The 56,292-nt window shown below is 68.8% G+C and carries 64 protein-coding genes (2 of these 64 running past the window's edge); 59 read left to right on the top strand and 5 right to left on the bottom strand.

The annotated features are described in order from the left end of the window. Positions 1-32, top strand: the final stretch of a protein-coding gene (gene rpoB, locus DEI82_RS12220; protein ID WP_111009882.1) for a DNA-directed RNA polymerase subunit beta. The gene continues 3,460 nt to the left of window position 1, outside the view; 32 of the gene's 3,492 nt are visible here — the last part of the coding sequence; its start codon lies beyond the left edge, outside the window; the stop codon is at positions 30-32. A gap of 41 nt (positions 33-73) precedes the next feature. Then, positions 74-3,955, top strand: a complete 3,882-nt coding sequence (gene rpoC / locus DEI82_RS12215; RefSeq protein WP_111012113.1) for a DNA-directed RNA polymerase subunit beta' — start codon at positions 74-76, stop codon at positions 3,953-3,955. Between the two features lie 204 nt (positions 3,956-4,159). Here rpoC and DEI82_RS12210 read toward each other — a convergent pair whose 3' ends face one another. Then, positions 4,160-4,567: a VOC family protein gene (locus tag DEI82_RS12210; protein ID WP_111009880.1), complete on the bottom strand. Its 408-nt coding sequence runs from the start codon at positions 4,565-4,567 to the stop codon at positions 4,160-4,162. 79 nt (positions 4,568-4,646) lie between these two features. Between DEI82_RS12210 and DEI82_RS12205 the strand changes: the two genes are divergently transcribed. From DEI82_RS12205 to map, 43 genes are all read left to right on the top strand, one after another. Further along, on the top strand, positions 4,647-5,675 hold the full coding sequence (locus tag DEI82_RS12205; RefSeq protein WP_111036954.1) for a GNAT family N-acetyltransferase: 1,029 nt from the start codon (positions 4,647-4,649) through the stop codon (positions 5,673-5,675). 189 nt (positions 5,676-5,864) lie between these two features. Next, positions 5,865-7,535: a GspE/PulE family protein gene (locus tag DEI82_RS12200; protein ID WP_111036952.1), complete on the top strand. Its 1,671-nt coding sequence runs from the start codon at positions 5,865-5,867 to the stop codon at positions 7,533-7,535. 28 nt (positions 7,536-7,563) lie between these two features. Continuing rightward, positions 7,564-9,144 carry a type IV pilus twitching motility protein PilT gene (locus DEI82_RS12195; protein WP_181435198.1) on the top strand — a complete coding sequence of 527 codons (1,581 nt, stop codon included), beginning with the start codon at positions 7,564-7,566 and terminating at the stop codon, positions 9,142-9,144. Beyond that, entirely contained in the window at positions 9,144-10,367 is a 1,224-nt protein-coding gene (locus DEI82_RS12190; protein ID WP_181435197.1) for a type II secretion system F family protein, read from the top strand. Before DEI82_RS12195 ends, DEI82_RS12190 begins: the two co-directional genes overlap by 1 nt. Before the next feature lie 196 nt (positions 10,368-10,563). Further along, positions 10,564-11,052: a type II secretion system protein gene (locus tag DEI82_RS16630; RefSeq protein WP_111036950.1), complete on the top strand. Its 489-nt coding sequence runs from the start codon at positions 10,564-10,566 to the stop codon at positions 11,050-11,052. A gap of 108 nt (positions 11,053-11,160) precedes the next feature. Next, a complete protein-coding gene (locus tag DEI82_RS12180; RefSeq protein WP_111036948.1) occupies positions 11,161-12,663 on the top strand; it encodes a prepilin-type N-terminal cleavage/methylation domain-containing protein in 1,503 nt (500 codons plus the stop codon). A 47-nt stretch (positions 12,664-12,710) separates the two neighbouring features. Further along, the gene (locus tag DEI82_RS12175) at positions 12,711-13,355 is read left to right on the top strand and encodes a type II secretion system protein J (RefSeq protein WP_111036946.1); all 645 of its coding nucleotides are present in this window, start codon (positions 12,711-12,713) and stop codon (positions 13,353-13,355) included. After that, a complete protein-coding gene (locus DEI82_RS12170; protein WP_111036944.1) occupies positions 13,355-15,151 on the top strand; it encodes a hypothetical protein in 1,797 nt (598 codons plus the stop codon). The genes DEI82_RS12175 and DEI82_RS12170 overlap by 1 nt, the downstream gene beginning before the upstream one ends. Then, positions 15,148-15,987, top strand: a complete 840-nt coding sequence (locus DEI82_RS12165; protein WP_111036942.1) for an A24 family peptidase — start codon at positions 15,148-15,150, stop codon at positions 15,985-15,987. The genes DEI82_RS12170 and DEI82_RS12165 overlap by 4 nt, the downstream gene beginning before the upstream one ends. A gap of 24 nt (positions 15,988-16,011) precedes the next feature. Next, positions 16,012-17,064 (top strand): type IV pilus assembly protein PilM, encoded by a 1,053-nt coding sequence (gene pilM, locus DEI82_RS12160; RefSeq protein ID WP_111036940.1) that lies wholly within the window; start codon positions 16,012-16,014, stop codon positions 17,062-17,064. After that, positions 17,061-17,891, top strand: coding sequence for a PilN domain-containing protein (locus tag DEI82_RS12155; RefSeq protein WP_146242907.1), 831 nt, complete (start codon positions 17,061-17,063; stop codon positions 17,889-17,891). Before pilM ends, DEI82_RS12155 begins: the two co-directional genes overlap by 4 nt. 2 nt (positions 17,892-17,893) lie before the next feature. Further along, complete coding sequence (locus DEI82_RS16255; RefSeq protein ID WP_181435196.1) at positions 17,894-18,643, top strand: hypothetical protein; 750 nt, start codon at positions 17,894-17,896, stop codon at positions 18,641-18,643. 40 nt (positions 18,644-18,683) lie between these two features. Further along, entirely contained in the window at positions 18,684-19,139 is a 456-nt protein-coding gene (locus DEI82_RS12140; protein WP_111036933.1) for a DUF6121 family protein, read from the top strand. After that, complete coding sequence (locus DEI82_RS12135) at positions 19,136-19,417, top strand: hypothetical protein (protein WP_111036931.1); 282 nt, start codon at positions 19,136-19,138, stop codon at positions 19,415-19,417. The genes DEI82_RS12140 and DEI82_RS12135 overlap by 4 nt, the downstream gene beginning before the upstream one ends. Positions 19,418-19,702: 285 nt before the next feature. Further along, positions 19,703-20,071 carry a 30S ribosomal protein S12 gene (gene rpsL, locus DEI82_RS12130; RefSeq protein WP_111009864.1) on the top strand — a complete coding sequence of 123 codons (369 nt, stop codon included), beginning with the start codon at positions 19,703-19,705 and terminating at the stop codon, positions 20,069-20,071. A 5-nt stretch (positions 20,072-20,076) separates the two neighbouring features. Continuing rightward, positions 20,077-20,547: a 30S ribosomal protein S7 gene (gene rpsG / locus DEI82_RS12125; protein WP_111009862.1), complete on the top strand. Its 471-nt coding sequence runs from the start codon at positions 20,077-20,079 to the stop codon at positions 20,545-20,547. Between the two features lie 88 nt (positions 20,548-20,635). After that, positions 20,636-22,750, top strand: coding sequence for an elongation factor G (gene fusA / locus DEI82_RS12120; RefSeq protein ID WP_111009860.1), 2,115 nt, complete (start codon positions 20,636-20,638; stop codon positions 22,748-22,750). A gap of 137 nt (positions 22,751-22,887) precedes the next feature. Further along, on the top strand, positions 22,888-24,078 hold the full coding sequence (tuf, locus tag DEI82_RS12115) for an elongation factor Tu (protein ID WP_111009858.1): 1,191 nt from the start codon (positions 22,888-22,890) through the stop codon (positions 24,076-24,078). Positions 24,079-24,330: 252 nt separating this feature from the next. After that, positions 24,331-25,308 carry a DNA topoisomerase IB gene (locus tag DEI82_RS12110; protein WP_111009909.1) on the top strand — a complete coding sequence of 326 codons (978 nt, stop codon included), beginning with the start codon at positions 24,331-24,333 and terminating at the stop codon, positions 25,306-25,308. A 57-nt stretch (positions 25,309-25,365) separates the two neighbouring features. Further along, on the top strand, positions 25,366-26,178 hold the full coding sequence (locus DEI82_RS12105; RefSeq protein WP_111036929.1) for a DarT ssDNA thymidine ADP-ribosyltransferase family protein: 813 nt from the start codon (positions 25,366-25,368) through the stop codon (positions 26,176-26,178). A 525-nt stretch (positions 26,179-26,703) separates the two neighbouring features. Continuing rightward, on the top strand, positions 26,704-27,012 hold the full coding sequence (gene rpsJ, locus DEI82_RS12100) for a 30S ribosomal protein S10 (RefSeq protein ID WP_111009854.1): 309 nt from the start codon (positions 26,704-26,706) through the stop codon (positions 27,010-27,012). Between the two features lie 13 nt (positions 27,013-27,025). Beyond that, positions 27,026-27,679 (top strand): 50S ribosomal protein L3, encoded by a 654-nt coding sequence (gene rplC, locus DEI82_RS12095; protein ID WP_111009852.1) that lies wholly within the window; start codon positions 27,026-27,028, stop codon positions 27,677-27,679. Positions 27,680-27,681: 2 nt separating this feature from the next. Beyond that, complete coding sequence (rplD, locus tag DEI82_RS12090) at positions 27,682-28,341, top strand: 50S ribosomal protein L4 (protein ID WP_111012127.1); 660 nt, start codon at positions 27,682-27,684, stop codon at positions 28,339-28,341. Beyond that, positions 28,338-28,637: a 50S ribosomal protein L23 gene (gene rplW, locus DEI82_RS12085; RefSeq protein WP_111009849.1), complete on the top strand. Its 300-nt coding sequence runs from the start codon at positions 28,338-28,340 to the stop codon at positions 28,635-28,637. The genes rplD and rplW overlap by 4 nt, the downstream gene beginning before the upstream one ends. Positions 28,638-28,656: 19 nt before the next feature. Beyond that, the gene (gene rplB, locus DEI82_RS12080; RefSeq protein ID WP_111009847.1) at positions 28,657-29,496 is read left to right on the top strand and encodes a 50S ribosomal protein L2; all 840 of its coding nucleotides are present in this window, start codon (positions 28,657-28,659) and stop codon (positions 29,494-29,496) included. 12 nt (positions 29,497-29,508) lie between these two features. Beyond that, positions 29,509-29,790, top strand: a complete 282-nt coding sequence (rpsS, locus tag DEI82_RS12075; protein WP_111009845.1) for a 30S ribosomal protein S19 — start codon at positions 29,509-29,511, stop codon at positions 29,788-29,790. A 26-nt stretch (positions 29,791-29,816) separates the two neighbouring features. Beyond that, positions 29,817-30,209 carry a 50S ribosomal protein L22 gene (rplV, locus tag DEI82_RS12070; protein ID WP_111009843.1) on the top strand — a complete coding sequence of 131 codons (393 nt, stop codon included), beginning with the start codon at positions 29,817-29,819 and terminating at the stop codon, positions 30,207-30,209. Continuing rightward, positions 30,209-31,009, top strand: coding sequence for a 30S ribosomal protein S3 (gene rpsC / locus DEI82_RS12065; protein ID WP_111009841.1), 801 nt, complete (start codon positions 30,209-30,211; stop codon positions 31,007-31,009). The genes rplV and rpsC overlap by 1 nt, the downstream gene beginning before the upstream one ends. Before the next feature lie 2 nt (positions 31,010-31,011). Beyond that, positions 31,012-31,431, top strand: a complete 420-nt coding sequence (rplP, locus tag DEI82_RS12060) for a 50S ribosomal protein L16 (RefSeq protein WP_111009840.1) — start codon at positions 31,012-31,014, stop codon at positions 31,429-31,431. Further along, positions 31,431-31,769 carry a 50S ribosomal protein L29 gene (rpmC, locus tag DEI82_RS16625; RefSeq protein ID WP_111009839.1) on the top strand — a complete coding sequence of 113 codons (339 nt, stop codon included), beginning with the start codon at positions 31,431-31,433 and terminating at the stop codon, positions 31,767-31,769. Before rplP ends, rpmC begins: the two co-directional genes overlap by 1 nt. Beyond that, positions 31,769-32,065 carry a 30S ribosomal protein S17 gene (gene rpsQ, locus DEI82_RS12050; protein ID WP_111012128.1) on the top strand — a complete coding sequence of 99 codons (297 nt, stop codon included), beginning with the start codon at positions 31,769-31,771 and terminating at the stop codon, positions 32,063-32,065. Before rpmC ends, rpsQ begins: the two co-directional genes overlap by 1 nt. A 34-nt stretch (positions 32,066-32,099) precedes the next feature. After that, positions 32,100-32,468, top strand: a complete 369-nt coding sequence (rplN, locus tag DEI82_RS12045) for a 50S ribosomal protein L14 (RefSeq protein ID WP_066517778.1) — start codon at positions 32,100-32,102, stop codon at positions 32,466-32,468. 2 nt (positions 32,469-32,470) lie between these two features. Beyond that, on the top strand, positions 32,471-32,830 hold the full coding sequence (gene rplX / locus DEI82_RS12040; protein ID WP_111009837.1) for a 50S ribosomal protein L24: 360 nt from the start codon (positions 32,471-32,473) through the stop codon (positions 32,828-32,830). Beyond that, positions 32,830-33,435, top strand: a complete 606-nt coding sequence (gene rplE / locus DEI82_RS12035) for a 50S ribosomal protein L5 (RefSeq protein ID WP_111036927.1) — start codon at positions 32,830-32,832, stop codon at positions 33,433-33,435. The genes rplX and rplE overlap by 1 nt, the downstream gene beginning before the upstream one ends. A gap of 152 nt (positions 33,436-33,587) precedes the next feature. After that, positions 33,588-33,986 carry a 30S ribosomal protein S8 gene (rpsH, locus tag DEI82_RS12030; protein ID WP_111009835.1) on the top strand — a complete coding sequence of 133 codons (399 nt, stop codon included), beginning with the start codon at positions 33,588-33,590 and terminating at the stop codon, positions 33,984-33,986. A 6-nt stretch (positions 33,987-33,992) separates the two neighbouring features. Then, positions 33,993-34,529: a 50S ribosomal protein L6 gene (gene rplF / locus DEI82_RS12025; protein WP_111009834.1), complete on the top strand. Its 537-nt coding sequence runs from the start codon at positions 33,993-33,995 to the stop codon at positions 34,527-34,529. Positions 34,530-34,531: 2 nt separating this feature from the next. Next, a complete protein-coding gene (rplR, locus tag DEI82_RS12020; protein WP_111012131.1) occupies positions 34,532-34,903 on the top strand; it encodes a 50S ribosomal protein L18 in 372 nt (123 codons plus the stop codon). After that, positions 34,900-35,613, top strand: a complete 714-nt coding sequence (rpsE, locus tag DEI82_RS12015; protein ID WP_111036925.1) for a 30S ribosomal protein S5 — start codon at positions 34,900-34,902, stop codon at positions 35,611-35,613. Before rplR ends, rpsE begins: the two co-directional genes overlap by 4 nt. Then, positions 35,613-35,801 (top strand): 50S ribosomal protein L30, encoded by a 189-nt coding sequence (gene rpmD, locus DEI82_RS12010; protein WP_111009831.1) that lies wholly within the window; start codon positions 35,613-35,615, stop codon positions 35,799-35,801. Before rpsE ends, rpmD begins: the two co-directional genes overlap by 1 nt. Then, positions 35,798-36,289 (top strand): 50S ribosomal protein L15, encoded by a 492-nt coding sequence (gene rplO / locus DEI82_RS12005; RefSeq protein ID WP_111009830.1) that lies wholly within the window; start codon positions 35,798-35,800, stop codon positions 36,287-36,289. Before rpmD ends, rplO begins: the two co-directional genes overlap by 4 nt. A 100-nt stretch (positions 36,290-36,389) precedes the next feature. Continuing rightward, positions 36,390-37,712, top strand: coding sequence for a preprotein translocase subunit SecY (secY, locus tag DEI82_RS12000; RefSeq protein ID WP_111012132.1), 1,323 nt, complete (start codon positions 36,390-36,392; stop codon positions 37,710-37,712). Further along, entirely contained in the window at positions 37,709-38,302 is a 594-nt protein-coding gene (locus tag DEI82_RS11995; protein ID WP_181435195.1) for an adenylate kinase, read from the top strand. The genes secY and DEI82_RS11995 overlap by 4 nt, the downstream gene beginning before the upstream one ends. 2 nt (positions 38,303-38,304) lie before the next feature. After that, on the top strand, positions 38,305-39,138 hold the full coding sequence (gene map, locus DEI82_RS11990; protein ID WP_111009828.1) for a type I methionyl aminopeptidase: 834 nt from the start codon (positions 38,305-38,307) through the stop codon (positions 39,136-39,138). A gap of 294 nt (positions 39,139-39,432) precedes the next feature. Here map and DEI82_RS11985 read toward each other — a convergent pair whose 3' ends face one another. Continuing rightward, positions 39,433-40,740, bottom strand: a complete 1,308-nt coding sequence (locus DEI82_RS11985; protein ID WP_258372050.1) for an LCP family protein — start codon at positions 40,738-40,740, stop codon at positions 39,433-39,435. A 398-nt stretch (positions 40,741-41,138) separates the two neighbouring features. Between DEI82_RS11985 and infA the strand changes: the two genes are divergently transcribed. The 7 genes from infA (at position 41,139) to DEI82_RS11950 (ending at position 47,783) form a co-directional block, all read left to right on the top strand. Beyond that, positions 41,139-41,360: a translation initiation factor IF-1 gene (gene infA / locus DEI82_RS11980; protein WP_017885509.1), complete on the top strand. Its 222-nt coding sequence runs from the start codon at positions 41,139-41,141 to the stop codon at positions 41,358-41,360. Positions 41,361-41,427: 67 nt separating this feature from the next. Further along, complete coding sequence (gene rpmJ / locus DEI82_RS11975; protein ID WP_066517823.1) at positions 41,428-41,544, top strand: 50S ribosomal protein L36; 117 nt, start codon at positions 41,428-41,430, stop codon at positions 41,542-41,544. Between the two features lie 203 nt (positions 41,545-41,747). Beyond that, positions 41,748-42,122, top strand: coding sequence for a 30S ribosomal protein S13 (rpsM, locus tag DEI82_RS11970; protein ID WP_111009826.1), 375 nt, complete (start codon positions 41,748-41,750; stop codon positions 42,120-42,122). Positions 42,123-42,131: 9 nt separating this feature from the next. After that, the gene (gene rpsK, locus DEI82_RS11965; RefSeq protein ID WP_055950867.1) at positions 42,132-42,530 is read left to right on the top strand and encodes a 30S ribosomal protein S11; all 399 of its coding nucleotides are present in this window, start codon (positions 42,132-42,134) and stop codon (positions 42,528-42,530) included. Between the two features lie 187 nt (positions 42,531-42,717). Beyond that, entirely contained in the window at positions 42,718-43,710 is a 993-nt protein-coding gene (locus tag DEI82_RS11960) for a DNA-directed RNA polymerase subunit alpha (RefSeq protein WP_111009825.1), read from the top strand. A 62-nt stretch (positions 43,711-43,772) separates the two neighbouring features. Further along, entirely contained in the window at positions 43,773-44,429 is a 657-nt protein-coding gene (gene rplQ / locus DEI82_RS11955) for a 50S ribosomal protein L17 (RefSeq protein WP_111027361.1), read from the top strand. Positions 44,430-44,522: 93 nt separating this feature from the next. Further along, positions 44,523-47,783, top strand: a complete 3,261-nt coding sequence (locus tag DEI82_RS11950; RefSeq protein ID WP_111036921.1) for a BTAD domain-containing putative transcriptional regulator — start codon at positions 44,523-44,525, stop codon at positions 47,781-47,783. Here DEI82_RS11950 and DEI82_RS11945 read toward each other — a convergent pair. Both DEI82_RS11945 and DEI82_RS11940 read right to left on the bottom strand, forming a co-directional pair. Further along, complete coding sequence (locus tag DEI82_RS11945; protein WP_111012136.1) at positions 47,765-48,586, bottom strand: ABC transporter permease; 822 nt, start codon at positions 48,584-48,586, stop codon at positions 47,765-47,767. The two genes, DEI82_RS11950 and DEI82_RS11945, sit on opposite strands and share 19 nt — an antisense overlap. Beyond that, complete coding sequence (locus DEI82_RS11940) at positions 48,583-49,584, bottom strand: ATP-binding cassette domain-containing protein (RefSeq protein ID WP_111036919.1); 1,002 nt, start codon at positions 49,582-49,584, stop codon at positions 48,583-48,585. Before DEI82_RS11940 ends, DEI82_RS11945 begins: the two co-directional genes overlap by 4 nt. An 87-nt stretch (positions 49,585-49,671) precedes the next feature. Between DEI82_RS11940 and truA the strand changes: the two genes are divergently transcribed. From truA to glmM, 5 genes are all read left to right on the top strand, one after another. Next, positions 49,672-50,667 carry a tRNA pseudouridine(38-40) synthase TruA gene (gene truA / locus DEI82_RS11935; RefSeq protein WP_258369898.1) on the top strand — a complete coding sequence of 332 codons (996 nt, stop codon included), beginning with the start codon at positions 49,672-49,674 and terminating at the stop codon, positions 50,665-50,667. Next, positions 50,664-51,410, top strand: coding sequence for an MBL fold metallo-hydrolase (locus DEI82_RS11930; protein WP_111036917.1), 747 nt, complete (start codon positions 50,664-50,666; stop codon positions 51,408-51,410). The genes truA and DEI82_RS11930 overlap by 4 nt, the downstream gene beginning before the upstream one ends. 179 nt (positions 51,411-51,589) lie before the next feature. Continuing rightward, the gene (gene rplM / locus DEI82_RS11925) at positions 51,590-52,036 is read left to right on the top strand and encodes a 50S ribosomal protein L13 (RefSeq protein ID WP_111009818.1); all 447 of its coding nucleotides are present in this window, start codon (positions 51,590-51,592) and stop codon (positions 52,034-52,036) included. A gap of 38 nt (positions 52,037-52,074) precedes the next feature. Further along, positions 52,075-52,560, top strand: coding sequence for a 30S ribosomal protein S9 (gene rpsI, locus DEI82_RS11920; protein WP_111009817.1), 486 nt, complete (start codon positions 52,075-52,077; stop codon positions 52,558-52,560). A gap of 22 nt (positions 52,561-52,582) precedes the next feature. Further along, positions 52,583-53,956, top strand: a complete 1,374-nt coding sequence (gene glmM, locus DEI82_RS11915) for a phosphoglucosamine mutase (RefSeq protein WP_111036915.1) — start codon at positions 52,583-52,585, stop codon at positions 53,954-53,956. Between the two features lie 87 nt (positions 53,957-54,043). On the opposite strand, the gene coaA is transcribed toward glmM, so the two are convergent. Next, on the bottom strand, positions 54,044-54,991 hold the full coding sequence (gene coaA, locus DEI82_RS11910; protein ID WP_111009815.1) for a type I pantothenate kinase: 948 nt from the start codon (positions 54,989-54,991) through the stop codon (positions 54,044-54,046). A 74-nt stretch (positions 54,992-55,065) separates the two neighbouring features. On the opposite strand from coaA, the gene DEI82_RS11905 reads away from it, so the two are divergent. Together DEI82_RS11905 and DEI82_RS11900 are read left to right on the top strand one after the other, a co-directional pair. Beyond that, a complete protein-coding gene (locus tag DEI82_RS11905; RefSeq protein WP_111036913.1) occupies positions 55,066-55,311 on the top strand; it encodes a hypothetical protein in 246 nt (81 codons plus the stop codon). Between the two features lie 58 nt (positions 55,312-55,369). Next, positions 55,370-56,292, top strand: partial view of an aldo/keto reductase gene (locus DEI82_RS11900; RefSeq protein ID WP_111036911.1) — the 5' portion only. Its footprint extends 136 nt past the window's final position; 923 of the gene's 1,059 nt are visible here — the first part of the coding sequence; it begins with the start codon at positions 55,370-55,372; its stop codon lies beyond the right edge, outside the window.

Raw genomic sequence — 56,292 nt, 5'->3', positions numbered from 1 at the left:
GGTTCGAGTCGTCCACGATCGACGACATCTGATCCCGCCCGACACACGTCAGATCCAGCAAGAGAGAAGAACATTGCTCGAAGCAACTTCCTTTGACGCACTGCGGATCGGCCTCGCCACGGCCGACGACATCCGTCAGTGGTCGTACGGCGAGGTCAAGAAGCCGGAGACCATCAACTACCGCACTCTGAAGCCCGAGAAGGACGGTCTGTTCGGCGAGCAGATCTTCGGTCCGTCCCGCGACTGGGAGTGCGCCTGCGGCAAGTACAAGCGCGTCCGGTTCAAGGGCATCGTCTGCGAGCGCTGCGGTGTCGAGGTCACCAAGTCCTCGGTCCGCCGTGACCGCATGGGCCACATCGAGCTCGCTGCGCCCGTCACGCACATCTGGTACTTCAAGGGCGTCCCGTCGCGCCTCGGGTACCTGCTCGACATGGCGCCGAAGGACCTCGAGAAGGTCATCTACTTCGCGGCGTACATGATCATCGACATCGACGAGGAGGGCCGTCACGCCGACATGCCCGGCCTCGAGAACGAGATGCGCCTCGAGATCAAGAACCTCGAGAACCAGCGCGACTCGATCATCGCCGACCGCCTCAAGAAGCTCGAGGACGACCTCGCGGCGCTCGAGGAAGAGGGCGCCAAGAGCGACCAGAAGCGTCGCACCAAGGACGGCGCCGAGAAGGAGATGTCGCAGGTCCGCAAGTCCTTCGACGAGGACATCACGCGCCTCGAGCGGGTGTGGGAGGACTTCCGCAACCTCAAGGTCGGCGACCTCAAGCCCGAGGACGCCGTGTTCCACGAGCTCCAGGACCGGTACGGGATCTACTTCGACGCCTACATGGGCGCCGAGGCGATCAAGCTCCGGCTCGAGGGCTTCGACCTGAACGCCGAGGCCGAGGCGCTGCACCTGCAGATCGCCGAGGGCAAGGGCCAGAAGAAGATCCGCGCGATCAAGCGTCTCCGCGTCGTGAACTCCTTCCTCATCACCGGCAACTCGCCGGCGGCGATGGTCCTCGACGTCGTGCCGGTGATCCCGCCGGAGCTGCGCCCGATGGTGCAGCTCGACGGTGGCCGCTTCGCCACGAGTGACCTCAACGACCTCTACCGCCGTGTGATCAACCGCAACAACCGTCTCCGCCGCCTGCTCGACCTCGGTGCCCCCGAGATCATCGTGAACAACGAGAAGCGCATGCTGCAGGAGGCCGTGGACGCGCTGTTCGACAACGGTCGCCGTGGTCGTCCGGTCACGGGTACCGGCAACCGCGCCCTCAAGTCCCTGAGCGACATGCTCAAGGGCAAGCAGGGTCGCTTCCGCCAGAACCTGCTCGGCAAGCGCGTCGACTACTCCGGTCGTTCGGTCATCATCGTGGGCCCGCAGCTCAAGCTCCACCAGTGCGGTCTCCCGAAGCAGATGGCGCTCGAGCTGTTCAAGCCGTTCGTCATCAAGCGCCTGATCGACCTGTCGCACGCACAGAACATCAAGGCCGCCAAGCGCATGGTCGAGCGGTCGCGCGCGCAGGTGTGGGACGTCCTCGAGGAGATCATCCGCGAGCGCCCCGTGCTGCTCAACCGCGCGCCCACGCTGCACCGCCTCGGCATCCAGGCCTTCGAGCCGCAGCTCGTCGAGGGCAAGGCGATCCAGCTCCACCCGCTCGTGTGTGCCGCGTTCAACGCGGACTTCGACGGTGACCAGATGGCCGTGCACCTGCCGCTGTCGGTCGAGGCCCAGGCCGAGGCCCGCATCCTGATGCTCGCCTCGAACAACATCCTCAAGCCGTCGGACGGCCGCCCGGTGACCCTGCCCGCGCAGGACATGATCATCGGTCTGCACCACCTGACGACCGTCACCGAGGGTGCCGTCGGCGAGGGCCGCGCGTTCTCGTCCGTCGCCGAGGCGATCCTCGCGAAGGACCAGGGCTCGCTGCACCTCAACGCGCTCGTGAAGATCCGCATGTCGGACCTCCACTTCGCCGAGGGCGAGGCCCCCGAGGGCTTCGAGGCCGGTCAGCCGTTCATCCTCGAGACGACCCTCGGTCGCGCGCTCTTCAACGAGACCCTCCCGGCGGACTACCCGTTCGTCCAGAAGGTCGCGGACAAGGGCACGCTGTCGTCGATCGTGAACGACCTCGCGGAGCGGTACCCCAAGGTCGAGGTCGCTGCGGCGCTCGACCGGATCAAGGACGCCGGCTTCTACTGGGGCACCCGCTCGGGTGTCACGGTGGCGCTGTCGGACGTCGTGACCCCGCCCCGCAAGAAGGAGATCATCGCCGGCTACGAGACGCAGGCGGCGAAGGTCCAGGGCGAGTTCGACAAGGGTCTGATCACCGACGCCGAGCGTCGCGCGGACCTGATCAAGATCTGGACCGAAGCCACGAACGAGATCGCGCAGGAGATGCGCGACAACTTCCCGAAGGACAACACCATCAACCGCATGGTGTCCTCGGGTGCTCGTGGTAACTGGCTCCAGGTCCGGAACATCGCCGGTATGCGTGGTCTGGTGAACAACCCGAAGGGCGAGATCATCGCCCGCCCGATCATCAACTCCTACCGGGAGGGCCTGACCGTGGCGGAGTACTTCATCGCCACGCACGGTGCCCGCAAGGGCCTCGCCGACACCGCGCTCCGCACGGCGGACTCCGGGTACCTCACCCGTCGTCTCGTCGACGTGTCGCAGGACGTCATCATCCGTGAGGACGACTGCGGGACGACGCGTGGGCTCGAGCTGCCGATCGCGACCAAGGACGCGGACGGCACGATGCACCGCGACGCCACGGTCGAGAACACCGTGTACTCCCGCACGCTCGCGACCGCGGTCACGGACGAGCAGGGCACGGTCCTCGCCGACGCCGGTGAGGACGTCGGTGACGTCCTCATCGACAAGCTCGTCGCGGCGGGTGTCGAGAGCATCAAGGTGCGCTCGGTCCTGACGTGCGAGTCGGCGGTCGGCGTCTGCGCGAAGTGCTACGGCCGCTCGCTCGCCACGGGCAACCTGGTGGACATCGGCGAGGCCGTCGGCATCATCGCGGCCCAGTCGATCGGCGAGCCCGGCACGCAGCTCACGATGCGCACGTTCCACACGGGTGGTTCGGCGTCGGCGGACGACATCACGCAGGGTCTGCCCCGCGTGACGGAGCTCTTCGAGGCCCGCACCCCGAAGGGTGCGTCGCCCATCGCGGAGGCCGCCGGTCGCGTGACGATCGAGGACACGGACAAGCAGCGTCGGGTCATCCTGACGCCGGACAACGGTGACGAGCCGTTCGTCTACCCGGTGCTCAAGCGTGCGACCCTCCTCGTCGAGGACGGCCAGCACGTCGAGCTCGGCGAGCAGTTCATCGCCGGCACGGTCGACCCGAAGGAGGTCCTCCGGGTCAAGGGTGTCCGCGAGGTGCAGAAGCACCTGGTGGGTGGCGTGCAGGACGTGTACCGCTCGCAGGGTGTGCCGATCCACGACAAGCACATCGAGGTCATCGTCCGCCAGATGCTCCGCAAGGTGACGGTCGTCGACCACGCCGACACCGAGCTGCTCCCGGGTGAGCTCGTCGACCGTTCGCGGTACAACGAGATCAACCGTGCGGCGCTCCAGGAGGGCAAGAAGACCGCTTCCGCCCGCCAGGAGGTCATGGGCATCACCAAGGCGTCCCTCGCGACCGAGTCGTGGCTGTCCGCCGCGTCCTTCCAGGAGACCACCCGCGTCCTGACGCAGGCGGCCATGGAGGGCAAGCAGGACCAGCTCGTCGGTCTCAAGGAGAACGTCATCATCGGCAAGCTCATCCCCGCGGGGACGGGCCTCAGCCGGTACCGGAACGTGGACGTCCAGGCCACCGAGGAAGCCAAGGCGGAGCGGTACCCCAACCGCATCTTCGCCGACGACTCCTCGTTCTCGGACGCCGACCTGAGCTTCGTCGACTTCGACAGCTTCTCGTCGGACGACTTCACGCCGGGTACCTACAACTGAGTCAGGTGACCACGAAGGGCCCCGCACCGATCATCGGTGCGGGGCCCTTCCGCGTTCCCCGGTCCTCCGGTCCCTTCGGGAGATCGCAGTCGTCGCCGTTCCGACCGGGGTCGGAGCGACAACCACTGCGATCTCGCCGGTGCTCTGTGGCCGGCCGCGGCCGGGAGGGGCGGTGGGCGGCCGCCCCGTGCCTCCCGACCGGCGTCAGCCCTTGCCGGGCGCGCGACCGGCGTCGCTGTCGCGCCCGGACTCGTCACGACCCGTCTCGTCGATGAGCGAGTAGAGGCTCAACACGTTGCCGTCGGGATCGCGGAAGTCGAAGTACTCGACGGCGCCGGGGACCCGGGCGATCGGGCCGACGTCGATGCCGAGGGCGCCGATCCGCGCGTGCTGGGCGGCGACGTCATCGACGCCGAACCGGACGGCCACGCACTGCTCCTCGGCGTGCTCGTCCTCGTACAGCTGGATCCAGATGCCGCTGACCTCGTACTCGGCGACGCCGTCGGCGGGCTCGAGGTCGGGCTCGGCGCGCTCGAACACCGCGCCGTACCAGAGGCACGACGCCTCGATGTCGGTGACGGGGAGCCCGACGGTCACGCTCGTGATGTCCATGGTCCATCTTGCGACACCGGCGCTGTGCCCGTCGAGATCCCCGCCGAGCCGGACGGACGGTTCCTGGGAGACTGGCGGCATGAGCACGAGCACCACGTCCCTCGCCGAGCGGGTGACCGCTCCGGCGGCCCTGTCGCTGCCCACGTCGATCGCCGGGCTGTCGTTCCGGCCGCTCGAGCAGCGTGACCTCGAGGCCGTGCACCAGCTCATCGTCGCCGCTGCCGCGGTCGACGCCCCGACGTGGCGGCCCTCCCGAGGCGAGATCGCCCACTGGTTCTCCACAAGTGGCGTCGATCCGCAGCGGGACGGCCTCGTCGGCGTCGATGCTGGTGGGCATGTCATGGCTGCAGCGCTCGACCTCGCGGTCCCCGGACGCGAGACCATGCTCCGCGTCCTGCTCCTCGGCGCCGTGCACCCCGACGTCCGCGGGCAGGGGATCGGCCGACGCGTCCTCGCCTGGCAACTCGGTCGCGGTCGGCAGCTCCTCGCGGCCTCGGAGCTCACGGTGCCGGGCATGCTCGAACTCGCCGCGGCCGAGGGCTCGGGACCGCTGCGTCTCGCCGCACGCGCCGGTCTCGTGCCGCTCCGGTACTGGCTCGAGCTCGAACGTGACCTCGCCGATCCGATCCCCGACCGCGCCGTCCCGGACGGGTTCGTGCTCCGGCCGTCCGTCGAGTCCGACGTCGAGGCGATCCGCATCGCCCGGAACGACGCCTTCCGCGACCACTGGGGATCGCAGTCGACCCCGGCCGAGGACTGGGCGCGCCGGTTCCACGAGGACACCTTCCGCTTCGACCTCTCGTACGTCGTCGTCGACGGGTCGGGAGTCGTGGTCGCGTTCTCGGTCACCGAGGTCGATCCCGACGCCTTCGCGGCCCGGGGTGGATCGCACGCCTACGTCGACTACGTGGGGGTCGTGCGCGACCACCGAGGGCGGGGACTCGCCCCGCTCGTGCTCGGCGCGACCATGCGGGCAGCCCAGCGGGCCGGCCTCGACCACGTCGTGCTCGACGTCGACGCGGAGAACCCCTCCGGGGCGCTCGGCCTCTACGAGCGGATGGGGTTCGTACGGGCGCGCACGACCGTCAGCCACGCAGCGCTGTTCTGATCCAGCGCGGTCCCCCCTCTTTCTGGGACTGCGCCCGGATCATGCGCACGAATTAGCGTGGGTCAACGTCCGAGAACGCGGCGTCCCGGGTCCGATCCGCATCGCGTTCCGGCCGCATCGACGAGGTCTCGGTCATCCCTGCCGTGCCGCGTCCCCTGATCGTGCGAGAACAAGGAGGTGAGGAGCGCCATGGCGACCCTCTCGGAGATCCTCATCCTCAACGGCGCGCTGCCGATCGAGCACCTCGACACCCTCACCGGCGACGAGCAGGTGGACGAGCGGGCGATCCGGTCCCTCGTCGACCAGGGCGTCGTGAGCGAGGCCCAGTTCGTCACGGCGCGTGCGGCGTCGAACAACTCGAAGTCCGTGCCGCTCACCGACTACCCCGTCGACGGCACCGCGGTGTCCATGCTCCCGGCCGCCCTGTGTCGTCGGCACGGGATCCTCGGCGTCGGGTTCGAGGGCGAGGCCCTCGTCCTCGCGATGGTGAACCCCGCGAACGTGCTCGCCCTCGATGACGCCCGTGCCGCGTCCGGTCGGGTCATCAAGCCGCTGCAGGTGGACGAGCGCGACATGGTCGCCGCACTCGACCGGTACCTCCGTGCGGACGACGAACTCAACGACCTGACCTCCTCGCTCGAGGAGGAAGCTGGTGTGCACCACGACGAGCAGGTCGACATCGGCGACGGTGGCCTCGACGACGTCCCGATCGTCCGGTTCGTGAACCTGCTCGTGTCGCAGGCGATCCAGGACCACGCGTCCGACATCCACATCGAGCCCGGCGAGCACGACGTCCGGGTCCGCTACCGCATCGACGGCGTGCTGCACGAGATGACGCCGGCGCCGAAGAACATCCAGAACGGTGTCATCAGCCGGCTCAAGATCATGAGCGACATCGACATCGCCGAGCGACGGAAGCCGCAGGACGGCCGCATGTCCGTGCGGCACGGCGGTCGGCAGATCGACCTCCGCGTCGCGACGCTCCCCACCGTGTGGGGCGAGAAGGTCGTCATGCGGATCCTCGACAACTCGAACACGTCGATGTCCCTGCGCGACCTCAACCTGCTCGAGCGCAACGCCGAGGCGTACAAGCGCTCCTACTCCAAGCCGTACGGCATGATCCTCGTCACGGGCCCGACGGGTTCCGGCAAGTCGACCACGCTGTACACGACGTTGAACGCCGTCGCGAAGCCCGAGATCAACGTCATCACCGTCGAGGACCCGGTAGAGTACCGGATGCCGGGCGTCAACCAGGTGCAGGTCAACCCGAAGGCGGGCCTGACCTTCGCCTCGGCGCTGCGGAGCATCCTCCGGTCCGACCCCGACGTGGTCCTGCTCGGTGAGATCCGCGACCACGAGACGGCCCAGATCGCCATCGAGGCGTCGCTCACCGGTCACCTCGTGCTCTCGACCCTCCACACGAACGACGCCCCGAGCGCGGTCACCCGCCTCACCGAGATGGGCATCGAGCCGTTCCTCGTCGGCTCTGCCCTCGACTGCGTCGTCGCGCAGCGCCTCGCCCGCAAGCTCTGCGACCGCTGCAAGGCACCGGCGAACCACACCATGGAGCGACTCCGGGACCTCCGCTTCATCGACGACGTGGCGCAGCCCCTGCCGACCGTGTACGCACCGGTCGGCTGCGCCGTGTGCTCGAACACCGGGTACCGCGGCCGCATCGCCCTGCACGAGGTCATGACGGTCTCCGAGGAGATCGAGCGCCTCGCCGTCTCCCGCAGCTCGAGCGTCGAGATCAGCCGGGTCGCCCAGGCCCAGGGCATGCTCACGCTCCGCCAGGACGGCTGGGAGAAGGTCAAGCTCGGCCTCACCAGCGTCGAGGAGATCCTGCGCGTCGTCGCGTAGCCCAGAGAACGAACGAACAGGTCATCGCATGAGTGATTCGGTCTACGACCTCGGTGCCGGCTCGGACGAGCCCGTCGCCGGATGGCACCCCGGCTCCGCGGGCAACGTCGTCGGTGGACGGCGCGCGGCGCGGCTCGCGGAGACCGGCCAGCAGCCGGTCGTCGCGGGCACCGGGCGTGTGTTCGACCTGTCGGACGACGCTGCGTGGGCCGCGCCCGAGAGGTCCGGCTCGGCCACGTCCTACACCGAGCCCGCGACGTACACCGAGCCCGTGTACGTCGCCCCGGACGGTGGCGTTCCCGCCACTCCACCCGCGCCGCAGTATCCCGTGGCGCCCCATGTCACGGCGCTCTCGGCGGTCGCGTTCACTCCCGCAACGGCAGCCCACGTCGCGCCCCTGCCGCCGGTCGTCATGGACCAGAACGGCGCGAGGATCGCCTACACGGATCATGCACGAGGGATCGCGGATCCCGATCTCATCATCGCGTTGACCGAAGTGGTGATACAGGGCGCCTCCGACCTCCACGTCACCGCAGACGCGGCACCCACCGTCCGGGTGGACGGCGGACTCAGGCCGGCTGTGCCGGGAGGGGCATGGTCTCGTTCGAAGGTGATCGCCGCGTTGCGGACACTCTTGAGCGTGGACCAGCTCGCGCAGTTCGAGGAGCACCAGGAACTCGACTTCGCGTACTCGCTCTCGAACGAGTCGCGGTTCCGCGTCAACTACTACCAGCAGCGCGGGAACTGGGGAGCAGCGTTCCGACTTATTCCGACGAAGATCAAGACGCTCAAGGAGCTCGGCATCCCCGAGGATGTGAGCGACTTCGCGAACCTCCCGCGCGGACTCGTCCTCGTCACCGGCCCGACCGGCTCCGGCAAGTCGACGACGCTCGCCGCGCTCATCGACCTGGTCAACGAGACCCGCGCGGACCACATCGTCACGGTCGAGGATCCGATCGAGTTCATGCACGATCACAAGCGCTCGATCATCAACCAGCGTGAGGTCGGGGCGGACACCCATTCGTTCGCGAACGCATTGAAACACGTCTTGCGCCAAGACCCGGACGTCATCCTCATCGGCGAGCTCCGCGACCTCGAGACCATCTCGGTCGCGCTCACCGCAGCCGAGACCGGTCACCTCGTGTTCGCGACCCTGCACACGCAGAGTGCGCCCGGCACCATCGACCGCGTCATCGACGTTTTCCCGCCGCACCAACAGGGGCAGATCCGCACGCAGTTGGCATCGACGCTTCAGGGTGTCATCTGCCAGACGCTGGTTCCCCGGGCGAGCGGCAAGGGGCGGATCGTCGCGACCGAGGTCATGCGGACGACCCCCGCCATCGGCAATCTCATCCGCGAGGGCAAGACCTACCAGATCACCTCCGCGATGCAGGCGGGTGCTGATCTGGGGATGCACACGATGGACCAGGACCTCGCCGAACTCGTCAACGTGGGCACAGTGACGCGCCGAGCCGCGATGGAGAAGGTCCACGACAAGGAGGGCTTCGACCGGCTGGTGCAGCGCGTCGAGAGCCCCAGCGAGTCGTCCGCGAGCGCGATCGCCGCAAGCGAGATCGACTTCGGCGACAAGTACTCCGGAGGTTACTGATGTCCCTCGCATTCGACTACCGGGGCCGTGACGTCTCCGGCAATCTGGTCAAAGGGCGGCTCGATGCCGCAAGCGAGGGCGCCGCGGTCGCGCGGCTCCGGACGATGGGTGTCTCCCCGATCGCGTTGAACGAGGCGAAGCCGGGGACGGGCCTGCAGCGCGAGATCACCATCCCGGGCTTCGTGAGAACGGTAGGGCTCAAGGAACTCGCGATCATGGCACGTCAGGCTTCGACGATGCTCTCGTCGGGCCTGTCACTCCTGCGGACCCTCACGATCCTGGCCGACCAGACCGACACCAAGAAGCTCGGCGAGATCCTCGGTAAGGTGCGCGACGAGGTCGAGCAGGGCGTGTCGTTCTCGGATGCCGTCGCGAAGTACCCGGTGGACTTCCCACCGATCATGATCAACATGGTGCGGGCGGGGGAGACCGGGGGGTTCCTCGACCAGGCCATGGACTCGATCGCGACGAACTTCGAGAAGGAGCACAAGCTCCGGACGACGATCAAGTCCGCGATGACCTACCCGACGGTCGTCCTCATCATGTCGTTGACCAGCGTCGTCGTGATGCTCGTCTTCATCGTGCCGATCTTCCAGAACATGTTCTCGAGTCTGGGCGGTCAGCTTCCGCTGCCGACGCTCATCCTCGTCGGCGCCTCACATGCGATGGTCTGGCTGGGGCCGCTCCTGGCCGTTGGCGTGATCGTGGGGTGGTTGTGGTTCCGAGCCAACAAGAACAAAGAATCGGTCCGCGCCGTCCTCGACCCGCTCAAATTACGGCTCCCGGTGTTCGGGCAATTGAACAAGAAGATCGTGATCGCGCGGTTCGCACGCAATTTCTCGAACATGATCGGGGCGGGTGTCCCCATTCTCCAGGCGTTGAAGATCGTCGGTGAGGTGGCCGACAACCACGTCGTGCAGAAAGCGCTCGACCGCGTGAGTGAATCCGTTCGGAAAGGCGAATCCATCGCCGGTCCGCTGGAACGCGAAGCTGTGTTCCCGAGCATGGTTTCCCAGATGATCGCGGTCGGCGAGGACGCCGGATCGATGGAGATCATGCTCGAGAAGATCGCGGTCTTCTACGACGCGGAGGTCGAGGCCACCACCGAGGCGCTGACGTCGTTGATCGAGCCGCTGTTGATTGCCTTCCTCGGCGTCGTGGTCGGCGGCATGATCGTGGCGCTGTACCTGCCGATCTTCCAGATCACCAATCTCATCCACTGAGCGAATGTAGATGAACGCCCCCGTGTGGGGGTGGTTCGCCGCCGGACTGACCCCGCTTCTGGGGGCATTTCCCTGCCCTGATCACCCCCGTTCTCGGGATTCTCGTCTCCGCGTGTCCTGAATACGCTTGTCCCCGGCGGCGAGCACACGCCGGACCCGAATCCCCCTTTCACATTCCTAGAAAGAATGGATACTCATGTACTTCCGTCTCATGGGCAAGCTCAACGCTCGCCGGCAGAACCTGCTCGAGGAGAACGAGAAGGGCTTCACCCTGATCGAGCTCCTGGTCGTCGTGATCATCATCGGCATCCTCGCCGCGATCGCGATCCCGGTGTACCTGGGCGTGCAGAAGAACGCGCAGGACAGCGGAACGCAGACCGACGTCACGAACGCGAAGACCGCGGTGGTGTCGATGATGACGAACACCGGTTCATCCAGCCTGTCGAGTCAGTCGTTGTTGACGACCAATGGCACCGCTCCGACGGCTCCGACCGGCAGCACCCAGAGCTGGTCGGACGCGGGCGTGACCACCTCGGCCAACACCAAGATCCTGTACCTCAAGGTCGGCAGCAACGGCTCGTACTGCGTCACTGGTCAGAGCACGAACAACACGTACTTCGTGGCGACCGACACCACCGGAACCCAGAAGGTGACGACGCTTCCGACCGGCTGCTCAGCCTCCTGACGACTGCTGCAACGTGAAGGCGGGGCGCCTCGGCGCTCCGCCTTCGTCCGGGCCGAGTCCCTGAACGTGATTCCTGGCAACAACGCACTGACTGCGAGGAGGTGGCGCATGATCCGGTACCTGGCCGATCGCCTCCGTCCTCGTGACGGTGCTACCGACGAGTCCGGCTTCACGATCATCGAGGTCATGGTGGCGATGATGGTGTTCGCACTCATCTCCGTCGGCATCGCCTACTCGCTCACCGACGCTCTCGTCCTCACCTCCGACTCCCGTTCTCGGGAGGTCGCCACGAATCTCGCCGCTCAGGCGATCGACGTCGCACGTACGACCTCGGACGTCTTCGACGTCGCCGATGTCAAGGCCGGTGACCCGGGTTCGACCCAGGTGGTGAACGGAACGACCTTCACCGTCACGCGATCGACCAACTGGATCACCTCCAGTGGCGCAGCTGGTGCTTGCGGTACGGGTGCCGGCACGCTGGCATACAAGCGCGTGAACGTCAACGTGACCTGGAACACCCAGGCGAAGCAGACGTCGTCCGTCCACGCCGACACGCTCATCGCGCCCGACAGCGCGGTCAATGACCCGACGCTCGGCACACTCATCGTCACGGTTCAATCGGCAACCGGCGCGGGCAGCCCGGGTGTCACGGTCACGGTCAAACCCGACAGCCCGGCGAACGGCGCGACGACGATCACCACCCAGCCGGACGTGACGGACGCCAACGGCTGCTCGTACGCACTCAAGGTCACGCCCGGGAACTACGTCGTCTCCATCACGCGGTCGGGCGGTGTGAACTCGGTCCCGACGTCCGCGACGAGCGCGCCCTCGGGCTACCTCCAGGACGTGACTCCGTCCAAGTCCGTCGTCGTCGCGGCGGGTGCCGACGCGTCCGCCTCGTTCCAGTACGACTCCGCGACGACGATGAACATGCAGTACGCCGCGAACTACACCTCCACGAGCCCCGCGGCGACGCTGCCGACGAACCTCACGGCGACGTTCGAGAACGCGGCACTCGTACCGCCGATCACGACGAGTGCGTCCACGTCCGTCAAGGCATTCCCGTTCCTGGACGGGTACCAGGTCGTCGCTGGCGCCTACGTCCCGAAGACGTCCGGGGCGAACAGCTGTCTCAGCGTCAACCCGTCCCAGTGGACGACACCAGCTACGTCAGACGGAGCAGTCGGCGCGGCGAGTGCGACGTGGCAGACCACGGTGGGGGCGACCGCTCCGAGCACGGTCACCGTGCCGATGGGTGTCGTCACGGTGCCGATCTCGCCTTCGCAGCCCTACATCACGGCCGTGAGCTCGACGACCTGGCCTTCGGACGACCCCGGATGCAACGACGCCAGCACCTCGGGGGCGCAGGTGTACACGTTTCCGAAGGCGTCCGTGTCCGGCAGCAGTCCCACATTGACCATCGCCCTGCCGTACGGGACCTGGACGATATACCAGAGCAATGTCGCGTCCGGCAAGACGAGTAACCTCGTCGCCGCGAACAGCGGGAAGAACATCACCTTCCGGACCCGAGGGCAGGTCAACACTTCGACGGCGGCGCTGGTCCTGACCTATGCGAACACGATCACGCTCGACCCGCGGATGGTGCCGTGATGCAGGGGCAGAGCGCACTGCGCGGCTTTCACGCGGAGGAGCGCGGGGTGTCGATGATCGAGCTGATCATCGCGATGGGACTCACCGCCATCATCCTGGTGACAGTCGGTGGTTTCCTCGGTGCTGCCGAGAAGGCGAGCGTGCTCAACGGTGCCGTGGACAGGAACACCCGAACGGCGTCCAACGCGATGAAGGAGATGGAGCGGACCCTGCGAGTGGCGACGGCGAATCCCGAGCAGGCGAGCTTGACGGATGATCCCGCATTCATCATCGCAGCTGCGGAAGACGTGAAGTTCTACGCATACGTCAACCTCGCGTCCGCTGAGGAGCAGCCCGTGATCGTCGAGTTCAAGGTCGATCCCACGACGCGGAACCTCGTCGAGTATCAGTACGCCTCGACGCCGATCACGACCGGCTACTGGTCATACGCAGCGGCGCCCACGCGGACCACGGTGCTCGGCGGCCCGGTGTCGGTTCAGACGAGTGGTGGCCAGCCCCTGTTCACCTACGCCGGATCGGACGGTTCGGCTGTTCCCACCGATTCAACCGGTGCGGTGAGCGGAACGACCAACCTCCGGTCCATCGACTCAGTCGCCATCAAGCTCGAGGTCGGCTCGACGACTGCCGGAGCCCGGTCGAACGTGCTCATGTCGAACACGGTCGGCATGGTCAACCTGGGGCAGGCGAACTGATGCGACGTCTCTGGTACTGGCTGCGCGGTCACGACGACGAGCAGGGCGCGGCCCTCGTCGCCGTCGTCGGAGTGGGCGCGGTCCTGATGGTGCTCGCCGCGACGATGCTCGGGGTGGCTGCCAGCGGCACGGTGAAGTCCTCGGCGGACGAGGACTGGACGAACGCCATGTCCGCCGCTTACGCCGGCCTCGCGGACTACCAGAGCAAGTTGACAGCGGACAACTCGTACACGCAGTACGGCAATCCCGCATCGTCATTCAGCGCGGGGAGCACGTTCACAGGCCAGGCGAGCAACCCCGCGTTCTCGATCGCGGCCGGTTCGTGGGTGTCCGTGCCGACATCGAACACCGGCGGTGTCAAGGAGTACTACCGGTACGAGGTCAACAACCGGAACTACTACTCGAACGGCGTCATCAAGGTGCGTGTGACGGGGAAGAGCGGCAACGCCACTCGGAGCCTGGTTGCGGACCTCAAGGGCACCGGGTTCATCGACTACCTCTACTTCACCGACTACGAGGTGAGCGACCCGGCGATCACCGGCTCGACGTGTACCCCTGAGCACCTCACGGACTCGGGTTACTCGTCACGCGTTGATTGCAATCGAATCCAGTTCGCATCCGCCGACGTCCTCGAGGGACCGGTGCGTACGAACGACGAGTTCACGATCTGCGGCGCGACCTTCGACATGAGCGTCGAGTCGACCGCGGCGGATGGCGCCTACGTCAAGCCGACCGGGTGCAACAGTCCGACCTTCAACAAGGCCTACAACGGGGGCAGGACCAAGCACGTCCCATCGATCGCGCTCCCGGCGACGAACGCCAACCTCAAGCAGGAGACGCGGTCGGACCTCACGTCGAGCACCGTGCCGAACCCGGGCTGCCTGTACACCGGACCGACCTCGATCGTGTTCAACAGCGACGGGACCATGACGGTTCGATCGCCGTGGACCAAGAAGACCGAGATCGCTGGGGATCCGGCGTCATCCGGCACCACGCCAGCTGCCTGTGGGACCGTCGGAACAGGCACGAATCAACTCGGCAGCACGGCGGGGCAGACCCTCGCCGTTCCGAATCAGAACCTGTTGTACGTCCAGAATGTGCCCGCGACCACGGGCGACCCGAACTACTGGGCTTCGAACGCTCAACCGAACACGAAGTCGTGCAAGGGTGCGGACGGGACCACCACGGGGAACGGCATCGGCTGGCCGTTGACGAACGAGGACACGTCCCAGCTCGACGCGACGACCCCGTACGGATGCCGGAATGGTGACGTGTTCGTGTCGGGTACGGTGAACGCCAAGGCGACGGTCGCCGCTCAGAACTACGTGTACGTCACGGGAAACCTGACCTATCAGGACAAGAAGGACGACATCCTGGGCTTGGTCGGGCAGCAGGCCGTCTGGGTGTCCAACCCCGTGTCCAAGTCGACATCGTGCTCCTACTTCGGCTGCAGCACGTCCTACACACCCATCAACGGGTACAAGGACCGTGAGATCGATGCGGCGATCGCATCCAACGAGGGCACGTTCACCGTTCAGAACTACGACCAAGGCAGCAAGTCCCTCGGTACGCTCACCGTGTACGGATCGATAGCGCAGAAGTTCCGTGGCCCGGTCGCGCAGTCGTCGACCGGCGGTAACGTGGGCAGCGGCTACGTCAAGGACTACCAATACGATGCGCGTCTCCAGTACGAGGCGCCGCCGAAGTTCCTGCAACCCGTCTCGACGAACTACGGGATCACGACCCAGGTCGAGGTGAAGGCGGCGTACAAGCCGGACGGGACACCGACCTCGTGACCGGCATCACCGCAGTGGCCTCGGTGATCGCCTTGCTGGGCCTGCTCATCGGATCGTTCCTCAACGTCGTCGTGTACCGCGTGCCGGCCGGGATCTCCGTGGTCGCTCCCGCGAGTGCATGCCCGACCTGCGGCCACGCCATCCGTGCCGTCGACAACGTCCCGGTGCTGTCCTGGTTGCTCCTGCGCGGACGCTGCCGGTACTGCCGAGCGCGGATCTCGGTGCGCTACCCGCTCGTCGAGGCGATCACGTGCGGGTTGTTCCTGGCCGTGGCCGTCCGGATCTGGGCCCTCCCAGCCCGACCTGCGAACGATGCGGATCGAGCGCTGGCCGCACACTCCGTGCTCCTCGTCGCGTTCTTGTACCTCATGGCGATCAGCGTTGCGCTGTCCCTCATCGACGTCGAGACGCACACGCTGCCGAACGTGATCGTCCTGCCTGCGTACCCCGTGTGCCTTGTCCTGCTCGCAGGTGTCTCGGTGCTCACGGGCGACGGAGCGGCGTTCGTTCGAGGGGTCATCGGACTCGCGGCGCTCGGTCTCGGGTACCTCATGCTGGCGATACTCGTCCCGGGCGGGATGGGGCTCGGCGACGTGAAACTCGCGGGTGTGCTCGGGTTCGTGCTGGCGTACCTCGGATGGGGACCCCTCGCAGTGGGTGCTTTCGGTGCTTTCCTGCTCGGCGGTATCTTCGCCATCGTCCTGGTGGCGATGCGCCGAGCGCGGCGCGGGAGCGGCATCCCCTTCGGCCCCTGGATGATCGGTGGCGCGTGGGTGGGCGTGTTTCTCGGCGGAGCGATCTGGAACGGGTACCTCGGCATCATCGGGCTGGCCTGAGGGCCACGAACGGGAGAACGACACATGGCGAAGAGCATCGTCGGCCTGGACATCGCTGGCACCTCCGTGCGGGCGGTCGAGGTGAGCGACGCGACGAAGGCCCGACCCACCATCGTGAGGTTCGCAGAACTGCCGCTCCCCGAGGGCGCCGTCAGCCGCGGTGAGGTGATCGAGCAGAACACGGTCGCCGGGGCATTGAAGAAGCTCTGGTCGCTCGGGCGCTTCCGCTCCAAGGACGTCGTGCTCGGGATGGGCAACCAGCGAGTGCTCTCGCGTGACCTCACCGTTCCGAAGCAGCCGCTCGCGCAGATCCGGGAGTCGCTCCCGTTCCAGGTCCAGGACATGCTGCCGGTCCCGGTGGTCGACGCGATCCTCGACTTCTACCCGACGTCCGAGGGCGCGAGTGAGGCGGGATCCGTGGTGAACGGCCTCCTCATCGCCGCGGTGAAGGACGCCGTCCTCGCGAACGTCCAAGCCGTCCAGCTCGCCGGCCTCAACCCCGCCGGAGTTGACCTCATCCCGTTCGCCCTCAACAGGGTGTTGGTCGGTCGTCAGAATCTCCGGGGCACGGTGACGATGATCGAGATCGGCGCTCAGACCACCAGCGTGGTCGTCACGACGGACGGTATCCCCAAGTTCGTCCGACTCATCCCAACGGGTGGGGAAGACGTGACCAAGACCCTGTCGGCGCGGCTCGAGATCCCGTTCGAGCACGCGGAGACGGTGAAACGACACCTCGGTATCGCGGGTAGCCCGCAGACCGTCGACGACAGCCGCGCGATCGCGGTGACGCGTGAAACCGTGAACGAGCTGCTCGCGAGCCTCCGGAACACGATCAACTACTTCACCAGCACGCACCCGTCGGAGCAGGTGTCTGGGATCGTGCTGTCCGGAGGAGGCGCTCACCTCCCCGGATTCGCTGCCGCACTCGCGGAGTACGCGCGCCTTCCGGTCATGATCGGGAACGCGTTCGAGAACGTGGCGGTTGCGCGGTCCATCTCGCAGCAGGACGTCGCCCAGCGCGGTGGATCGATCGCCGTTGCCTACGGTCTCGCAGTCGGGAGCAAGGCAGCATGAGCGCGACGAGGGAGTCGATCGCGGTGGACGGGGCGTTGGCGGGAAGCAGCATGAAGGGCGCATCAAAGCCGCGGGCGAAGGCGTCGAGGACCGTGCGGGTGGGACGCGGGAACGCCGGCGAGCGGCGAGGAGGCCGGTCGCAGGAGGTGGGCGGCAACGCGTCGGTTGCCCCACAGCTCGTCCTCGTCGGCGCTGAGCCGCGAGTCGACCTCCTACCGAGTGAGGTGCATGTCCACCGCCGCGAGCGGGCCGCCATCCGGCGGGCTTGGCTCGCAGTGGTGGTCGTCGCGGCGCTCGTCATCGCTGCGACTGCCGGCGCCGCCGCGGAGTCTGTTCACTCACGGGTCGACCTCGCGACGGCGAACACGGAGACGAACGCGCTCGCATCCCAGCAGGGACAGTTCACGGACCTCCGTGACGTCGAGCAGCAGACGGCGCTCCGGGAGGCGGCGCAGACCGTGGGTGGTTCCACCGAGATCAACTGGTCGGACCTGCTGCACCGGGTGGCGAACTCGCTCCCCGCCGGTGTGACGATCACGTCATTGAGCATCGACGCGGCCAACGCGACCACGCCCTACACGCAGGCGACGACCCCCCTCCAGGGGCAGCGAGTGGCGACGATCCAGCTGCAGGCGGTCAGTGCCTCCGTGCCCGCCGTGCCGACTTGGCTCGACGCAGTCAAGGAGCTGCCCGGTTATGTCGATGCGAACGCGGGTTCGGTCACACAAGCTTCGGGAGCCGGGGAATACACGGTCGCTCTGACCATCCACGTCGGCGAGAAGGCCTACGACGGCCGGTACGCCGCGGACAAGACCGGAGGCGAGTGACCGTGACCAGGAACCGGATCCACCTGCTGATCGCCATCGCCGCGTCCGTGGTCGTCGCGGTCGGCGGCTTCTTCCTCGCCGTACGTCCACTGCTGGCATCGACGGACTCGAACGAGGCACAAGCATCGACGGTTGACGCCTCCAATGCGCAGAGCCGTGCCGAACTCGCGCGCCTCACCGAGAAGAACAAGTCCCTCGCAGCGCTCAAGACGGCGCTCGCGAAGCTTCAGCGCTCGGTGCCGTCTACGCCGTCCGCTGATTCCTTCTACCGCGAGCTCTCGACCGCTGCCTCCACGAGCGGCGTGACGATCGGCACGATCACCACGGGTGATGCAACCGGCTACACCTCTCCGACAGCCAGTACCTCGACGAGCACGACCTCGACATCCACCTCGTCCTCGAGCACGGCGACGGCCTCCCCGAGCGCGACCCCCTCACCGTCCCCGAGCGCGACGCCGACAGCGGCGCCGACGCCGACGGCGCCGGTGCCCGCGACGAACGCGCTCATCACGCCCTCGAATTTCTCCCTGATCCCGGTGTCCGTGCAGGTGAGCGGAACCTACGACCAAGCGCTTGCCTTCACGAAGGCGGTGCAGTCGGGCGACCGTTTGTTCCTCGTCGACGCCATCACCGCTTCGACGTCGTCGCAGGACTCCTCGACGGGGACCACCACCTCCGGCGCGATGTCCTGGACGCTCGGCGGTGACATCTACGTCCTGGCCTCGACGGCCTCTGGGGCGAAGAACGGTTGAGCGTCTGCCACCCATCCGCCCCCGGCACTACGCTCGTCCCATGTCCCGGTGGCTCCTCGCGACGATGACGACGGTGCTGTTCTTCGCGCTCGTCATCGCGGTCACGGGGTTCGAGAGCCTGTTCTCCGGCCTCGAGGTCATCCGCCAACCCGACGCCACCCCGTACCTCGGCCCGGCGATGGTGACGGGCGTCGCGATCGTGGTGTTCGCAGGCACGGCGGTGGGTGCGCGGAGCGGCAGTCCGGCGATGTCCGGGCTGGTGTGTGCGGCCACGGCGTACCTCGTCATGCTCGGCGTCGGGTCGGTCGGCTACGCGTTGGTCCACGGTGACGCCGCGCAGCTCGTGGTGTTCCCCGCCGGCTACGCGCTCGGCCCCTTCGTCGTGGGCACGGTCGTCATCGCGCTCGTGGTCGTGATCGCGGCGGTGCTCCTGGCCCGCCACGAGGACCGCCGCCGCCAGGAGGGCGGGTCCGGCTTCCGTACCGGGCGGTCGTGACGACCGAGGAGGCCGCCGCCGCCCACACCGTCCCTCCCGTCCCGATCCCCGGTGCCATGACGGCCGCTCCGGTCGGCCTCACCCGGGAGCGCGTCGTTCTCGGCGACGTTCTCGAGTCCGGCCGAACGGGCATCGCGAGTGCGGGTCCGGTCGCGTTCCCCGCGGACGGTGTCGTCACGGGCGTCACGGGCGTCACGGGCGTCACGGGCATCACGAACGCGGGAGCGGTGTGCCGACCGACGGTGACGAACGGCACCGACGCGGGCACGGCCTCCTGAGCGGGATTGACCGCCTCTGTCACGCCGAGTAATCTTGTTCCGGTGTGCGCCGACAGCGGCGTGCCCGGAAGTCCGAACGCTCACGGAGCGGTACAGGACATGTCCGTCCCAGGCGGTACCGCGAGAGCGGTCGCCCGCCGTGGTCCGACGTTGGAATCGTCGGCCCGGTGTCGGGGTTGTACGGGAAGCGACACGGATCACCGTGTCGGGCGCCGTCCGGCCGCGGGACGAGGAAGCCGACGGATCACGTCGGCCAGGGAATCGAGCAGGAACCAGGAGCAGCAGTTGCCTACGATTCAGCAGCTGGTTCGCAAGGGCCGCGCGCCGAAGGTCGTCAAGACCAAGGCGCCCGCCCTCAAGGCGAACCCCCAGCAGCGTGGTGTGTGCACCCGCGTCTACACCACCACCCCGAAGAAGCCGAACTCGGCACTGCGCAAGGTCGCTCGTGTCAAGCTCTCGAACGGCACCGAGGTCACCGCGTACATCCCCGGTGAGGGCCACAACCTCCAGGAGCACTCGATGGTGCTCGTCCGTGGTGGTCGTGTGAAGGACCTCCCCGGTGTCCGCTACAAGATCGTCCGTGGTGCGCTCGACACCCAGGCCGTCAAGAACCGTAAGCAGGCCCGCAGCCGCTACGGCGCGAAGAAGGGTTGAGATAGATGCCTCGTAAGGGACCCGCCCCCAAGCGCCCCGTCGTCGCCGATCCGGTCTACGGCGCTCCGGTCGTCAGCCAGCTCGTCAACAAGATCCTGCTCGACGGCAAGAAGGGCCTCGCCGAGCGCATCGTCTACGGTGCACTCGAAGGCGTCGCCGCCAAGAACCAGCAGGACGCCGTCGCGACGCTCAAGAAGGCCCTCGACAACGTCCGCCCGACCCTCGAGGTCCGCAGCCGCCGCGTCGGTGGTTCGACCTACCAGGTGCCGGTCGAGGTCAAGCCGCACCGTGCGAACACGCTCGCGCTCCGCTGGCTCACCTCGTACGCCAAGGCCCGTCGCGAGAAGACGATGACCGAGCGTCTCATGAACGAGATCCTCGACGCGTCGAACGGTCTGGGTGCCGCGGTCAAGCGCCGCGAGGACACCCACAAGATGGCCGAGTCGAACAAGGCCTTCGCGCACTACCGCTGGTAACACTCCCGGCCCCATCGGGGGTGCCGGCGACATGATCCCGGCGCCCCCATGGGCGCTGTCGACTCCCACAACTACTCGGAGGAACCCTGTGGCACAGGACGTGCTCACCGACCTGAACAAGGTCCGCAACATCGGCATCATGGCGCACATCGATGCCGGCAAGACCACCACCACCGAGCGCATCCTGTTCTACACGGGCATCACCCACAAGATCGGGGAGGTCCACGACGGGGCCGCCACGATGGACTGGATGGCGCAGGAGCAGGAGCGCGGCATCACGATCACGTCGGCCGCGACGACGTGCTTCTGGAACAAGAACCAGATCAACATCATCGACACGCCTGGTCACGTCGACTTCACCGTCGAGGTGGAGCGTTCGCTCCGCGTCCTCGACGGCGCCGTCGCCGTGTTCGATGGCAAGGAGGGCGTCGAGCCCCAGTCGGAGACCGTCTGGCGTCAGGCCGACAAGTACGACGTGCCCCGCATCTGCTTCGTCAACAAGATGGACAAGCTCGGCGCGGACTTCTACTTCACGGTGGACACGATCATCAACCGCCTCGGCGCGGAGCCGCTCGTGATCCAGCTCCCGATCGGTGCCGAGAGCACCTTCGAGGGTGTCGTGGACCTCGTTGAGATGCGGGCGCTCACCTGGCGCGGTGACGCCAAGGGTGACGTCCAGATGGGCGCGCACTACGAGATCGAGGAGATCCCGGCCGACCTCAAGGACAAGGCCGACGAGTACCGCGCGAAGCTGATCGAGCGCGTCGCCGAGACCGACGACGCCCTGCTCGAGAAGTACTTCGGTGGCGAGGACCTCTCCGTCGACGAGATCAAGGGCGCCATCCGCAAGCTCACGGTCAACAGCGAGGTCTACCCGGTCCTCTGTGGTTCGGCGTTCAAGAACCGCGGTGTGCAGCCGATGCTCGACGCGGTCATCGACTACCTGCCGAGCCCGCTCGACGTCCCGGCGGTCGAGGGCCACGACGTGAAGAACGAGGAGACCATCCTCACCCGTCACGCCGACTCGACCGAGCCCTTCTCCGCCCTCGCGTTCAAGGTCGCGGTGCACCCGTTCTTCGGTCGCCTCACTTACGTCCGCGTGTACTCGGGCTCCATCGAGTCCGGGTCGCAGGTCATCAACTCGACCAAGGGCAAGAAGGAGCGCATCGGCAAGATCTTCCAGATGCACTCCAACAAGGAGAACCCGGTCGACAGCGTGACCGCGGGCCACATCTACGCGGTGATCGGCCTCAAGGACACGACGACCGGTGACACCCTGTGCGACCCGGACAACCAGATCGTCCTCGAGTCGATGACGTTCCCGGAGCCGGTCATCGAGGTCGCGATCGAGCCGAAGACCAAGCAGGACCAGGAGAAGCTCTCCACCGCCATCCAGAAGCTGGCGGAGGAGGACCCGACGTTCCGGGTCGAGCTCAACGCGGAGACCGGTCAGACGGTCATCAAGGGCATGGGCGAGCTCCACCTCGACATCCTCGTCGACCGCATGAAGCGCGAGTTCAAGGTCGAGGCGAACGTCGGCAAGCCGCAGGTCGCGTACCGCGAGACCTTGCGCAAGCCGGTCGAGCGGTACGACTACACCCACAAGAAGCAGACCGGTGGTTCCGGCCAGTTCGCGAAGGTGCAGATCGCGCTCGAGCCGATGGAGGTCACGGCCGAGAAGGTCTACGAGTTCGAGAACAAGGTCACGGGTGGCCGCGTTCCGCGCGAGTACATCCCCTCGGTCGACGCCGGCATCCAGGACGCCATGCAGGTCGGCATCCTCGCGGGCTTCCCGACGGTCGGCGTCAAGGCGACCCTCCTCGACGGTGCGGCGCACGACGTCGACTCGTCCGAGATGGCGTTCAAGATCGCCGGTTCGATGGCCTACAAGGAGGCTGCGCGCAAGGCGAACCCCGTCCTGCTCGAGCCGCTCATGGCCGTCGAGGTCCGCACCCCCGAGGAGTACATGGGCGACGTCATCGGCGACCTGAACTCCCGTCGTGGGCAGATCTCGTCGATGGAGGACGCCTCGGGCGTCAAGGTGGTCCGCGCGAGCGTGCCGCTGTCCGAGATGTTCGGCTACGTCGGCGACCTCCGGTCGAAGACGTCGGGCCGCGCCGTCTACTCGATGGTGTTCGACTCCTACGCCGAGGTCCCCAGGGCCGTGGCGGACGAGATCGTGCAGAAGAGCAAGGGGGAGTGACGCCCTCGGCGTGACTCCCCAGGCGAGGGGGTCGGCAGCGGCCCCCTCGCCACCAAGTACAGTAGTTCCACACCAACACGCAGCGCCGCCGGACGTGAACCGGGGGTCCTGCATCCGAGTCCTGAGGAGGACCCACAGTGGCTAAGGCCAAGTTCGAGCGGACCAAGCCGCACGTCAACATCGGAACCATCGGGCACGTCGACCACGGCAAGACGACGCTCACCGCGGCGATCACCAAGGTCCTGCACGACAAGTACCCGGAGCTGAACACGGCCTCGGCGTTCGACCAGATCGACAACGCGCCTGAGGAGAAGCAGCGCGGTATCACGATCAACATCTCGCACGTCGAGTACCAGACCGAGAAGCGCCACTACGCGCACGTCGACGCCCCGGGCCACGCGGACTACGTGAAGAACATGATCACGGGTGCGGCGCAGATGGACGGCGCGATCCTCGTGGTCGCCGCCACCGACGGCCCGATGCCGCAGACGCGTGAGCACGTGCTGCTCGCCCGTCAGGTCGGTGTCCCCTACATCGTCGTGGCCCTCAACAAGGCCGACATGGTGGACGACGAGGAGATCCTGGAGCTCGTCGAGCTCGAGGTCCGCGAGCTCCTCTCGAGCCAGGAGTTCGACGGCGACAACGCCCCGATCGTCCGCGTCTCGGCGCTCCAGGCGCTCGAGGGTGACGAGAAGTGGGCCGCGACGGTCGCCGACCTCATGGACGCCGTCGACGAGAACGTGCCGGACCCGGTGCGCGCCACCGACCAGCCGTTCCTGATGCCGATCGAGGACGTCTTCACGATCACCGGTCGTGGCACCGTCGTCACCGGTCGTGTCGAGCGTGGCACCCTCAAGGTGAACGAGGAGGTCGAGATCGTCGGCATCCGCGCGACGCAGAAGACCACCGTCACGGGCATCGAGATGTTCCGCAAGCTGCTCGACTCCGCCGAGGCCGGTGACAACACGGGTCTGCTCCTCCGCGGCACCAAGCGCGAGGACGTCGAGCGCGGCCAGGTCGTCGTGAAGCCGGGTTCGGTCACGCCGCACACCGAGTTCTCCGCGAACGTCTACATCCTGTCGAAGGACGAGGGTGGTCGTCACAACCCGTTCTACGGGAACTACCGCCCGCAGTTCTACTTCCGCACCACGGACGTCACCGGCGTCATCACGCTGCCCGAGGGCACCGAGATGGTCATGCCCGGCGACACCACCTCCATCACGGTCGAGCTGATCCAGCCGATCGCCATGGAGGAGGGCCTCCGCTTCGCCATCCGTGAGGGTGGTCGTACGGTCGGCGCCGGTACGGTCGAGAAGATCATCAAGTAACTCCGGTTGCTGCGACAAGGGGTCGGACCTTCGGGTCCGGCCCCTTTCGTCGTTCCCGGACGGGACGTGGCGTCCCCGGACGGGACGTGGCGTCCCCGGGCGGGACCTGGCGTCCCTGGGCATGACGGGGCGTCCCTGGGCATGACGGGGCGGGACGAGGCAGGGCGCGACGTGCGCGAGCCCACCGCGAGCCGGGAGGACCGTGGGCACCTCGGTGGGTCATCGGCGGGGATGCCGGTGTTGACTGGTCGCATGACACGTCTGCGCCGTTCGAGGACGACGGGACGCGGATTCCACCGGGTCCGATCCGGTAAGGGGTTCTCCTACCGCGATCCCGACGGCGGTACCGTCCACGACGCCGACCTCCGCCACCGGTTCGACGAGCTGGTGATCCCGCCCGCGTGGAACGACGTGTGGATCTCGCCGTACGAGAACGGACACATCCTCGCGACGGGCATCGACGGCGCCGGTCGGCGCCAGTACATGTACCACCCGGGTTGGCGCGAGCGGATGGACAAGATCAAGTACGACCGGGCGCTCGCCCTCGCCGAGTCGCTCCCGTCCGCTCGACGGATGGTGACCATGGACCTCCGCCGACCGGACCCGGACCTCCGACGTGCGCAGGCCGCGGCCTTCCGGATGCTCGACCAGGGGTCGCTCCGGGTCGGCTCGGAGCGGTATGCGCTCGAGCACGGGAGCCACGGCCTGTCGACGCTGCTGTGTTCCCACGCGCACATCTCGGGCGACGACATCGAGCTCGGGTTCCCGGGCAAGAGCGGGCAGGAGTGGTCGTCCACCATCCACGACCACGACCTCGCGCGGGTGCTCGTGGGCATGAAGCGTCGGGGCGGGAACGCGCGACTGCTCTCGTTCCGCGACGAGCCCGGTGCCGAGTGGCGTCCGCTGTCGGCCGAGCTCATCAATGAGTACGTCAAGGAGCGCGCCGGCGACGACTTCACGGCGAAGGACTTCCGGACGCTGCACGGTACGGTCGCCGCGGCCGTGGACCTGGCGAAGACGGGCCCCCAGTCGTCCGACGCCAAGCGCAAGAAGGCGATCTCGCATGCGGTGAAGGCCGCGTCCGACGTGCTCGGCAACACCCCGACCGTGGCGCGGCAGAGCTACATCGACCCGCGCGTGATCGACGCGTACAACCACGGCGAGACGATCGATCCTGCCCGGTTGGCCTCTGCGGAGTCCGAGGTCCGCGCGCTGCTCTACCGCGACTGAATGACGTACCGTTGATGCACGTGCCGACCGTTCGGGCGTCGGCACGGAGAGGCCAGCGTGACCGACGAGTGCATCCACGGTTTCCCCGTCGAGCTCTGTGACATCTGCACCCCACGGCAGCGGGCGGAACCGGTCGTCGCACCGACCCGCGCTCCGCGGCGTGCCCGTCCGGTCTCGCTCCGGTCGGACGGTCCGTCGGACGCGCCCCGGGCCTCCCGGAGTGCGACCCGGACCGCGGTCCCGGTGGCGGTGGAGCCCCAGGTCCGCCCGTTCGCGTCGATGCGCGCGCACCACTGGACCCATCGCGACAACCTCGCGGCCATCGTCGCCGAGGGTGCGCTGCTGGCCGCGTCGTCGGTGGTCCCCGAGTTCGACGTCAGCGCGGCGGAGGTCCGCGCGGCCCGAGCGGCCGCGGCCACCCCGGACGGCGGGTCCGTCGCGGACCACGTCCCCTTCGTGCTCACCCCGGAGGCCCTGACCTGGCAGTCGCTGCGCACCGGCGCCGAGGACGACCGGTGGTCCGACGCGGCACGTCGCAGTCGTCCGGTCGACTACGTCATGCTGGTCGTGCCGACCGTCGCGTTCGGGGCGTCGGTCATCGTGACGGATCTCGACGCGGAGGACCCCGCGGCGCGCTCGGCCGTCGGCCCGGAGGCCGCGGGCACCCTGCTCCGACGCGCTTCGCTCCAGGACCCCGAGTTGCAGCGCGTCGAGCTGCTGGCGGGTCCGCGTGTGCCGTTCTCGGCCGTCGCGGTCGTCGGCGTGCCGAACGACCGCGTCCGCGACGACGTCCGCTCGGTCCTGGCGGAGGCCGGCGGTCACGCCCCGCGCGTCGCGGTGTTCCCGCCCTGGTTCCGTCCGACCGTCTGACGTCCGGCGGGCGGTCGCCGGACTCCCGACGGGAGGCCCGTCACCAGGTCGCCCCGGACCGCCCGTCCGCCGCTCCTCGAGCCCCGCAACGGCGTGGATCGCACGCGACACGCCCGGGTTGCACGAGTGCGGAGGACATGCGAGACTTGTCCGGTTCCAAATTCCGCGGACACACGTGTCCGCCGGGTCACTGCCCAGGCAGTGCACAGGCCCCGCCCTCCGGGTGGCTGCGCCTGGGCCGCAGGCAGCAAGAACACCACATCGACTCCACACCTGGAACGCACGGGGACACCCGTGTGCTCCGCGGAGGCGATACGGGTCCGACCGGAACGGTCGAAATCCCCCTCCTGCGGAGTGGGTTCTCGATCGGCCCGGGAGGGCAGTTGACAGGAGAACAGCGGTCATGGCCGGCGGGAGTGATCCCGACGGTGACGTGCCGGTGATCTAGGCAAACAGCCTGCCCGACGAGGCAGGCGGCGTCAGGCGGCCCACGCGGTGCGCGGCGCAGAGAGGAACGAGAGAGACATGGCGGGACAGAAGATCCGCATCCGGCTCAAGTCGTACGACCACGAGGTCATCGACACGTCGGCCCGGAAGATCGTCGACACGGTGACCCGTGCCGGTGCGACCGTGGTCGGCCCGGTGCCGCTCCCCACCGAGAAGAACGTGGTCGTCGTGATCCGTTCTCCCCACAAGTACAAGGACTCGCGCGAGCACTTCGAGAAGCGCACGCACAAGCGGGTCATCGACATCATCGACCCGACGCCGAAGGCCGTCGACTCGCTCATGCGTCTCGACCTGCCCGCCGACGTCAACATCGAGATCAAGCTGTAAGGGGGCGACAACGATGGCCATCGCAACCAAGACCGTCAAGGGCCTGCTCGGCAAGAAGCTCGGCATGACCCAGGTGTGGGACGAGAACAACAAGCTCATCCCCGTCACCGTCGTCGAGATCACCCCGAACGTCGTGACCCAGATCCGCACCGCCGAGAAGGACGGCTACCAGGCCGTCCAGATCGCCGCCGGCGCGATCGACCCCCGCAAGGTCAACAAGCCCTCCGCCGGGCACTTCGAGGCCGCCGGTGTCACGCCGCGCCGCCACCTCACCGAGATCCGCACCGCTGACGCCGGCGAGTACGCGCTCGGCCAGGAGCTCGCCGTCGACATGTTCGAGGCCGGCCAGAAGGTCGACGTCGTCGGCACCAGCAAGGGCAAGGGCTTCGCCGGTGTCATGAAGCGCCACAACTTCAAGGGTGTCTCCGCCTCGCACGGTGCGCACCGCAACCACCGCAAGCCCGGTTCGATCGGTGCTTCGTCGACCCCGTCGCGCGTCTTCAAGGGCATGCGCATGGCCGGTCGCATGGGTGGGGAGCGCGTCACCGTCCTCAACCTCACGGTGCACGCCGTGGACGCCGAGAAGAACCTGCTGCTCGTCAAGGGCGCGGTCCCCGGTGCTCGCGGTCGCATCGTCTTCGTCCGCACCGCCGTGAAGGGTAAGTGAGCATGGCCACCACGACTGCAACCACGATCGACGTGCTCGACGCGTCGGGCGCCCAGGCCGGCACGGTCGAGCTCCCCGCCGAGATCTTCGACGTCGAGACCAACGTCCCGCTGATCCACCAGGTCGTCGTCGCGCAGCTCGCCGCCGCGCGTCAGGGCACCCACAAGACCAAGCGCCGCGGCGAGGTCTCCGGTGCCGGCCGCAAGCCCTTCAAGCAGAAGGGCACCGGCCGCGCGCGTCAGGGCTCGATCCGCGCCCCGCAGATGACCGGCGGTGGCATCGTCCACGGACCCGTGCCGCGCGACTACGCGCAGCGCACCCCCAAGAAGATGATCGCCAAGGCGCTGCTCGGTTCGCTCTCGGACCGCGCTCGCGGTGGGCGGATCCACGCGGTCGAGGCCTTCCTCGACGCCGAGGTCCCCTCGACCAAGAGCGTCCGCACGCTCCTCGAGAAGATCGCCCCGTCGAAGCACGTCCTCGTCGTGCTCGAGTCGACGGACGAGGTCGCGCTCAAGAGCGTCCGGAACCTGCCCAACGTCCACGCGCTCACGTACGGCCAGCTGAACGCCTACGACGTCCTCGTGAGCGACGACGTGGTCTTCAGCAAGAGCGCCCTCGACGCCTTCGTCGCGTCGAAGACCGCGAAGGAGAACAACGCATGAGCGGCTTCAACAAGGACCCGCGCGACATCATCATCGCGCCGGTCGTGTCGGAGAAGAGCTACGGCCTCATCGACCAGGGCAAGTACACGTTCCTCGTGGACCCGCGCGCGAACAAGACCGAGATCAAGCTCGCCATCGAGAAGATCTTCGACGTCAAGGTCGCGGGCATCAACACCCTGAACCGTCCGGGGAAGACCCGTCGTACGCGGTTCGGCATCGGCAAGCGCAAGGACACCAAGCGCGCCATCGTCACGCTCAAGTCCGGATCGATCGACATCTTCACGGCTGTCGGCTGAGGACCGGAAGGGATACATCATGGCTATTCGTAACTACAAGCCCACGACCCCGGGTCGTCGCGGCTCCTCCGTCGCCGACTTCGCCGAGATCACGCGTTCGACCCCGGAGAAGTCGCTCCTGCGTCCGCTCCCGAAGACCGGTGGCCGCAACAGCTCCGGCCGGATCACGACGCGTCACATCGGTGGTGGCCACAAGCGCCAGTACCGGGTCATCGACTTCCGTCGGAACGACAAGGACGGCGTCGACGCCAAGGTCGCGCACATCGAGTACGACCCGAACCGCACCGCGCGCATCGCGCTGCTGCACTTCGTGGACGGCACCAAGCGCTACATCCTCGCGCCGAACCGCCTGAAGCAGGGCGACGTCGTCGAGTCGGGTGCCGGCGCCGACATCAAGCCGGGCAACAACCTGCCGCTCCGCAACATCCCCGTCGGTACGGTCGTGCACGCGATCGAGCTCCGTCCGGGTGGTGGCGCCAAGCTCGCCCGTTCCGCGGGTGCCTCGGTGCGCCTCGTGGCGAAGGACGGCCCCTACGCGCAGCTCCGCCTGCCGTCGGGCGAGGTCCGCAACGTCGACGCGCGCTGCCGCGCGACGATCGGCGAGGTCGGCAACGCCGAGCAGTCGAACATCAACTGGGGCAAGGCCGGCCGCATGCGCTGGAAGGGCGTCCGCCCGACCGTGCGTGGTGTCGCGATGAACCCGATCGACCACCCGCACGGTGGTGGTGAGGGCAAGACCTCCGGTGGTCGCCACCCGGTCAGCCCGTGGGGCCAGCCGGAGGGCCGGACGCGCAAGCCGAACAAGCCGAGCGACCAGCTCATCGTCCGTCGCCGCACCGCCGGTAAGAAGCGCAAGTAGGAGTTGTAGAAGATGCCACGCAGTCTGAAGAAGGGCCCCTTCGTCGACGAGCACCTGCTTCGCAAGGTGGTCGTCCAGAACGAGGCCAACACGAAGAACGTGATCCGCACGTGGTCGCGTCGCTCGATGATCGTTCCGAACATGCTCGGGCACACGATCGCCGTGCACGACGGCCGCAAGCACATCCCGGTGTTCGTCACCGAGTCGATGGTCGGTCACAAGCTCGGCGAGTTCGCGCCGACCCGCACCTTCCGTGGTCACGTGAAGGACGACAAGAAGGGCCGTCGCCGCTAACGCGGGGACGCTGAAGGAGGAACGAAATGGTGGAGTCGATCGCACGCGTGCGACACATCCGCGTCACGCCTCAGAAGGCCCGTCGCGTCATCGAGCTGATCCGCGGCAAGCAGGCCCACGAAGCCCTCGCCATCCTGAAGTTCGCCCCGCAGGGCGCTTCCGAGCCGGTCTACAAGCTGGTCGCCTCGGCGATCGCGAACGCCCGGGTCAAGGCGGACCAGACGAACAGCTTCCTCGACGAGCGCGACCTCTACGTGAGCCGCGTCTTCGTCGACGAGGGCACGACCCTGAAGCGGTTCCAGCCGCGTGCCCAGGGGCGAGCCTTCCGCATCAACAAGCGCACCAGCCACATCACGGTCGTCCTCGCGACGCCGGACGAGGTCGAGGCGGCCGCTACCAGCAAGAAGGCGAGCAAGTAATGGGCCAGAAGGTCAACCCGTACGGCTTCCGTCTCGGGATCACGACGGACCACGTGTCGCACTGGTTCTCGGACAGCACCAAGAAGGGCCAGCGGTACAGCGACTACGTCGCCGAGGACGTCCGCATCCGTCAGATGCTGACGAAGTCCCTCGACCGCGCCGGCGTCGCCCGCATCGAGCTCGAGCGCACCCGTGACCGCGTCCGCGTGGACATCCACACGGCACGTCCTGGCATCGTCATCGGCCGCCGTGGCGCCGAGGCCGAGCGCATCCGCGGCGACCTCGAGAAGCTCACGGGCAAGCAGATCCAGCTGAACATCCTCGAGGTCAAGAACCCCGAGACCGAGGCGCAGCTCGTCGCCCAGGGCATCGCGGAGCAGCTCAGCGCTCGTGTCGCCTTCCGTCGCGCCATGCGCAAGGGCCTCCAGGGCGCCCAGCGCGCTGGCGCCAAGGGCGTCCGGATCCAGGTGTCGGGTCGTCTCGGCGGCGCCGAGATGAGTCGTTCGGAGTTCTACCGCGAGGGCCGCGTGCCCCTGCACACGCTCCGCGCCAACATCGACTACGGCTTCTACGAGGCCCGCACGACCTTCGGTCGGATCGGTGTGAAGGTCTGGATCTACAAGGGCGACATCACCAACAAGGAGCTCGCTCGCGAGCAGGCGAACCAGCGTTCGTCGCGCCCCGAGCGTCGTGACGGCGGCCGTGGCGGTCGTGGCGGCCGTGACGGCGCCCCCCGCGGCGACCGTCGCGAGCAGCAGGCTCCGCAGGAGGCGCCGGCCGGCGCAGGAGTTGAGGCGTAACCATGCTTATCCCCCGTCGAGTCAAGCACCGCAAGCAGCACCACCCCACGCGTCGCGGCCAGGCGACCGGCGGCACCAAGGTGTCGTTCGGTGACTTCGGTATCCAGGCCCTGACCCCCGCCTACGTGACGAACCGCCAGATCGAGTCCGCTCGTATCGCCATGACGCGTCACATCAAGCGTGGCGGCAAGGTGTGGATCAACATCTACCCGGACCGTCCGCTCACGAAGAAGCCCGCCGAGACCCGCATGGGTTCCGGTAAGGGTTCGCCCGAGTGGTGGGTCGCGAACGTCAAGCCGGGACGCGTGCTCTTCGAGCTCTCCGGCGTGAGCGAGGACATCGCCCGCGAGGCGATGACCCGTGCAATCCACAAGCTGCCCCTCAAGGCACGCATCATCAAGCGCGAGGAGGGCGACGCATAATGGCGATCGGTTCCAAGGAGCTCCGTCCGTCGGAGCTCGACACCTTCGAGGACGAGCGTCTCGCTGACGAGCTGAAGAAGGCCAAGGAAGAGCTGTTCAACCTGCGCTTCCAGTCGGCCACCGGCCAGCTCGAGAGCCACGGCCGCCTCCGTGCCGTCAAGCGCGACATCGCCCGCATCTACACGGTGCTGCGCGAGCGCGAGCTCGGCATCCGTGCCACCCCGACCCCGGTCGAGGCGAGCACCACCACGACCAAGAAGTCGTCCCGCAAGAAGGCCGACGCGGCCGAGGCCACGACGACCGACACCGCTGCATCGACCAGCACCGAGGAGAAGTGATGGCCACCGAGAAGCAGGCCACCGAGGTCGACGCCGCGACCACCGCGCGCGGCTACCGCAAGACGCGTCGTGGCTACGTCACGAGCGACAAGATGGACAAGACGATCGTCGTCGAGGTCGAGGACCGCGTGAAGCACCCCCTCTACGGCAAGGTCATCCGTCGCACCTCCAAGGTGAAGGCCCACGACGAGCAGGGCACCGCCGGCATCGGCGACCTGGTCCTCATCAGCGAGACCCGTCCCCTCAGCGCCACCAAGCGCTGGCGCCTGGTCGAGATCCTCGAGAAGGCCAAGTAAGCCCCCGGGCCTACTTGCGGAATAGGAGACAGCAGTGATTCAGCAGGAATCCCGCCTGAAGGTCGCCGACAACACCGGAGCCAAGGAGATCTTGGCCATCCGCGTGCTCGGTGGCTCGGGTCGTCGCTATGCCGGCCTCGGTGACGTGATCGTCGCGACCGTGAAGGACGCGATCCCGGGCGGCAACGTCAAGAAGGGTGACGTCGTCAAGGCCGTCATCGTTCGCACCAAGAAGGAGACCCGTCGTCAGGACGGCTCCTACATCAAGTTCGACGAGAACGCCGCGGTGATCCTCAAGGCGGACGGCGACCCCCGGGGCACCCGCATCTTCGGGCCGGTCGGTCGCGAGCTCCGCGACAAGAAGTTCATGAAGATCATCTCGCTGGCACCGGAGGTCATCTAGTCATGGCGAACATCAAGAAGGGCGACCTGGTCCAGGTGATCTCGGGCCCGTCGCAGGCGCGCGGTGGCGACCGCGGCAAGCAGGGCAAGGTCATCGAGGTGCTCCCCGACGAGCAGCGTGTCGTCGTCGAGGGCGTGAACTTCGTCAAGAAGCACGTCCGCGTCGGTCAGACCCAGCGCGGCTCGAAGACCGGTGGCATCGAGACCCACGAGGCCCCGATCCACGTGTCCAACGTGGCCGTGGTCGACCCGAAGACCAAGAAGCCGACCCGTGTCGGTCACCGCACCGAGACGGTCGAGAAGGACGGCGTCACCAAGACCGTCCGCGTCCGTTACGCCAAGAAGTCGGGGGAGGACCTCTGATGAGCGACACCACTACGGCGCCGGCCGAGGCCGCGTCCAGCGAGAAGGTCCAGCCGCGGCTGAAGCAGAAGTACAAGAACGAGATCGCCGCGGCGCTCACCGAGCAGTTCGGCTACACGAACGTCCACCAGGTCCCCGGCCTGGTCAAGGTCGTCGTGAACACCGGTGTCGGCGAGGCCGCTCGTGACTCGAAGGTCATCGACGGTGCGGTGCGCGACCTCACGGCCATCACCGGCCAGAAGCCGCAGGTCACGAAGGCCCGCAAGTCCATCGCGCAGTTCAAGCTGCGCGAGGGCCAGCCCATCGGCGCGCACGTCACCCTCCGCGGTGACCGCGCGTGGGAGTTCCTCGACCGCCTGCTGTCGCTGGCACTGCCCCGCATCCGCGACTTCCGCGGTCTGAGCGACCGCCAGTTCGACGGCAACGGCAACTACACCTTCGGTCTCACGGAGCAGAGCGTGTTCCACGAGATCGACCAGGACCGCATCGACCGCGTCCGTGGCTTCGACATCACCGTCGTCACCACGGCCAAGACGGACGACGAGGGCCGCGCGCTGCTCCGCCAGCTCGGTTTCCCGTTCCGTTCCAGCGAGCAGACGGTCTAAGATCGTTCGGACGGCCGGGCCGGAGGGGCGCTCCCTCCGGCCCGCCGCACGAGCACCGAGACGTCGGGGAATCGCCCTGACGTCGCCCGATCACACAGGTCGGCATCCGTGGAACGGGTGTCGAAACCGGGTGAGAACAGGATGAACCAACCATGACGATGACCGATCCGGTCGCAGACATGCTGACGAGATTGCGCAACGCGAACTCGGCGCACCACGACGCCGTCTCGCTGCCCAGCTCGAAGCTGAAGACCCACATCGCCGAGATCCTCAAGCGCGAGGGTTACATCAGCGAGTGGCGTGTGGAGGATGCCCGCGTGGGGCAGACCCTCACCATCGACCTCAAGTACGGCCCCGAGCGCGAGCGCTCCATCGCCGGCATCAAGCGCGTCTCCAAGCCCGGTCTCCGGGTCTACGCCAAGTCGACGGAGATCCCCCAGGTCCTCGGTGGCCTCGGCGTGGCGATCCTGTCGACTTCCTCGGGTCTCCTCACGGACCGCGAGGCCGAGCAGAAGGGCGTGGGTGGGGAAGTCCTCGCCTACGTGTGGTGATCGACCATGTCTCGTATCGGACGTCTTCCCATCGACATCCCCGCCGGCGTCACCGTGACGGTCGACGGCGCGAACGTCGCCGTCAAGGGGCCGAAGGGTGAGCTCGCGCTCACCGTCGCCAGCCCCATCGCGGTCGCGATCGAGGACAACCAGATCCTCGTCACCCGTCCGGACGACGAGCGCACCTCGCGCTCGCTGCACGGCCTGACCCGGACGCTGATCGCCAACCAGATCACCGGCGTGACCCAGGGCTACTCCAAGGGCCTCGAGGTCGTCGGGACCGGCTACCGCGTCCAGGCACGCGGCACGAGCGTCGAGTTCGCACTCGGCTACTCGCACCCCATCACGGTCGAGCCGCCCGCGGGCATCAGCTTCACCGTCGAGGGCAACAACCGACTCACCGTGAACGGCATCGACAAGCAGGCCGTCGGTGAGGTCGCCGCAAACATCCGCAAGCTTCGCAAGCCCGAGCCGTACAAGGGCAAGGGCGTTCGCTACGCCGGCGAGGTCGTCCGCCGCAAGGCCGGAAAGTCAGGTAAGTGATCATGGCTCTCGGAACTCGAGGAGCGAGCAAGTCGGCCGCCAAGGCGCGCCGTCACACCCGCCTCCGCAAGAAGATCACCGGCACCGAGACGCGTCCGCGTCTGGTCGTCACCCGCTCGTCGCGTCACGTGTTCGTGCAGGTCATCGACGACACCAAGGGCCACACCGTCGCCAGCGCGTCGACCATGGAGGCGGACCTCCGCAGCCTGGACGGCGACAAGACCGCGAAGTCGCGTCGCGTCGGCGAGCTCGTCGCCGAGCGCGCGAAGGCCGCGGGTGTCGAGGCGGTCGTGTTCGACCGCGGTGGCAGCAAGTACGCCGGTCGCGTCGCCGCGATCGCCGAAGGCGCCCGTGAAGGAGGGCTGAACCTGTGAGCGACACCGCGAGCAGCACCAATCAGGAAGCACCGGTCGAGAAGCCGGTCGAGACCGCAGCCGGCTCCGCGTCGGCGAACCGCGAGAACACGGGCCCCGAGCGCGGACGCCGTGGTGGGGGTCGTGACCGCCAGCAGGGTGGTCGCGGCGACCGCAACAACCGCGCCGCCGAGAGCCAGTTCCTCGAGCGCGTCGTGACGATCAACCGTGTGTCGAAGGTCGTCAAGGGCGGTCGTCGCTTCAGCTTCACCGCGCTCGTCGTGGTGGGTGACGGCAACGGACTCGTCGGCGTCGGCTACGGCAAGGCCCGCGAGGTCCCGACCGCGATCTCCAAGGGCGTCGAGGAGGCGAAGAAGAACTTCTTCCGCGTCCCGCGCGTCGGCAACACGATCCCGCACCCCGTGCAGGGTGAGGCCGGCGCTGGCGTCGTGCTCCTCCGCCCGGCCGCTGCCGGTACCGGCGTCATCGCCGGTGGTCCGGTGCGCGCCGTCCTGGAGTGCGCCGGCATCCACGACGTCCTGAGCAAGTCGCTCGGGTCGTCCAACACCATCAACATCGTGCACGCCACCGTCACGGCGCTGCAGCAGCTCGAGGAGCCCCGTGCGGTCGCCAGCCGCCGTGGCCTCGACGTCGACCGGGTCGTCCCGGGTCGTCTGCTGCGTGCCGAGGCCGCGGCCCGCACGGCTGCGACCGAGAAGGCAGGTGCCTGATGGCCGGCAAGATCAAGGTCACCCAGATCAAGTCCGTTATCAGCGAGAAGCAGTACCAGCGCGAGACCCTGCGCAGCCTGGGCCTCAAGCGCATCGGCCAGTCGGTCGAGCGTGAGGACAACGCCCAGAACCGCGGGTACGTCGCGACGGTCGCGCACCTCGTGAAGGTCGAGGAGATCAACGCATGAGCGACGAAACCCCCAAGGCCGGACAGGCCGGCAACACCGAGGGCCGCGTGCAGGTCCTCAAGGTCCACCACCTCCGTCCCGCTGCTGGCTCGAAGAAGGACCGGACCCGCGTCGGACGCGGTGAGGGCTCGAAGGGCAAGACGGCCGGACGTGGCACCAAGGGCACGAAGGCCCGCTACTCGGTCAAGGCCGGGTTCGAGGGTGGGCAGATGCCGCTGCACATGCGCACCCCGAAGCTCCGCGGGTTCAAGAACCCGTTCCGCGTGGAGTACCAGGTCGTGAACCTCGACAAGCTCGGCGAGCTCTACCCGCAGGGCGGTGACGTCACCGTGAGTGACCTCGTCGCCAAGGGTGCGGTTCGCAAGAACGAGAAGGTCAAGGTCCTCGGCCAGGGCGACATCAGCGTGGCGCTCAACATCACGGTCGACAAGGTCTCCGGCTCCGCCGAGGAGAAGATCGTGGCGGCGGGCGGCACCGTCTCCAAGTAGTACCTGACCGGCGGTCCGAGCACAGCTCGGGCCGCCGGTTCGGCATCGCTTGACGCGATCCGAGATGCTCGGGTCGCACTGAACGAAGTACGGAGAACTCGTGTTCAGAGCGGTCGCGCGGATCTTGCGCACCCCCGACCTTCGCAAGAAGATCGGCTTCACCCTCGCGATCATCGCGCTGTTCCGCCTGGGGTCCTACATCCCCGCGCCGTTCGTCGACTACGCCAGCGTGCAGTCGTGCCTCGCGAGCGCTTCATCCCAGGGGAGCCTGTACGGGCTCGTGAACCTGTTCTCCGGCGGCGCGCTGCTGAAGCTCTCGGTCTTCGCGCTCGGCATCATGCCGTACATCACGTCGTCGATCATCGTGCAGCTGCTGCGCGTCGTGATCCCGCACTTCGACGCCCTCTACAAGGAGGGCCAGGCGGGTCAGGCCAAGCTGACGCAGTACACGCGGTACCTCACGATCGCGCTCGGGGTCCTGCAGTCGACGACGCTCATCACGGTCGCGCGCTCGGGTGCCCTCTTCGGCACCTCGGCGTCGACCTCCTGCACGTCGATCATCTCGAACGACAGCTGGTACGCGATCCTCCTCATGGTGGTCACGCTGACGGCTGGCACCGGACTCATCATGTGGATGGGCGAGCTCGTCACCGAGCGCGGCGTCGGCAACGGTATGTCGCTCCTCATCTTCACGTCCATCGCGGCCCAGTTCCCGACCGCGCTCTGGGCCATCGAGCAGTCGCAGTCCTTCGAGCTCTTCCTCTTCGTGATCCTCGTCGGACTCGTGATCATGATGGCGGTCGTGTTCGTCGAGCAGTCGCAGCGCCGGATCCCGGTGCAGTACGCCAAGCGCATGGTCGGGCGTCGCACCTACGGTGGCAACAACACGTACATCCCGATCAAGGTGAACATGGCCGGTGTCGTGCCCGTCATCTTCGCGTCGTCGCTGCTCTACCTGCCGGCGCTGGTCGCACAGTTCAACCAGAAGTCAGACGGGACCGAGCCCGCGGCGTGGGTCACCTGGATCCAGAACAACCTGACCTCGGGCGACAACGCCTTCTACATGGTCCTCTACTTCCTCCTCATCGTCGGGTTCACGTACTTCTACGTCGCGATCACGTTCAACCCGGAAGAAGTCGCCGACAACATGAAGAAGTACGGCGGGTTCATCCCGGGCATCCGTGCCGGACGTCCGACGGCGGAGTACCTCGACTACGTGCTCACACGGGTCACGCTCCCCGGCGCTCTCTACCTCGGCATCATCGCGCTCATCCCGCTCGCCGCACTCGCCTGGTTCGGCGCCAACCAGAACTTCCCGTTCGGTGGTGCCAGCCTGCTGATCATCGTCGGTGTGGGCCTCGAGACCGTGAAGCAGATCGACTCGCAGCTGCAGCAGCGCCACTACGAGGGACTCCTCCGATGAGCGCGCGGCTGATCATCGTGGGCCCGCCTGGTGCTGGCAAGGGCACCCAGGCAGGGCGGATCGCCGAGGCCTTCGGGATCCCGGCGATCTCGACGGGCGACATCTTCCGGCAGAACGTCCGTGACGAGACGCCGCTGGGCATCAGGGTCAAGGCGATCCTGGACGCCGGCGACTACGTGCCCGACAGCCTCACGAACGAGCTCATCGCCGATCGGCTCCGTCAGCCGGACGCCGAGCCGGGGTTCCTGCTCGATGGCTACCCCCGGACGACGGCGCAGGTGGAGTTCCTCGACGGGTTCCTCGCCGAGCAGGGGCAGGCCCTGGACGCGGTGGTGCAGCTCGTCGCCGACCGGGACGCCTTGGTCGACCGGCTCCGCAGGCGTGCGCTCGAGCAGGGTCGCAGCGACGACACCGAGGACGCCATCCGGCACCGGCAGGACGTCTACCTCGAGCAGACAGAGCCGATCGTTGCGGTGTACGCACAGCGGGGGCTCGTCATCGACGTCGACGGTCTCGGCGGTGTCGACGAGGTCGGTGACCGCATCGCCGACGCGCTCGCGACCCGCGGCCTCGGCCGCGCCGTCGCCTGACCGTGGCGCGGTTCCGCCGCCCGTCGCTCTACAAGTCGTCGGAGGAACTCCGGGCGATGGTCCGGCCGGGGCTCCTGACCGCCCAGGCACTGGACGCCGTCCGGTCGGCGCTGCGCGTCGGCATCACCACCGGTGAACTCGACGCGATCGCGGAGCGTGTCATCCTCGAGGGCGGTGGCGTCCCGAACTTCCAGCTGGTCCCCGGTTACCAGCACACCCTGTGCGTCTCCGTCAATGACGAGATCGTGCACGGCATCCCCGGCGAACGGGTGATCGAAGCCGGCGACATCGTGTCCATCGACGCGGGCGCCGAGGTTGACGGCTGGAACGGCGACAGCGCCGTGACGGTCGTCGTGCCCGGGGGAGACCCGGAGCGGGCCGCGGCACGGACGATGCTCGCGGACGTCACCGAGCGGTCGATGTGGCGGGGGATCGCGGCTCTCGCGACGGCACGGAACCTCAACGAGATCGGCGCGAGCATCGAGGACGCGATCGACGAGACCGGCGCCTGGGGCATCGTGGAGGACTTCACGGGTCACGGCATCGGTCGTTCCATGCACGAAGATCCGCCGGTGTTCAACTACCGGGTGCGGGGCGGGGGTCCCGCGGTCCGTCCGGGGCTCGCGGTGGCCATCGAGCCGATGGTGACCGCCGGCACGATCGACAGCAGCACCGATGCGGACGGCTGGACCGTCCGCACGCTCGACGGCTCGGACGCCGCGCACTGGGAGCACAGCGTGGCGGTGCACGAAAACGGCATCTGGGTGCTCACCGCAGCGGACGGCGGTGCCGCCGCCCTGGCACCGCTCGGGGTGCAGCCGCAGCCCATCGCGTGATCCAGCGCAGCGCGTGAACCAGCGGCGCGGGTGAACCAGCCGCAGTGCGGGAACCAGCGGCGCGGGTGAACCAGCCGCAGTGCGGGAACCAGCGGCGCGGATGAACCAGCCGCAGTGCAGGAACCAGCGGGCGACGCGACGTCACAGGTCACTCGACGCCCCGGTTCGTCTCATCCGAGGCGGGAGCACGTCACGCCTCCCGAGCCGGGCGAGCGGGCGGGCTGCGCCGCGCCTCCCGATCGTGCGGAAGTCAGCGGCGGACCGGCGGGCCGCCCGCCCGGCCTGCGACCGCTGTCAGTTGCCGACCGAGCAGGTCTGCTCGGCGGCCGACTGTCCGGTGATCGTCGAGGGCAGCGGCGTCGCCGTCGCGCTCGGCGTGCTCGATGCCGAACTGCTCGCCGAGGACCCGGAGGAGGGTGCACTCGACGTCCCGCTGCTCGACGTCCCGCTGCTCGACGACCCGGAGCTGCCGGTGCCGGAGGAAGACGCGCTGCCGGTCCCACCCTCGGCCTCGGAGGCACGGCCGGTGCTCGAGTCGGTGAGGCTCGTCTTCGTGTCGTTCTGCAGCGCGACGTTGAGCGTGTGTGCGTCGCTCTGGGAGACGATCACGCGGTTCGTGTCGTAGGGATCGTCGGTCACCGGGTACTGGACGAACAGCATGTCCGCCGTGCTCATGCTCTTGAGGGTCGTGGCGAGTGACACGAGCGTCTGGGCCGAGGCGAGACCGTCGGACAAGGTCATGTTCGAGATCGCGGCGCGCGCGAGCTTGTACAGGGTCAGGGGATTCGACAGCGTGCCGTTCGAGGTCACCTTGCGGAGCAGGGCGGACAGGAACACCTGCTGGGAGCTGATGCGCGCGAGGTCGCTGCCGTCGCCGACGCCGTGGCGGGTCCGGAGGAACTGGAGGGCCTGCGTGCCCTGGAGCGTGTGCGTCCCGGCCGACAGATGGAGGCCCGTGTAGCTGTCGTTGATCGAGTTCGCGACGCAGACCGAGACACCGCCGACCGCGTTCGACATCTCGATGACGCCGTCGAAGGTGATGAGACCGGCGTACGGGATGGACAGGCCGGTCAGGTTCTCGACGGTGTCCACGACGCACGAGACACCGCCGTTGCCGAGCGCCGTGTTGATCTGCGCAGCGGAGGACGCCGGGTAGGACGTCCCCGTGTCCGGGTTCGTGCAGGCGGGGAGGGGCACGACGAGATCGCGGGGGAAGCTCACGGCGGTGAGCTGCGTGTGGTCGGCGGAGATGTGGATGAGGATCGTGACGTCATTCCGCGCACCCTCGGTGTCGAGCGACTCCGCCTTCTGCCCCACGCGGGTGTCGCTGCCGATGAGCAGGATGTTCGCCCCGCCCTTCATCGCCGTGATGGAGGTCTTGTTGGCGCTCGCCTGGTCGTCGTCGCTGAGCTTGACCGTCGAGACGGATCCCGTGAGCGTCACCGCGGCGAAGGCCGTGACGGCGACGCTGCTGACGAGGGCGACACTGAGCACGGACGCGATGACGGTGAGCAGGGTCCGCCAGGAGCTCGGACGACGGAGCCGTCCGTGCCGGGCGATGCCGGGGCGACCGCGACGGCGGCGCAGCGGGGCGTCGGACACGAGGTGGACTCCGTTCGGTGGGCGCATCAGCGCGGGGCGTGGGCGGCATCGCGGGTGGCGGAGCGTCGCCGGGCGGAGGTGCGCGGCGGCACTCCCGTGGAGAACCGTACGATGGCGCTCCTGTCGCACTCCTGGAAATCGCCGGAGAACCCCTGAAGAGGGGTCGCTGACGGCGCGATCGCGGGTCGCGAACAGGACGCGCCGAGACCGGGCCGGACTTGGCAATCGTCCCGCTACCACATAAGATCGATCTTTGGTGTGTCATGCCGTTCGGCGTGGCGCAGGTGACCGCTCCGGTGGTCACCGGTTCGGTCTGCACATCCTGCCAGACCGGGCGCCGAACCCGCAGACCGGTTCGGATCACTCCCAGCGACAGCAACCCAAGCGACAGTGAGGCTATGGCCAAGAAAGACGGCGTCATCGAGATCGAGGGCTCGGTGCTCGAGGCTCTGCCCAACGCGATGTTCCGCGTTGAGCTGACCAACGGACACAAGGTCCTCGCGCACATCTCGGGGAAGATGCGTCAGCACTACATCCGCATCCTCCCGGAGGACCGCGTGATCGTGGAGCTCAGCCCGTACGACCTCACTCGCGGCCGGATCGTCTACCGCTACAAGTGATCCTCGCCGGAAAGGAACGGCCCGACGGCCCCGTCGGGTACGAAGCCAGCGAGATCGAGGAATCGACATGAAGGTCAACCCCAGCGTCAAGCCCATCTGTGAGCACTGCAAGGTGATCCGCCGGAAGGGCCGCGTCATGGTGATCTGCAAGAGCAACCCGCGCCACAAGCAGCGCCAGGGCTAGTCCCTCCGCCGCGGCCGGGTGCCGTGCGGGGTCGCCAGGCCCCGCACCGGCTCGACAGCGAACAGCTGAGCAGCACGCACAACTGAACATCGACAACGCAGTGCCAGAACCGATCGGCGACGAACCGACCGGGGACACCTCGGGGCGGAGGCCCGAGCACCGGTACTGCGCCACACCTCCACCGAAAACAGGAGCAGCCAGACATGGCACGTCTAGCAGGCGTCGACATCCCGCGCGAGAAGCGCGTGGAGATCGCACTCACGTACATCTACGGCGTCGGCCGTACCCGTTCCCTCCAGGCGCTCGCCGAGACCGGTATCTCGGGCGACATCCGCGTCAAGGACCTCACCGACGACCAGCTCGTCGCCCTCCGCGACTTCATCGAGGGCAACTTCAAGGTCGAGGGTGACCTCCGCCGTGAGGTGGCCGCCGACATCCGCCGCAAGGTCGAGATCGGCAGCTACGAGGGCCTCCGCCACCGTCGTGGTCTCCCGGTGCGTGGACAGCGCACCAAGACCAACGCGCGGACCCGCAAGGGCCCGAAGCGCACCGTGGCAGGCAAGAAGAAGGCCCGATAGGAGATCACCATGGCTACCCCCAAGACTGCTGCCCGCAAGCCGCGGCGCAAGGAGAAGAAGAACATCGCCGTGGGCCAGGCCCACATCAAGTCGACGTTCAACAACACGATCGTCAGCATCACCGACCCGTCGGGCGCCGTCCTGAGCTGGGCCTCGTCCGGTGCTGTCGGCTTCAAGGGCTCGCGCAAGTCCACGCCGTTCGCGGCGCAGCTCGCCGCCGAGTCGGCCGCCCGCCAGGCGCAGGAGCACGGCGTCAAGAAGGTCGACGTCTTCGTCAAGGGTCCGGGCTCGGGCCGCGAGACCGCGATCCGCTCGCTCCAGGCCGCCGGCCTCGAGGTGGGCTCGATCAACGACGTCACCCCGCAGGCGCACAACGGGTGCCGCCCGCCGAAGCGTCGTCGCGTCTGAGCTAGGAGCTCTCGGCCGCGACCGGACGCCCGCTCATCGAGCGGGGTCGACCGGTCGCGGCCATTCCTGGTCGTTCGATCGCGCACGTCGGTGCGCGTGATCACAACTCAACAGACCCGGCGAGGCCTTGGGCCCCGTCGTACCGCCAAGTGTCATATAGCGGACACTTCGCCGAAAGGAATCCACAGTGCTCATTGCACAGCGCCCCACCCTGACCGAGGAGCCGATCTCCGAGTTCCGCTCGCGGTTCATCATCGAGCCGCTCGAGCCGGGCTTCGGCTACACCCTCGGCAACTCGCTGCGCCGCACGCTCCTGTCCTCGATCCCCGGTGCCGCCGTCACCAGCATCCGCATCGACGGTGTGCTGCACGAGTTCAGCACCGTGCCGGGTGTCAAGGAGGACGTCACCGAGATCATCCTCAACATCAAGAACCTGGTCGTCTCGAGCGAGCACGACGAGCCCATCACGGCGTACCTCCGCAAGCAGGGCGCGGGCCAGGTCACGGCGGCGGACATCTCGGCTCCGGCCGGTGTCGAGATCCACAACTCGGACCTCGTCATCGCCACGCTGAACGACACCGCCCGGTTCGAGCTGGAGCTCACGATCGAGCGCGGTCGTGGGTACGTCTCGGCGACCCAGAACCGCTCCGAGTTCAGCGAGGCCGGTCAGATCCCGATCGACTCGATCTACTCGCCGGTCCTCAAGGTCACCTACCGGGTCGAGGCGACCCGTGCCGGTGAGCGCACGGACTTCGACCGTCTGGTCGTCGACGTCGAGTCGAAGCCGGCGATCACGCCTCGCGACGCCATCGCCTCCGCCGGCCGCACGCTGGTCGAGCTGTTCGGGCTCGCCCGCGAGCTCAACACGGCGGCCGAGGGCATCGAGATCGGCCCCGCGCCGGTCGACGCGGTGCTCTCGAACGAGCTGCAGACCCCGATCGAGGACCTCGACCTGTCGGTCCGCAGCTACAACTGCCTCAAGCGCGAGGGCATCAACACGGTCAGCGAGCTCGTCGCCCTCTCGGAGACGCAGCTCATGAACATCCGCAACTTCGGTCAGAAGTCGGTGGACGAGGTCAAGGACAAGCTCACCGAGCTCGGCCTGTCCCTCAAGGACACCGTTCCCGGATTCGACGGCGCCCACTTCTACAGCGGGTACGACGAGGACGAGTCCAACTGATCCCGTGCCGCTCCTGACGGAGCGCAGCACACCCACCCCCTTCCCACCACTGGAGAACTGACATGCCCAAGCCCACCAAGGGCCCCCGCCTCGGAGGCGGTCCCGCGCACGAGCGCCTGCTCCTGAGCAACCTCGCGAACGCGCTGTTCACGCACGGCCGCATCACCACGACCGAGACGAAGGCCAAGCGCCTCCGTCCCGTCGCGGAGCGTCTCGTGACGTTCGCGAAGCGTGGCGACCTGCACGCCCGCCGCAAGGTGATCAGCATCATCCGGGACAAGTCCGTCGTGCACACGCTCTTCACGGAGATCGCGCCGCAGATGGCCGACCGCCAGGGCGGTTACACCCGGATCACCAAGCTCGGCTTCCGCAAGGGCGACAACGCGCCGCTCGCGTCGATCGAGCTCGTGCTCGAGCCCGTCTCGGGCACGCCCGCTCCGGTGAACCGTCGCTCGAACCGTGCGTCCGGTTCGGCCGCAGCCGGGGCCGTGTCGACGACCGCCGCCGAGGAGGCCGCCACCGAGGAGACCACCGACGACGCCGCCGTCGCCGCGGAGACGACCGAGGCGACCGCGACCGACGCGACCGCGACCGACGCCGCTGAGGCCGAGAGCACGGACGCCGTCGCGGAGTCCGAGCCCGTCGCCGCCGAGGAGACGACCGACGCGGCCGCCGAGGTCGAGGCGGACGCCGCCAGCAAGGCCGACGAGACCGAGTAGGTCCTCGCCAGCACGCCACACGGAGGGCCTCCGCAGCGATCGCTGCGGAGGCCCTCCGTCGTCGGTGGGGCCCCCGGTCCCTAGACTCGACGCGTGACCGGTCAGCCACGCGTCGCCGTCCTCGGCCCGGTGCTCGTCGAGTCCCCGGCAGGGGACCTCGATCCGCTGCCCGGCGCGCTCGCCCGGACGTTCATCGCGGTCCTCGTGCTCGCCCGGGGCAACACCGCCACGACCGAGACGCTCATCGACGAGCTCTGGGGCGACACCCCGCCGAAGGGGGCGCGCGCCGCGCTGCAGACCCTGGTGTCGCGGGTACGGCGGTCGACCGTCGAGGGCGTCGTCGCGTCGACGGGCACCGGCTACCGGTTGGCCCTGGACCCGTCGGCGCTCGACCTGGGACGGGCCGAGCAGGTCGCCGAGCGGATCTCCGACGAACTCCGGACCGATCCAGCCGGCGCGGCCCGCCGGGCATCGGCCGTGCTGGCCACGTGGCGCGGTGAGCCGGGTGCGGACCTCGAGGGACGGGTCGCCGAGGAGCTCGCGGACCGGGCGGCGACCGTGCAGCGGATCCTGCGGCGCGCCCTGGCCCAGGCGCTCTCGGCGTGCGACGACCCCGACGGCGCGGCGCGGCTGTGGGAGCAGGAGGTCGTGGCCCACCCGTTCGACGAGGCTGCGGTCGCGGGGCACATGCGGGCACTCGTCGCGGCCGGACGGGGCGCCGAGGCCCTCACGGTGTTCGCAGGACACCGCGATCGCCTGGCCGAGGAGCTCGGCGCGGACCCGTCGGCGGACCTGGTGCGGCTCAACATCGAGATCCTCCGAGCGACGTCGACGTCGGCCCGTTCCGTGCGGCGCCTCGGTCTGCGCCGATCCCCGACCACGCTCATCGGCCGGGACGCCGAGGTGGAGGCCGTCGAGCGGCTCGTCGAGGAGGAGCGGCTGGTCACGGTCCTCGGTGCCGGAGGCCTCGGCAAGACCCGGCTCGCGCAGGAGGTCGCCGGGCGCACCGCGCCCGACGTCGCCGTCGTCGTCCTCGAGCTCGCCTCGCTCACGGACGGCGCGGACATCGTCCCCGCGCTCGGCGCGGTGCTCGGGATCGCGGAACTCCGCGCCGGACGGTCGCTCCGGGACGTCGTGCTCGCGGACCTCCGGTCACGGGTCCTCCGGGCTCTCGGGGAAGCGCCGACCTTGCTCGTGCTCGACAACTGCGAACACGTCGTCGGGGAGGTCGCCGCACTCGTCGTCGACCTGCTCGGCGAGGTCCCGAGCCTCCGCGTGCTCACGACGTCACGTGCCCCGCTCGCGGTGCCGGGCGAGGTGGTCGCACCACTCCCGCCCCTGCCGGTCGAGGCCGACGGCGCCGCCGTCCGGCTGTTCACCGAGCGTGCCCGGGCCGCCCGGCCCGGCGCCGTGTTGCCGGTCGATGCGGTCCGTCGGATCTGCGCCCGGCTCGACGGCTCGCCGCTCGCGATCGAGCTGGCGGCGGCACGCGTCCGCGGCATGAGTGTCGACGAGATCGAGCGACGGCTCGACGACCGATTCGCCCTGCTCCGCGGAGGCGATCGGACCGCGCCCGAACGGCATCGGACGCTGCTCGCCGTGATCGAGTGGAGCTGGCGGCTCCTCGACGACGGCGCCCAGGACCTGTTGACCCGCTTGGCGCTGTTCCCGGACGGCGTCGCGGTGGAGGCGGTCGAGGCCGTCGTGCGCCCGGACCGGGTCGACACGGCGCTCGACGACCTCGCGGAACTCGTCGAGCAGTCGCTCGTCCAGTTGACGGAGCGCGAGGGCGAGCCCGCACGCTACCGGTTGCTCGAGACGGTCCGGGAGTTCGGTGCCGCGCGGCTCACCGAGCGGGGTACGACCGAGGACGTGCGCACGGTGATGATCCGGTGGGGCGCGGCCCACGCCCTCGATCGGAACGTGCTCCTCGCCGGTCCCGGGCAGCGTCGCGTGTTCCGCGAGGTCGAACGCGAGGTCGACAACCTCGTCGCGCTCCTGCGGTGGTCGCTCGGCCGGGGCGACCACAGGGCGATCGCGCCGATCGCCGCAGTGCTCGGGACCTACTGGTCACTCCGGGGCGTGCACGGGGAGGTCGTGGCGATCGCGCCCGACGTCGTCGCGGCGCTGGCGGGCGGCGCGCCCGACCCCGACCTGCTCCTGCCCACCGTCGTGGCCCTCACCGTCATGGGGGCGTCGTCGGCGTTCACCGACCTCCGGACGGCCGCCGTCGCCGTGTCCGCCTTGCGCCGACTGCGTCGGCAGCACGGTCCGACCGGAGTCCGCCTGGCGGATGCGCAAGCGGAGCTCTTCACCGCGATCGGACGCGCCGACCTCGCGATGGCGGCCCTCGCCCGCCTCCGCGACGACGACGACCCCGAGGTCGCGTGCTTCGCCCTGACGATCAGTGCGCCCCTGGCCGAGAACGCGGGCGACGTGGCGGACGCGCTCCGCTACGCCCGCCGGGCGGAGGCGCTCGCGAGCGCCCACGGCGACCTCTGGACGGCGGGAACGGCCGACGTGTCCCGCGTGCAGCTCCTCACCCAGACCGGGCACCCCGAGGAGGCACTGGTCGCCGCGGATCGCGCACGGGAGCGACTGCAGTGGTTCGGCGCGGACGACGACCTCGCCGAGATCAGCTGGTCGATGGGCCTGGCTGCGGCTGCTGCCGGTCAGCCGGACCGGGCGCGCGCCGTCGCGGTCGACCTCGACCTGCCCCGACCGGGCGCCCGACTCGACGACGACGGACTCCAGTTCCGGACGCTCGCGTTCGCCGTCCGGGCGGAGGCCGCCCGCGCGGAGGGCGACGTGCAGACCGCGCTGGAGGAGTACGACCGCGGCTTCGCGTACGTCCGTGACCACATGAAGCAGGCACCGCAGTGGACGCTCATGGTCGCCGCGGCGCGCATCGCGATCGACCTGGAGGCCCGCGAGCGGGACGGGGGTGCACCGCGCCTCCCGGACGACGGCAGGGCGACGGAGGCGGCCCGGGTGGCCAAGGTCGGCGCGCTCGTCGCGATCCGCATCGGCGCGTGGTGGCTCGACCTGCCGGTGATCGGCGACGCGCTCATCGCGGTTGCCCTGTGGGGGGCCACCACGCAGCGCGTCGAACCGGGTCTCGTCGCGGCGATCTGGGGGACCGCCGTGCGCGTGGGAGCGCGGCAGGACCTCGCCGTGCTCCGGTACGAGCGCGTCCGGGACGTGCTCGCGCGGTGGACGGGACGGGCCGCCCTCGCGGACGCCGAAACGGCCTCGGCCGGTCTGGACCGGGCCGAGGCCGTCGCGCGGGCCCGAGCGCTGCTCGAGCAGGTCCGCGTCCCGCGGCGGGCGGAGGCTCAGGCCTTCCGCATGTAGGCGCGGACGGTCAAGGGGGCGAAGACCGCGACGACGACCGCGGCACCGACGAGCGAGAGCACGAGGTCGCTGCCCACCTGCCCGTGGTTGACGAGGTCGCGCACGGCGGTGATGAGGTGCGAGATCGGGTTCACCTCGCTGAACCACCGGAGCCAGGACGGCAGCGTGTCGGCGGGGACGAACGCGTTCGACAGGAACGTCAGCGGGAACAGGACCATGTTCGAGATGCCCGAGACGCTCGACGCGGTGCGCGCGACGACACCGAAGAACGCGAACACCCAGCTGATCGCCCAGGCGACCACGACGACGAGGAGTCCCGCGGCGACGACCGACCCCAAGCCGCCCTCGGGACGCAGGCCCATGCAGAACCCGACGACGAACGTGATGGTCGTCGCGATCGCGTAGCGGACCGTGTCGGCGAGCAGCGCTCCGGCGAGCGGGGCGATGCGGGCGATGGGCAGCGACTTGAACCGGTCGAACACGCCCTTGTCCATGTCCTCGCGGAGCTGGACGCCCGTGACGATCGACGAGGTGATGTTCGTCTGCACGAGGATGCCCGGGATGATGATCGGCAGGTAGGCCGTGACACCGCCCGCGATCGCCCCGCCGAAGATGTACGTGAACATCACGGTGAAGATGATCGGCATGAGCGTGACGTCGAAGAGCTGCTCCGGCGTGCGGCGGACCTTGATCAGTCCGCGGTAGGCCATCGTGAGCGACTGGCGCACCGTGGCCCCGAGTCCCGAACCGCCGACGCCGGGGCGCGGAGCGATGGTGCGGGGCGTGCTGGTGATGGTGGTCATGCGAGGGTCCCTTCGAGGACGCGGTCGGTGTCGCTGGTCGGGTCGTCCTGCGCGACGGGCCGACCGGTGATGGTGAGGAAGACCTCGTCGAGCGTCGGCTTCTGCACGCTCATCTCGGCGAGGGAGACGCCCGAGTCGCGGAACGCGACGAGCAGGTCCGCGACGCGGTCCGGGTCGGCCATCGGTGCGGTGATGCGGGCGCCCTCGGGTGAGACGGCGGCGCCGGCCCCGAGGATCCGCTCGACGATCGCCTGCGCCGCACCGAGCCGGGCGGCGTCCGCGAGCCGGAGCTGCAGGGAGGCGGTGCCCACCGATGCCTTGAGGTCGTCCGCCGTGCCCTCGGCGACGACGCGTCCACGGTCGATGACGGCGATGCGGTCGGCGAGCTGGTCGGCCTCGTCGAGGTACTGCGTGGTGAGGAGCACGGTCGATCCGGTCGCGACGAGCTCGCGGATCGTGTCCCACATCTGCGCACGCGTCCGGGGGTCCAGCCCGGTGGTCGGCTCGTCGAGGAAGATGAGTGGCGGTTGCGCGATGAGGCTCGCGGCGAGGTCGAGGCGCCGTCGCATCCCGCCGGAGAACGCCTTGAGCGGGCGCTTCGCGGCCTCGGTCAGTCCGAAGCGCTCGAGGAGGTCCGAGGCCTTCGCCCGCGACTCGGCCCGACCGAGGCCGAGCAGTCGGGAGAAGATGACGAGGTTCTCGGTCGCGCTGAGCGTCTCGTCGACGGAGGCGTACTGCCCGGTCACGCCGATGAGCCGTCGGACCGCCTGGGCCTCGTGCCGCACGTCGTGTCCGAAGATGCGTGCGTCGCCCGCGTCGGGCTTGAGCAGCGTGGCGAGCATGCTGATGGTGGTGGTCTTGCCCGCGCCGTTCGGCCCGAGCACGCCGTACACGGTGCCCGCCTCGACCCGCAGGTCGACGCCGTCCACCGCACGGTTCTGCCCGAACGTCTTGACGAGGCCGGTCGCCTCGACGGCGAGCGTCGCCTGGTCGTTCATGGGGTGTCCTTTCGTTCGACGGTGCCCATGCTCCGGGCGGGCGCTGACGTGGCACTGACGTGGTGCTGACGCCGGTACCCTCGTCCCGTGACAGACGAGGCCGGCACCGTGCGTCTCCGGCTCGACATCGCCTACGACGGCAGCGGTTTCGCGGGATGGGCTCGGCAGCCGACCCTCCGGACGGTGCAGGGCGAACTCGAGTCCGCGCTCGAGACCGTGTTCCGGCGCTCCGGTCCGGCGCCCCGCCTCACGGTGGCGGGCCGGACGGACGCGGGCGTGCACGCGACGGGGCAGGTCGCCCACTGTGACCTCACCCCCGAACAGTGGGGAAGCCTCGCTCGGCCGCACCGCGGTGCGGCCGGCCGACCCCAGCGGCTGCCGACGGACGCCCTCCTGCACCGCCTGAACGGCATCGCGGGGCTCGACAGTGACGTCGTGGTGACGGCCGTCGCGGTCGCGCCGCCGGGGTTCGACGCCCGGTTCTCCCCGGTCTGGCGACGGTACGCGTACCGCGTCGCGGACCTCGGGGCACCGCGGGACCCGCTCCGCCGCGGCCACACGCTGTGGTACCCCACGCGCCTCGACGAGGGCGCGATGGAGACGGGCGCCCTGACGCTGCTCGGCCTGCACGACTTCGCCACGTTCTGCAAGCCGCGGGAAGGCGCCACCACCATCCGAACGCTCCAGGAGTTCCGATGGCACCGTGAGCCGGACGGCGTGCTCGTGGCGTCCCTCCAGGCCGACGCGTTCTGCCACAGCATGGTGCGGGCGATGGTGGGTGCGTCGCTCGCGGTCGGCGAGGGGCGGCTCGCGCCGCACCGGCTGGCGGAGCTGCGCGAGGACGCGGTGCGCACGAGCGCGTTCACGGTCGCCCCGGCGAAGGGGCTCGTCCTCACCGAGGTCGGCTACCCGCCCGACGACGAGCTCGCGGCCCGCGCGGAGCAGACCCGGGCCCGCCGCGACCAGGACGGGCACCGGTCGGAGGCCGACCAGGCTCGACAGGTCGCCATCAGCACCGCCGCGCCCACCGCCGTCCCGGAAGGCCCCGCAGGGTCGGGTGCGGTCGCGGAGCGACGCGCGTGAGCCGGCGCAGGCCCCGGGCCGTCGTCGCGGTCGCACCGGGCGTGGTGTTCGTCGAGGGACCCGTGTCGAACTGGGTCGTGCTCGCCGAGGAGGACGGGGTCGCCCTCGTCGACGCCGGGTACCCCGCCGACGCCGGACTCGTGCTCGACACCATCCGGTACGCGGGACACGACCCGGCCGACCTGCGCCGGGTGTACGTCACGCACGGGCACGTCGACCACATCGGTGGCCTCCCCGCGATCCTGGAGGCCCACCCCGGCGTGACCGTGCTGGCCCACGCCGACGAGGTCGCGGCCGTGCGCGGGCCCGAGCGGGACCAGGCGACGCTCGGCGACATCGGTGGCCGGATCGCGGCGCCGCGGGTGCTCGGCTGGGCCGCCCGTGCCGTCCGCTCGGGTGGCCTCGACCCCGTGACCGTGCCCCCGGTCCGCGCGTTCACGGCCCGCGACTTCGACGAGCGGGCGATCGCACCCCTGCCGGCACCCGGGCACACGCTCGGGTCGACGGCGTACCTGTTGCCCGCCGCGGACGCGCTCGTCACCGGCGACGCGGTCGTCACGCACCACGACGTGCAGCCCCGGTCGTGGTCGCCGCGGCCGCGGATGATCCCGGCCCTGTTCACCGCCGACACGGCCACCGCTGTGGAGTCGGCCGCGGCGCTGCCCCTGCCGGGGATCGTGCTGCCGGGCCACGGGCCCGCCGTGCACCGGGTCGGTGACCGCTGGGTCCCGATCGGGCACTGAGTCCGTCGAGGTTTGACGGTACCGCGACGCTCCGGTAGTGTTGTCGATTGGTCTGCGCCTCGTGCGTCGGACCCGAAGTTGAGCCCTCCACCGGAGCGTTCGCCGGGCGTCGCCCCGCGGAACACCCCACCGGAGTGGGATTCACGGACACCTCACCTCGACACGAAAGCAGCACACCTGTGACTCGCACGTTCTCACCGAAGCCCGCGGACGTCCAGCCGAAGTGGCTCGTCATCGACGCCACCGACGTCGTCCTCGGCCGTCTCGCCTCGCACGCCGCGGCGCTCCTGCGCGGCAAGCACAAGGCCACCTTCGCTCCGCACATGGACATGGGTGACTTCGTCATCATCGTCAACGCCGAGAAGGTCGCCCTGACCGGCTCGAAGCTGGCGCAGAAGACGTACTACCGGCACTCCGGCTACCCGGGCGGCATCACCGCCACGACCTACCCGGAGATGCTCGAGAAGCACCCGACCCGCGCCGTCGAGAAGGCGATCCGCGGCATGCTCCCGAAGAACAGCCTCGGCCGCGCCCAGCTCAAGAAGCTCAAGGTCTACGCCGGTCCCGAGCACCCGCACGTCGCCCAGCAGCCGACGCCGTACACCCTCGACCAGGTCGCGCAGTAACGACGGCCACGCAGCAGAAGACACAGGACTCCACACTCATGGCTCAGATCGCAGACTCCATCGACCAGACCCCGTCGAGCTTCAGCACCGAGAGCGCCCCGGCGACCTCGGAGGCGGCTCCTCGTCAGATCCTCAACGTCTCGGGCGCGGCCGTCGGTCGCCGCAAGGAGGCCATCGCCCGCGTGCGCCTCGTCCCCGGCGCCGGCACGTTCTCGGTGAACGGCCGCTCGCTCGAGGACTACTTCCCGAACAAGCTCCACCAGCAGCTCATCAACGACCCGTTCAAGGTCCTCGAGCTCATCGGTTCGTACGACGTCACCGCCCGCATCACCGGTGGGGGCCCCTCGGGCCAGGCCGGCGCGCTGCGTCTGGCGATCGCCCGGGCGCTCAACGAGATCGACCGCGAGAACAACCGCGCCACGCTCAAGAAGGCGGGCTTCCTCACCCGTGACGCCCGCGTCATCGAGCGCAAGAAGGCCGGTCTCAAGAAGGCCCGTAAGGCGTCGCAGTTCTCGAAGCGCTGATCGCGCTTCGGACGGCATCACCGTGCCACGTCTGTTCGGAACGGACGGTGTTCGTGGTCTCGCCAACGGCGAGCTGACGGCCGCGCTCGCACTGGGCCTCGCCCAGGCGAGCGCGGCCGTGCTCACGCACGGACACCACGCGGACGCACGTCGTGCGTCCGGTCGGCCGCGTCCCATCGCGGTCCTGGCGCGCGATCCGCGCGTCTCCGGGGAGTTCCTGGGCGCGGCCGTCGCGGCCGGCCTGGCGAGCGCCGGCGTCGACGTCCTCGACGCCGGGGTCATCCCCACCCCCGCGGCGGCGTTCCTCGTCGCCGACATCGACGCGGACTTCGGCGTGATGGTCTCCGCGTCCCACAACCCGGCGCCCGACAACGGGATCAAGTTCTTCGCCGCTGGCGGCCGGAAGCTCCCCGACGAGGTCGAGGACCGCATCGAGGCAGCGATCGGGAGCGCCGAGGTCCCGGTGCCCACGGGCGCCGACGTCGGGCGGATCACCCGCTTCGCCGACGCCGAGGACCGCTACGTCGTCCACCTGCTGAGCACCCTGCCCGCGCGGCTCGACGGCATCCACGTCGTCCTCGACTGTGCGAACGGGGCCGCGGCTGCCGTGTCGCCCGAGGTGTTCGTCAACGCCGGCGCGCGGATCACCCTCATCGGTGCGGACCCGGACGGCGTCAACATCAACGACGGCGTCGGGTCGACCCACATCGACAACCTCGCCCGCGCGGTGCTCGAAGCCGGCGCCGACGTCGGGATCGCCCACGACGGCGACGCCGACCGGTGCCTGGCGGTCGACGCCGAGGGCAACGCGATCGACGGCGACCAGATCATGGCGATCCTCGCGCTGTCCCTCAAGGAGCGCGGCCGGTTGCAGGACGACACGCTCGTGGCCACCGTCATGAGCAACCTCGGTCTCCGCCGGGCGATGGCCGAGAACGACATCGCGGTGCTCGAGACCGCCGTGGGCGACCGGTACGTGCTCGAGAAGATGGTCGAGGGCGGGTACTCGCTCGGCGGCGAGCAGTCGGGCCACATCATCTTCAACGAGTTCGCCACGACCGGCGACGGCATCCTGACCGGGCTCCACCTGGTCGCCGAGATGGCCCGCACGCGCAAGACCCTGGCCGAACTGGCCGCCTGCATGACGGTGTTCCCGCAGGTGCTCGTCAACGTGCGCGGTGTCGACCGGCACGGCCTCGACGACGCCGGTGTCCAGCGCGCCATCGCGGGCGCGGAGGCAGCCCTCGGGGACACCGGGCGGGTCCTGCTCCGGCCGTCGGGCACCGAACCCGTGGTCCGGGTGATGGTCGAGGCGGCGGACCAGGCGACCGCGGAGCGCGTCGCCAACGAACTCGCCGCGGTCGTGCACGACCGGCTCGGACTCGACGCGGCCTGATCACGGGCGGGAGGCGCGGTGCGGATCGGACCCGCACCGCGCCTCCCGGACCCGCACCGCGCCTCCCGGTCGTGTCCGGGTGGTGCGTCAGATCTTGCGGAGCAGCACGCTCGAGACGGAGTGGTCCGCACCCTTCTTGAGCACGAGCGTCGCGCGGGATCGCGTCGGCAGGACGTTCTCGAGGAGGTTCGGCTCGTTGATGCTCCGCCAGACGTCCGTCGCGGTGCGGACGGCGTCCTCGTGGGAGAGCGTCGCGAAGCGGTGGAAGAACGAGTTCGGGTCCGCGAAGGCCGCCTGCTGCAGGGCGAGGAAGCGGTCGACGTACCAGGACTCGATGTCGCGGGTCTTCGCGTCGACGTAGATCGTGAAGTCGAAGAGGTCCGACAGTGCCAGGCCGCCGTTGACGGGTGGTGCGAGCACCGTGAGCCCCTCGACGATGAGCACGTCGGGCTGGCGGACGACGATCTCGGCGTCGGGCACGATGTCGTACTGCAGATGTGAGTAGAACGGGGCGCGGACCTCGGCCGCACCGCTCTTGACCTGGCTGACGAAGCGCAGCAGGGCGCGGCGATCGTAGGACTCGGGGAACCCCTTGCGGTCCATGATCCCGCGGCGCTCGAGCTCCGCGTTCGGGTAGAGGAAGCCGTCCGTCGTCACGAGTTCGACCCGCGGGGTGTCCTCCCACCGCTTCGTCAGCTCCCGGAGCAGCCGCGCGACGGTCGACTTGCCCACCGCGACGGACCCCGCGACGCCGATCACGAAGGGCGTGCGTGACGCTCGCTCGCCGAGGAATCCACTCGTCGCCGCGTGGAGGCTCCGGGCGCCCGCCGCGTAGAGGTTGAGGAGCCGGGACAGCGGGAGGTAGACCTGCTGCACCTCGTCCATGTCGAGCCGGTCCCCGAGCCCGCGGAGCTGGACGATCTCGGTCTCGGTGAGCGCGAGGTGCTGGGAGGGTGCGAGGGCGGACCACTCGGGGCGGTCGATCTCGACGAAGGGCGTCGGGTGGGCGACGGTCTCCGCGTGGGCGTTGGCCATGAGGACGAGGGTAGACGAGAGGATGGTGCAGTCTCCGAGCCGACGCGGTGTGGACGACGTGCTGTCCACAGCGGGTGGACCGGATCACAGCGCCGCGGGAGACCCTGAGCGCACAGCCGGCGCTCGCCGGCGTCGCGATCCTCGTGATGGCGGTCGTCATCCCCACCGCACTGGCCCTGGGCCTCCACGCGGAACTCCGTCTCGAGGCGCCGCCCGTGCAGTGGTGGGGCGCGCCTCCCGCAACGAACCGGCCGGCCCCTGCGTACGCTCCGCGCACTCCCTCCGCCGTCTACACCCCGCCCCAGGCCTCGTCGAAGTGACCGAGCGCGTCGCTCATCTGGGCGTACTGCTGTCTGTTGTCTGAGTAGGGTCGGCCGCATGGAATACCGTCATCTGGGCAACACGGGACTGCAGGTCTCCACGATCAGCCTCGGCACGATGGGGTTCGCCGGCACCGGCTGGGCGAGTCCGGTCGGCCACATCGACGTCGATGGGGCTCGCCGGCAGATCGACATCGCGCGCGACGCGGGCGTCAACCTCATCGACACGGCCGACGTCTACTCCGACGGCGCGTCCGAGGAGATCCTCGGCCAGGCGCTGGGCAGCGCGCGTGAGGACGTGCTCATCGCCACGAAGGTCCGCGGGGGCATGGGGCCCGGACCGAACGACGGCGGACTGTCCCGCCACCACATCGTCAAGGCCGCCGAGGACAGCCTCCGTCGGCTCGGCACCGATCACATCGACCTCTACCAGCTGCACGGCTGGGACGGATCGACGCCCCTCGAGGAGACGCTCGGCGCGCTGGACGACCTCGTCCGGTCGGGCAAGGTGCGCTACATCGGTGCATCGAACTTCTCCGGGTGGCACCTCATGAAGGCGATGTGGGCCTCCGACAAGCACCACCTGGAGCACTTCGCGAGCCAGCAGATCTACTACTCGCTGCAGTCCCGCGACGCTGAGAACGAGCTCGTGCCGATCACGCTCGACCAGGGCATCGGCATCCTCGTCTGGAGTCCGCTCGCGGGCGGGCTGCTCACCGGCAAGTACCGTCGCGGTCAGGACGTGCCCGAGGGTTCGCGGCGCTTCGAGGGCTGGACCGAGCCGCCCATCGACGACGAGGACCGCCTGTACGACACGATCGAGGTGCTCGTCGACATCGCCGAGCAGCGGGGCGTCACCGCGACGCAGGTCGGTCTGGCCTGGACGCTCGCGAAGCCGGGCGTGACGTCGGCGATCGTCGGCGCGCGGACCGAGGAGCAGCTCACCGACAGCCTCGGAGCGGCGGACGTCCAGCTCTCCGC

Origin of the sequence: Curtobacterium sp. MCBD17_019, assembly GCF_003234555.1 — a bacterium.
Classification (GTDB): domain Bacteria; phylum Actinomycetota; class Actinomycetes; order Actinomycetales; family Microbacteriaceae; genus Curtobacterium.
This window is presented reverse-complemented; position numbering and strand designations above follow the sequence as displayed.

Coding starts and splice junctions, on each gene's coding strand:
- DEI82_RS12210 (WP_111009880.1), bottom strand. CDS start 4,567: ATGGACATCACGAGCGTGACCGTCGGGCTCCCCGTCACCGACATCGAG.
- DEI82_RS12205 (WP_111036954.1), top strand. CDS start 4,647: ATGAGCACGAGCACCACGTCCCTCGCCGAGCGGGTGACCGCTCCGGCG.
- DEI82_RS12200 (WP_111036952.1), top strand. CDS start 5,865: ATGGCGACCCTCTCGGAGATCCTCATCCTCAACGGCGCGCTGCCGATC.
- DEI82_RS12195 (WP_181435198.1), top strand. CDS start 7,564: ATGAGTGATTCGGTCTACGACCTCGGTGCCGGCTCGGACGAGCCCGTC.
- DEI82_RS12190 (WP_181435197.1), top strand. CDS start 9,144: ATGTCCCTCGCATTCGACTACCGGGGCCGTGACGTCTCCGGCAATCTG.
- DEI82_RS16630 (WP_111036950.1), top strand. CDS start 10,564: ATGTACTTCCGTCTCATGGGCAAGCTCAACGCTCGCCGGCAGAACCTG.
- DEI82_RS12180 (WP_111036948.1), top strand. CDS start 11,161: ATGATCCGGTACCTGGCCGATCGCCTCCGTCCTCGTGACGGTGCTACC.
- DEI82_RS12170 (WP_111036944.1), top strand. CDS start 13,355: ATGCGACGTCTCTGGTACTGGCTGCGCGGTCACGACGACGAGCAGGGC.
- pilM (WP_111036940.1), top strand. CDS start 16,012: ATGGCGAAGAGCATCGTCGGCCTGGACATCGCTGGCACCTCCGTGCGG.
- DEI82_RS12155 (WP_146242907.1), top strand. CDS start 17,061: ATGAGCGCGACGAGGGAGTCGATCGCGGTGGACGGGGCGTTGGCGGGA.
- DEI82_RS12140 (WP_111036933.1), top strand. CDS start 18,684: ATGTCCCGGTGGCTCCTCGCGACGATGACGACGGTGCTGTTCTTCGCG.
- rpsG (WP_111009862.1), top strand. CDS start 20,077: ATGCCTCGTAAGGGACCCGCCCCCAAGCGCCCCGTCGTCGCCGATCCG.
- DEI82_RS12110 (WP_111009909.1), top strand. CDS start 24,331: ATGACACGTCTGCGCCGTTCGAGGACGACGGGACGCGGATTCCACCGG.
- rpsJ (WP_111009854.1), top strand. CDS start 26,704: ATGGCGGGACAGAAGATCCGCATCCGGCTCAAGTCGTACGACCACGAG.
- rplC (WP_111009852.1), top strand. CDS start 27,026: ATGGCCATCGCAACCAAGACCGTCAAGGGCCTGCTCGGCAAGAAGCTC.
- rplD (WP_111012127.1), top strand. CDS start 27,682: ATGGCCACCACGACTGCAACCACGATCGACGTGCTCGACGCGTCGGGC.
- rplW (WP_111009849.1), top strand. CDS start 28,338: ATGAGCGGCTTCAACAAGGACCCGCGCGACATCATCATCGCGCCGGTC.
- rplB (WP_111009847.1), top strand. CDS start 28,657: ATGGCTATTCGTAACTACAAGCCCACGACCCCGGGTCGTCGCGGCTCC.
- rpsS (WP_111009845.1), top strand. CDS start 29,509: ATGCCACGCAGTCTGAAGAAGGGCCCCTTCGTCGACGAGCACCTGCTT.
- rplV (WP_111009843.1), top strand. CDS start 29,817: ATGGTGGAGTCGATCGCACGCGTGCGACACATCCGCGTCACGCCTCAG.
- rpsC (WP_111009841.1), top strand. CDS start 30,209: ATGGGCCAGAAGGTCAACCCGTACGGCTTCCGTCTCGGGATCACGACG.
- rplP (WP_111009840.1), top strand. CDS start 31,012: ATGCTTATCCCCCGTCGAGTCAAGCACCGCAAGCAGCACCACCCCACG.
- rpmC (WP_111009839.1), top strand. CDS start 31,431: ATGGCGATCGGTTCCAAGGAGCTCCGTCCGTCGGAGCTCGACACCTTC.
- rpsQ (WP_111012128.1), top strand. CDS start 31,769: ATGGCCACCGAGAAGCAGGCCACCGAGGTCGACGCCGCGACCACCGCG.
- rplX (WP_111009837.1), top strand. CDS start 32,471: ATGGCGAACATCAAGAAGGGCGACCTGGTCCAGGTGATCTCGGGCCCG.
- rplE (WP_111036927.1), top strand. CDS start 32,830: ATGAGCGACACCACTACGGCGCCGGCCGAGGCCGCGTCCAGCGAGAAG.
- rpsH (WP_111009835.1), top strand. CDS start 33,588: ATGACGATGACCGATCCGGTCGCAGACATGCTGACGAGATTGCGCAAC.
- rplF (WP_111009834.1), top strand. CDS start 33,993: ATGTCTCGTATCGGACGTCTTCCCATCGACATCCCCGCCGGCGTCACC.
- rplR (WP_111012131.1), top strand. CDS start 34,532: ATGGCTCTCGGAACTCGAGGAGCGAGCAAGTCGGCCGCCAAGGCGCGC.
- rpmD (WP_111009831.1), top strand. CDS start 35,613: ATGGCCGGCAAGATCAAGGTCACCCAGATCAAGTCCGTTATCAGCGAG.
- rplO (WP_111009830.1), top strand. CDS start 35,798: ATGAGCGACGAAACCCCCAAGGCCGGACAGGCCGGCAACACCGAGGGC.
- DEI82_RS11995 (WP_181435195.1), top strand. CDS start 37,709: ATGAGCGCGCGGCTGATCATCGTGGGCCCGCCTGGTGCTGGCAAGGGC.
- infA (WP_017885509.1), top strand. CDS start 41,139: ATGGCCAAGAAAGACGGCGTCATCGAGATCGAGGGCTCGGTGCTCGAG.
- rpmJ (WP_066517823.1), top strand. CDS start 41,428: ATGAAGGTCAACCCCAGCGTCAAGCCCATCTGTGAGCACTGCAAGGTG.
- rpsM (WP_111009826.1), top strand. CDS start 41,748: ATGGCACGTCTAGCAGGCGTCGACATCCCGCGCGAGAAGCGCGTGGAG.
- rpsK (WP_055950867.1), top strand. CDS start 42,132: ATGGCTACCCCCAAGACTGCTGCCCGCAAGCCGCGGCGCAAGGAGAAG.
- rplQ (WP_111027361.1), top strand. CDS start 43,773: ATGCCCAAGCCCACCAAGGGCCCCCGCCTCGGAGGCGGTCCCGCGCAC.
- DEI82_RS11945 (WP_111012136.1), bottom strand. CDS start 48,586: ATGACCACCATCACCAGCACGCCCCGCACCATCGCTCCGCGCCCCGGC.
- DEI82_RS11940 (WP_111036919.1), bottom strand. CDS start 49,584: ATGAACGACCAGGCGACGCTCGCCGTCGAGGCGACCGGCCTCGTCAAG.
- rpsI (WP_111009817.1), top strand. CDS start 52,075: ATGGCTCAGATCGCAGACTCCATCGACCAGACCCCGTCGAGCTTCAGC.
- coaA (WP_111009815.1), bottom strand. CDS start 54,991: ATGGCCAACGCCCACGCGGAGACCGTCGCCCACCCGACGCCCTTCGTC.